General features: G+C 66.5%; 50 protein-coding genes, 8 tRNA genes, 1 other RNA gene and 1 pseudogene (1 of these 60 cut by a window edge). 16 read left to right on the forward strand and 44 right to left on the reverse strand.

Annotation, left to right across the window (positions count from 1 at the left end; genetic code table 11):
• Positions 1-154: 154 nt before the first annotated feature.
• Positions 155-1,993 (reverse strand): glycosyltransferase family 39 protein, encoded by a 1,839-nt coding sequence (locus AC1VXD_RS08350; protein WP_482991677.1) that lies wholly within the window; start codon positions 1,991-1,993, stop codon positions 155-157.
• Between the two features lie 44 nt (positions 1,994-2,037).
• Between AC1VXD_RS08350 and AC1VXD_RS08355 the strand changes: the two genes are divergently transcribed.
• The 4 genes from AC1VXD_RS08355 to AC1VXD_RS08370 are packed head-to-tail and all read left to right on the forward strand — an operon-like array spanning position 2,038 to position 6,404.
• On the forward strand, positions 2,038-2,991 hold the full coding sequence (locus AC1VXD_RS08355) for an AAA family ATPase (protein WP_482991678.1): 954 nt from the start codon (positions 2,038-2,040) through the stop codon (positions 2,989-2,991).
• On the forward strand, positions 2,988-3,938 hold the full coding sequence (locus AC1VXD_RS08360) for a DUF58 domain-containing protein (RefSeq protein WP_482991679.1): 951 nt from the start codon (positions 2,988-2,990) through the stop codon (positions 3,936-3,938). Before AC1VXD_RS08355 ends, AC1VXD_RS08360 begins: the two co-directional genes overlap by 4 nt.
• Positions 3,931-5,880 (forward strand): transglutaminase TgpA family protein, encoded by a 1,950-nt coding sequence (locus AC1VXD_RS08365; RefSeq protein WP_482991680.1) that lies wholly within the window; start codon positions 3,931-3,933, stop codon positions 5,878-5,880. The genes AC1VXD_RS08360 and AC1VXD_RS08365 overlap by 8 nt, the downstream gene beginning before the upstream one ends.
• Complete coding sequence (locus tag AC1VXD_RS08370) at positions 5,877-6,404, forward strand: Slp family lipoprotein (protein ID WP_108767977.1); 528 nt, start codon at positions 5,877-5,879, stop codon at positions 6,402-6,404. Before AC1VXD_RS08365 ends, AC1VXD_RS08370 begins: the two co-directional genes overlap by 4 nt.
• 274 nt (positions 6,405-6,678) lie before the next feature.
• Here the strand turns inward: AC1VXD_RS08370 and AC1VXD_RS08375 are convergent, their stop codons facing one another.
• The 4 genes from AC1VXD_RS08375 to dnaX all read right to left on the reverse strand — a co-directional run bounded on the left by AC1VXD_RS08375 (position 6,679) and on the right by dnaX (position 10,230).
• Positions 6,679-7,038, reverse strand: a complete 360-nt coding sequence (locus AC1VXD_RS08375) for a histidine triad nucleotide-binding protein (protein ID WP_108770623.1) — start codon at positions 7,036-7,038, stop codon at positions 6,679-6,681.
• Between the two features lie 60 nt (positions 7,039-7,098).
• A complete protein-coding gene (recR, locus tag AC1VXD_RS08380; RefSeq protein ID WP_108760009.1) occupies positions 7,099-7,698 on the reverse strand; it encodes a recombination mediator RecR in 600 nt (199 codons plus the stop codon).
• Between the two features lie 141 nt (positions 7,699-7,839).
• Positions 7,840-8,160: a YbaB/EbfC family nucleoid-associated protein gene (locus AC1VXD_RS08385; protein WP_004154630.1), complete on the reverse strand. Its 321-nt coding sequence runs from the start codon at positions 8,158-8,160 to the stop codon at positions 7,840-7,842.
• A gap of 6 nt (positions 8,161-8,166) precedes the next feature.
• Positions 8,167-10,230, reverse strand: a complete 2,064-nt coding sequence (gene dnaX / locus AC1VXD_RS08390) for a DNA polymerase III subunit gamma/tau (RefSeq protein ID WP_482991748.1) — start codon at positions 10,228-10,230, stop codon at positions 8,167-8,169.
• 145 nt (positions 10,231-10,375) lie between these two features.
• On the opposite strand from dnaX, the gene AC1VXD_RS08395 reads away from it, so the two are divergent.
• Both AC1VXD_RS08395 and AC1VXD_RS08400 read left to right on the forward strand, forming a co-directional pair.
• Positions 10,376-10,468 (forward strand) — tRNA-Ser (locus tag AC1VXD_RS08395).
• A 462-nt stretch (positions 10,469-10,930) separates the two neighbouring features.
• The gene (locus tag AC1VXD_RS08400; RefSeq protein ID WP_482991749.1) at positions 10,931-11,377 is read left to right on the forward strand and encodes a GNAT family N-acetyltransferase; all 447 of its coding nucleotides are present in this window, start codon (positions 10,931-10,933) and stop codon (positions 11,375-11,377) included.
• 49 nt (positions 11,378-11,426) lie between these two features.
• On the opposite strand, the gene AC1VXD_RS08405 is transcribed toward AC1VXD_RS08400, so the two are convergent.
• A complete protein-coding gene (locus AC1VXD_RS08405; protein ID WP_313146237.1) occupies positions 11,427-11,744 on the reverse strand; it encodes a DMT family transporter in 318 nt (105 codons plus the stop codon).
• Between the two features lie 300 nt (positions 11,745-12,044).
• On the opposite strand from AC1VXD_RS08405, the gene ffs reads away from it, so the two are divergent.
• Positions 12,045-12,141: signal recognition particle sRNA small type (gene ffs / locus AC1VXD_RS08410), an RNA gene on the forward strand.
• Positions 12,142-12,342: 201 nt separating this feature from the next.
• Here the strand turns inward: ffs and AC1VXD_RS08415 are convergent.
• Both AC1VXD_RS08415 and AC1VXD_RS08420 read right to left on the reverse strand, forming a co-directional pair.
• Positions 12,343-13,110, reverse strand: a complete 768-nt coding sequence (locus AC1VXD_RS08415; protein WP_079220827.1) for an MBL fold metallo-hydrolase — start codon at positions 13,108-13,110, stop codon at positions 12,343-12,345.
• Complete coding sequence (locus AC1VXD_RS08420; protein ID WP_312736990.1) at positions 13,110-13,859, reverse strand: 3-deoxy-D-manno-octulosonic acid kinase; 750 nt, start codon at positions 13,857-13,859, stop codon at positions 13,110-13,112. Before AC1VXD_RS08420 ends, AC1VXD_RS08415 begins: the two co-directional genes overlap by 1 nt.
• Before the next feature lie 21 nt (positions 13,860-13,880).
• Between AC1VXD_RS08420 and AC1VXD_RS08425 the strand changes: the two genes are divergently transcribed.
• Positions 13,881-14,927: a glycosyltransferase family 9 protein gene (locus AC1VXD_RS08425; protein WP_482991681.1), complete on the forward strand. Its 1,047-nt coding sequence runs from the start codon at positions 13,881-13,883 to the stop codon at positions 14,925-14,927.
• A gap of 51 nt (positions 14,928-14,978) precedes the next feature.
• On the opposite strand, the gene AC1VXD_RS08430 is transcribed toward AC1VXD_RS08425, so the two are convergent.
• The gene (locus AC1VXD_RS08430; protein ID WP_482991682.1) at positions 14,979-15,365 is read right to left on the reverse strand and encodes a DUF6165 family protein; all 387 of its coding nucleotides are present in this window, start codon (positions 15,363-15,365) and stop codon (positions 14,979-14,981) included.
• A gap of 155 nt (positions 15,366-15,520) precedes the next feature.
• Positions 15,521-15,611 (reverse strand) — tRNA-Ser (locus tag AC1VXD_RS08435).
• Positions 15,612-15,777: 166 nt separating this feature from the next.
• On the opposite strand from AC1VXD_RS08435, the gene AC1VXD_RS08440 reads away from it, so the two are divergent.
• Positions 15,778-16,482: a PP2C family protein-serine/threonine phosphatase gene (locus AC1VXD_RS08440; RefSeq protein ID WP_150454169.1), complete on the forward strand. Its 705-nt coding sequence runs from the start codon at positions 15,778-15,780 to the stop codon at positions 16,480-16,482.
• 70 nt (positions 16,483-16,552) lie between these two features.
• Here AC1VXD_RS08440 and dnaQ read toward each other — a convergent pair whose 3' ends face one another.
• From dnaQ to AC1VXD_RS08455, 3 genes are read right to left on the reverse strand one after another with little or no spacing between them, the layout of a single operon-like run.
• Positions 16,553-17,281, reverse strand: coding sequence for a DNA polymerase III subunit epsilon (dnaQ, locus tag AC1VXD_RS08445; RefSeq protein WP_482991683.1), 729 nt, complete (start codon positions 17,279-17,281; stop codon positions 16,553-16,555).
• A 4-nt stretch (positions 17,282-17,285) separates the two neighbouring features.
• The gene (rnhA, locus tag AC1VXD_RS08450) at positions 17,286-17,738 is read right to left on the reverse strand and encodes a ribonuclease HI (protein WP_367381536.1); all 453 of its coding nucleotides are present in this window, start codon (positions 17,736-17,738) and stop codon (positions 17,286-17,288) included.
• A gap of 12 nt (positions 17,739-17,750) precedes the next feature.
• The gene (locus tag AC1VXD_RS08455) at positions 17,751-18,395 is read right to left on the reverse strand and encodes a hypothetical protein (protein WP_482991684.1); all 645 of its coding nucleotides are present in this window, start codon (positions 18,393-18,395) and stop codon (positions 17,751-17,753) included.
• An 11-nt stretch (positions 18,396-18,406) separates the two neighbouring features.
• Here AC1VXD_RS08455 and gloB point away from each other — a divergent pair, with 11 nt between their 5' ends.
• Positions 18,407-19,171, forward strand: coding sequence for a hydroxyacylglutathione hydrolase (gene gloB / locus AC1VXD_RS08460; protein ID WP_482991685.1), 765 nt, complete (start codon positions 18,407-18,409; stop codon positions 19,169-19,171).
• Positions 19,168-20,373, forward strand: coding sequence for a lytic transglycosylase domain-containing protein (locus tag AC1VXD_RS08465; RefSeq protein ID WP_482991686.1), 1,206 nt, complete (start codon positions 19,168-19,170; stop codon positions 20,371-20,373). Before gloB ends, AC1VXD_RS08465 begins: the two co-directional genes overlap by 4 nt.
• Positions 20,374-20,588: 215 nt before the next feature.
• Here the strand turns inward: AC1VXD_RS08465 and AC1VXD_RS08470 are convergent, their stop codons facing one another.
• Entirely contained in the window at positions 20,589-22,544 is a 1,956-nt protein-coding gene (locus AC1VXD_RS08470; RefSeq protein WP_482991687.1) for a peptidyl-prolyl cis-trans isomerase, read from the reverse strand.
• A gap of 226 nt (positions 22,545-22,770) precedes the next feature.
• Here AC1VXD_RS08470 and AC1VXD_RS08475 point away from each other — a divergent pair, with 226 nt between their 5' ends.
• Genes AC1VXD_RS08475 through AC1VXD_RS08490 form a run of 4 tightly spaced genes read left to right on the forward strand, consistent with a single transcriptional unit; the run spans position 22,771 to position 26,714 of the window.
• Positions 22,771-23,727, forward strand: coding sequence for an NAD-dependent epimerase/dehydratase family protein (locus tag AC1VXD_RS08475; RefSeq protein WP_482991688.1), 957 nt, complete (start codon positions 22,771-22,773; stop codon positions 23,725-23,727).
• Between the two features lie 11 nt (positions 23,728-23,738).
• Complete coding sequence (locus AC1VXD_RS08480) at positions 23,739-24,899, forward strand: glycosyltransferase (protein WP_482991750.1); 1,161 nt, start codon at positions 23,739-23,741, stop codon at positions 24,897-24,899.
• A 4-nt stretch (positions 24,900-24,903) separates the two neighbouring features.
• Positions 24,904-25,482 carry a hypothetical protein gene (locus tag AC1VXD_RS08485; protein ID WP_482991689.1) on the forward strand — a complete coding sequence of 193 codons (579 nt, stop codon included), beginning with the start codon at positions 24,904-24,906 and terminating at the stop codon, positions 25,480-25,482.
• On the forward strand, positions 25,479-26,714 hold the full coding sequence (locus AC1VXD_RS08490) for a glycosyltransferase (protein WP_482991690.1): 1,236 nt from the start codon (positions 25,479-25,481) through the stop codon (positions 26,712-26,714). The genes AC1VXD_RS08485 and AC1VXD_RS08490 overlap by 4 nt, the downstream gene beginning before the upstream one ends.
• Before the next feature lie 105 nt (positions 26,715-26,819).
• On the opposite strand, the gene AC1VXD_RS08495 is transcribed toward AC1VXD_RS08490, so the two are convergent.
• From AC1VXD_RS08495 to AC1VXD_RS08555, 13 genes are all read right to left on the reverse strand, one after another.
• Positions 26,820-26,896: transfer RNA gene (locus AC1VXD_RS08495), tRNA-Asp, on the reverse strand.
• 26 nt (positions 26,897-26,922) lie between these two features.
• Positions 26,923-26,997 (reverse strand) — tRNA-Val (locus AC1VXD_RS08500).
• A gap of 11 nt (positions 26,998-27,008) precedes the next feature.
• Positions 27,009-27,281, reverse strand: a complete 273-nt coding sequence (locus AC1VXD_RS08505) for an HU family DNA-binding protein (RefSeq protein ID WP_004146343.1) — start codon at positions 27,279-27,281, stop codon at positions 27,009-27,011.
• Positions 27,282-27,500: 219 nt separating this feature from the next.
• Positions 27,501-29,951 carry an endopeptidase La gene (lon, locus tag AC1VXD_RS08510; protein WP_482991691.1) on the reverse strand — a complete coding sequence of 817 codons (2,451 nt, stop codon included), beginning with the start codon at positions 29,949-29,951 and terminating at the stop codon, positions 27,501-27,503.
• Positions 29,952-30,093: 142 nt separating this feature from the next.
• Positions 30,094-31,383 carry an ATP-dependent Clp protease ATP-binding subunit ClpX gene (clpX, locus tag AC1VXD_RS08515; protein ID WP_482991692.1) on the reverse strand — a complete coding sequence of 430 codons (1,290 nt, stop codon included), beginning with the start codon at positions 31,381-31,383 and terminating at the stop codon, positions 30,094-30,096.
• Between the two features lie 127 nt (positions 31,384-31,510).
• Entirely contained in the window at positions 31,511-32,137 is a 627-nt protein-coding gene (gene clpP, locus AC1VXD_RS08520; protein WP_079220811.1) for an ATP-dependent Clp endopeptidase proteolytic subunit ClpP, read from the reverse strand.
• A 76-nt stretch (positions 32,138-32,213) separates the two neighbouring features.
• Positions 32,214-33,509, reverse strand: a complete 1,296-nt coding sequence (gene tig / locus AC1VXD_RS08525; RefSeq protein ID WP_482991693.1) for a trigger factor — start codon at positions 33,507-33,509, stop codon at positions 32,214-32,216.
• Between the two features lie 189 nt (positions 33,510-33,698).
• A tRNA-Leu gene (locus AC1VXD_RS08530) sits at positions 33,699-33,783 on the reverse strand.
• A 795-nt stretch (positions 33,784-34,578) separates the two neighbouring features.
• Positions 34,579-34,654 (reverse strand) — tRNA-Lys (locus AC1VXD_RS08535).
• Positions 34,655-34,792: 138 nt separating this feature from the next.
• Positions 34,793-34,868, reverse strand: a tRNA-Lys gene (locus AC1VXD_RS08540).
• Between the two features lie 79 nt (positions 34,869-34,947).
• Positions 34,948-35,024, reverse strand: a tRNA-His gene (locus AC1VXD_RS08545).
• A gap of 187 nt (positions 35,025-35,211) precedes the next feature.
• The gene (locus AC1VXD_RS08550; protein WP_482991694.1) at positions 35,212-35,940 is read right to left on the reverse strand and encodes a hypothetical protein; all 729 of its coding nucleotides are present in this window, start codon (positions 35,938-35,940) and stop codon (positions 35,212-35,214) included.
• A gap of 290 nt (positions 35,941-36,230) precedes the next feature.
• A complete protein-coding gene (locus AC1VXD_RS08555) occupies positions 36,231-36,590 on the reverse strand; it encodes a hypothetical protein (RefSeq protein ID WP_482991695.1) in 360 nt (119 codons plus the stop codon).
• 426 nt (positions 36,591-37,016) lie between these two features.
• Between AC1VXD_RS08555 and AC1VXD_RS08560 the strand changes: the two are divergent.
• Positions 37,017-37,682: pseudogene (locus tag AC1VXD_RS08560) on the forward strand (SOS response-associated peptidase).
• Here AC1VXD_RS08560 and AC1VXD_RS08565 read toward each other — a convergent pair.
• From AC1VXD_RS08565 to AC1VXD_RS08645, 17 genes are all read right to left on the reverse strand, one after another.
• On the reverse strand, positions 37,679-37,876 hold the full coding sequence (locus AC1VXD_RS08565) for a hypothetical protein (protein ID WP_482991696.1): 198 nt from the start codon (positions 37,874-37,876) through the stop codon (positions 37,679-37,681). The pseudogene AC1VXD_RS08560 and the gene AC1VXD_RS08565 sit on opposite strands and share 4 nt — an antisense overlap.
• Before the next feature lie 48 nt (positions 37,877-37,924).
• Positions 37,925-42,766 carry a carbohydrate binding domain-containing protein gene (locus AC1VXD_RS08570; protein WP_482991697.1) on the reverse strand — a complete coding sequence of 1,614 codons (4,842 nt, stop codon included), beginning with the start codon at positions 42,764-42,766 and terminating at the stop codon, positions 37,925-37,927.
• Between the two features lie 9 nt (positions 42,767-42,775).
• A complete protein-coding gene (locus AC1VXD_RS08575) occupies positions 42,776-46,498 on the reverse strand; it encodes a phage tail protein (RefSeq protein ID WP_482991698.1) in 3,723 nt (1,240 codons plus the stop codon).
• A gap of 65 nt (positions 46,499-46,563) precedes the next feature.
• Complete coding sequence (locus AC1VXD_RS08580) at positions 46,564-46,731, reverse strand: hypothetical protein (protein ID WP_482991699.1); 168 nt, start codon at positions 46,729-46,731, stop codon at positions 46,564-46,566.
• Positions 46,732-46,785: 54 nt separating this feature from the next.
• Positions 46,786-47,520 carry a hypothetical protein gene (locus AC1VXD_RS08585; RefSeq protein ID WP_482991700.1) on the reverse strand — a complete coding sequence of 245 codons (735 nt, stop codon included), beginning with the start codon at positions 47,518-47,520 and terminating at the stop codon, positions 46,786-46,788.
• Positions 47,521-47,554: 34 nt separating this feature from the next.
• The gene (locus AC1VXD_RS08590) at positions 47,555-49,522 is read right to left on the reverse strand and encodes an SPRY domain-containing protein (RefSeq protein WP_482991701.1); all 1,968 of its coding nucleotides are present in this window, start codon (positions 49,520-49,522) and stop codon (positions 47,555-47,557) included.
• A gap of 3 nt (positions 49,523-49,525) precedes the next feature.
• The gene (locus tag AC1VXD_RS08595; RefSeq protein WP_313418243.1) at positions 49,526-49,762 is read right to left on the reverse strand and encodes a hypothetical protein; all 237 of its coding nucleotides are present in this window, start codon (positions 49,760-49,762) and stop codon (positions 49,526-49,528) included.
• A 56-nt stretch (positions 49,763-49,818) separates the two neighbouring features.
• The gene (locus AC1VXD_RS08600) at positions 49,819-50,193 is read right to left on the reverse strand and encodes a hypothetical protein (protein ID WP_482991702.1); all 375 of its coding nucleotides are present in this window, start codon (positions 50,191-50,193) and stop codon (positions 49,819-49,821) included.
• Between the two features lie 124 nt (positions 50,194-50,317).
• Positions 50,318-50,791, reverse strand: coding sequence for a phage tail tube protein (locus AC1VXD_RS08605; RefSeq protein ID WP_482991703.1), 474 nt, complete (start codon positions 50,789-50,791; stop codon positions 50,318-50,320).
• Between the two features lie 78 nt (positions 50,792-50,869).
• Positions 50,870-51,229 carry a tail completion protein gp17 gene (gene gp17 / locus AC1VXD_RS08610; RefSeq protein WP_482991704.1) on the reverse strand — a complete coding sequence of 120 codons (360 nt, stop codon included), beginning with the start codon at positions 51,227-51,229 and terminating at the stop codon, positions 50,870-50,872.
• Positions 51,229-51,732, reverse strand: a complete 504-nt coding sequence (locus AC1VXD_RS08615) for an HK97-gp10 family putative phage morphogenesis protein (protein WP_482991705.1) — start codon at positions 51,730-51,732, stop codon at positions 51,229-51,231. The genes gp17 and AC1VXD_RS08615 overlap by 1 nt, the downstream gene beginning before the upstream one ends.
• A complete protein-coding gene (locus tag AC1VXD_RS08620) occupies positions 51,725-52,051 on the reverse strand; it encodes a phage head closure protein (protein ID WP_482991706.1) in 327 nt (108 codons plus the stop codon). Before AC1VXD_RS08620 ends, AC1VXD_RS08615 begins: the two co-directional genes overlap by 8 nt.
• Positions 52,051-52,338 carry a head-tail connector protein gene (locus tag AC1VXD_RS08625; RefSeq protein WP_482991707.1) on the reverse strand — a complete coding sequence of 96 codons (288 nt, stop codon included), beginning with the start codon at positions 52,336-52,338 and terminating at the stop codon, positions 52,051-52,053. The genes AC1VXD_RS08620 and AC1VXD_RS08625 overlap by 1 nt, the downstream gene beginning before the upstream one ends.
• 3 nt (positions 52,339-52,341) lie before the next feature.
• Positions 52,342-52,725 (reverse strand): hypothetical protein, encoded by a 384-nt coding sequence (locus AC1VXD_RS08630; RefSeq protein ID WP_482991708.1) that lies wholly within the window; start codon positions 52,723-52,725, stop codon positions 52,342-52,344.
• A gap of 57 nt (positions 52,726-52,782) precedes the next feature.
• Positions 52,783-54,000 (reverse strand): phage major capsid protein, encoded by a 1,218-nt coding sequence (locus AC1VXD_RS08635; protein WP_482991709.1) that lies wholly within the window; start codon positions 53,998-54,000, stop codon positions 52,783-52,785.
• A gap of 11 nt (positions 54,001-54,011) precedes the next feature.
• Positions 54,012-54,878 carry a head maturation protease, ClpP-related gene (locus AC1VXD_RS08640; protein WP_482991710.1) on the reverse strand — a complete coding sequence of 289 codons (867 nt, stop codon included), beginning with the start codon at positions 54,876-54,878 and terminating at the stop codon, positions 54,012-54,014.
• 3 nt (positions 54,879-54,881) lie between these two features.
• A protein-coding gene (locus AC1VXD_RS08645; RefSeq protein ID WP_482991711.1) for a phage portal protein crosses the window boundary here: on the reverse strand, positions 54,882-55,636 show its 3' portion. It continues 538 nt past the right edge of the window; only the last 755 of its 1,293 coding nucleotides appear in the window; its start codon lies beyond the right edge, outside the window; its stop codon occupies positions 54,882-54,884.

The raw sequence follows: 55,636 nt of genomic DNA on the forward strand, positions 1-55,636 counted from the left end.
GTGGGGGATGTCCTCTATACGCGAGCCCACCCGGGGCGGCTGGTCTCGGGAACCCCCCACCCCCTCCTGGTGTGCGTCTCCCAGCCCCCCGAGACGGGGCCCGGCTCTACAAAGAGCGACGAGCAGCCGAGCATAGGCTCGGCTCTACAACGGCTTATCGCTCCACCTCGAACGGCTGCTCCTGCCAGTCTTCCACGCTGCCATCGCGGCCATGCAGCCGCAGGCCCAGCCAATGCCGGCCGGGCGACAGCGCCTGCGTATCCACGCTGGCATCAAAGCCGGCATTCGGGTGCTGCGGATCATTGGACATCGGCCACAGCGGGCGGATGTCGAGCTCGCGACCGTACTGCGCATCGCCCACCGGCGTGCCGTCCACCAGCACTTCCACGCGCGCCAGGCCGATGCCGTCCTTGAACGCCCAGCCCTTCACCGACAGCGTGCCCGACACCGCTTCGCCGTTGGCCGGTGAATCCAGGTAAGCGACGGCCGGCGTCACGCACTCGCCTTCGGCGCGCTGCGCAGGCAGGCGGAACAACAGGAAGCGCTGGAAACCATGATCGTTGCTGACCACCCTCGGCGGCGGCAGCGGACCCACCTGCGCGCACACCGCGTGGTAGCGCGGCACCAGGTCGCGGAAACGCTGGTCGCTGGGCGACAGCACCAGCAGCATCGGTCCGCTGCGTTCGCCCTCGTGCACCTGGCCCCACTGCGCCAGCTGCGCGGTGCGCCCGTGCTTGTCGTTGAGCGGATGCGGCAGCACCGTGATGTTGCCGTCGCCGAGCTGGAAGCCGAGCTCGGCACCCACCTTGAAGTTGCCGGCCAGCACGCGCGTGCCTTCCGGCATCTGCTGCAGTTCGTCGCGCACGGCAGCTGCCAGCGGTTCCCAGCCGGCGAAGTTGCGCGGGTAGTACTTGTCACCGGCCAGCTGTTCGCGCAGCGACGGCGTGGATGCCATCAGGTAATAGCCAAAGGCCAGTGCCATGCCGGTGCCGGCCAGCCACCAGCCGGTCCGGCGCAGCCAGCGCGGCCAGCCGTTGAGCACCACCGGCACCGCCACCAGCAGCGCCAGGTAGCCCGGCAGCGGCCAGTGGAAACTGATGCGCTCGACATCGGTGAAGAAGCCCAGCAGGAAGATGCTCAGCGTGGACACGCCGCCAACCAGGCCGAAGTAGCGCCACTGCACGCGCGCGCCACCACCGCTGCGCGTACCGGCCAACGCCACCTTCCACATCGCGATGCACAGGATGGGCGTGACCAGCATCGGCTGGATGACCAGGAACCACATTCCGCGCCATTCAAACGCCCAGGGATGGCGCTCGACCACCTGGAATTTCAGGCCGGCATCATGGTTGTCGGCATTCCACGCCAGCAGCGGCAACCAGGCCAATACGCCCACCGCCAGCGCCACCCACACGCGCGGATCGGTCAGCATGCGCCGCCCTTGCGGCAATACCAGCAGCGCGATGAAGCCGACGCCGATCACACCAATGAAGCGGTAGTGACTGAGCGCGCCGATCAGCAGGCCCAGGCCCAGCTTGATGGCGGACGATGCATCGACGCTGCGCAGAAGGCGTGCACCGGCATCCAGGCACAGCACCGCAGCCAATGCCATCGGCACATCGGGCACGGCCAGCAGGCCCAGCGTGGCCGACAACGGCATCAGCAGGGTCAGGCTGCCTGCCTGCCAGCCGGCCACGTTGCCGAACCAGCGCGTGGCGACGCGCGTGACCAGCAACGGCAGCAGCGCGCCGATGGCCAGGAACGGCAGACGCAGCGCGAGCACGTGCTGGCCGCCGATTTCCACGCCCAGGCGCGCCAGCCACGCGGTCAATCCTGGCAGGTCGGAGTACGCCGCCGCCAGGTGCTGGCCTTCCTGCCAATAGAACGCTTCATCCACGAACAGGGGCAGACGCGCGGCCACGAGCAGCTTGGCCGCTGTGACCAGCGTCCATAACCAGAGAAAAATCGTACGTGCGCGCTGTTCGCCCTGCATTGCTCTATGGATAGAATCGAATGGTTCCCGAACGTGAGACGACCATGCCAGCTCCGTCCCCCATGCCCAGCATGCTAACCGATCAACTGCGCCAAGCCCTGCGGGAGGCACAGGATCAGGTCAATGCACTGGTGCTCGGCAAGGTGCCGGAAGTCAGGCTGGCTTTCGTCGCCCTGCTTTCCGGTGGCCATCTGCTCATCGAAGATCTGCCTGGCCTGGGCAAGACCACGCTGGCCCATGCACTGGCCAGCAGCCTGGGGCTGAGCTTCCAGCGCGTGCAGTTCACCTCCGACCTGTTGCCGGCCGATGTGCTCGGCGTATCGGTGTATGACGCCGGCTCGCGCCAGTTCCAGTTCCATCCCGGTCCGGTGTTCTCGCACGTGCTGCTGGCCGATGAGATCAACCGCGCACCGCCACGCACGCAGAGCGCATTGCTGGAAGCGATGGCCGAACAGCAGGTGACGCTCGACGGGCAGACCCATCCGCTGCCCGATCCGTTCTTCGTGATCGCCACGCAGAATCCGGTCGATCTGTCCGGTACGTTCCCGCTGCCCGATTCGCAGCTGGACCGCTTCCTGCTGCGGCTGGCGATGGGCTACCCCAGCCCGCAGGCCGAACGCGAGCTGCTGCGCGGCACCGACCGCCGCGACCTGATCGCGCGCGCCGTGCCGCAGCTGGATGACAATCAGGTGCGCCAGCTGCGTGAAGCGGTCGGCCAGATCCACGTCAGCGACGCGCTGGTGGACTACGTGCAGGCCCTGCTGACCCGCAGCCGCCAGCATGCCGGTGTGCGCGTGGGCCTGTCGCCGCGTGCCGGCCTGGCCCTGCTGCGTGCGGCCAAGGCCCACGCGCTGCTGCTCGGCCGCGGCCACGTGGTTCCCGAAGACGTGCAGACCCTGTTCGTCGCCGTGGCCGGCCACCGCCTGGTGGGCGAGTCCGAATCGAGCACGGGGCCGGCGCTGGCGCGCGCCATCCTGCAGACCGTCGCGGTGGATTGAGGATGCCCGCGCGCGGCTCACGCCTGCTTCGCCTGGCGCGTCCGCGCACGCCCGAAGCATTGCCGCAGCGGCTCGACCGCCGGCGCATCTACGTGCTGCCCACGCGCTTCGGCCTTTTCGTGGCCGTGCTGCTGTCGGCGATGCTGCTGGGCGCGCTGAACTACAACAACAACCCGGCCATGCTGCTGGCCCTGCTGCTGGCGGCGGCCGCCATCGCCAGCGCCATCGCCGTCCACCTGCAGCTGTCGGGCGTGCAGATCGACGCCATCTCGGCCGAGCCGGTGCCGGCGGGCCAGCCGCTGCGCCTGCGCATCGACCTGTCGCTGCGCGACCCGCGGCCGCGCCACGGCCTGGAACTGCAGGTTGGCGACAGCCAGGCCTGGACCGACCTGTCCGCACAGGGTCATGGTGAAGTGGAGCTGGACGTGCCCACCGAGCGGCGCGGCTGGCTCGACCTGCCGCGCATCCGCCTGTCCAGCACCCAGCCACTGGGCCTGGTACGTGCGTGGTCCTGGGTGTGGCCGGAACAACCGCTGCTGGTGCATCCGGTGGCCGAGGCCGTGGCGCCGTCATTGCCCGAGCAGGGCAGCGACCTGCTGCACACCCGCGCCCACGCCAGCGGCGAGGAGCTGCACCAGCTGCGCCCCTACCGCGCAGGCGACCCGCCGCGCAGCATCGCCTGGAAGCATTCGGCACGCCGCGACACGCTGCTGGTTCGCGAATACGAAAAGCCGGTCGGCATCGAAGTGGTGCTGGATTGGCGCGCGCTCTCCACCCTGCCGACGGAAGCGCGCATCTCGCGCCTGGCGCGCTGGGTCGACAGCGCCGAACGCGAAGGCCGACGCTACACCCTGCTGCTGCCCTCGCAGCCCGCGCTCGGCCCCGGCCAGGGCGCGAGCCATCATCATGCGTGCCTGCGCGCACTGGCGCTGATGCCCCATGACTGAGCCCGCCCTCCTGCTGGACCGCAACGCGCGCAACTGGACCCTGGCCAGCGCTGCGCTGGCGCTGCTGCCGCTGCTGCTGCAGCTGCCCAGCGCACTGGCCGCGCTGATCGCGGTGGCCGGCGTGGCAACCGCTGCGTTGTCGCTGCGAGGCGTGCTGCCGATGCCGGTGCGCCTGCTGCTGGTGCTGGCCATGCTGGGCGCCATCGTCTGGCAGATGGGCGCGGTGCGGCCAGGGCGCGATACCGGCTGCGCCCTGCTGGCGGCGATGCTGGCGATCAAATCCAGCGAACTGCGCAGCGTGCGTGATGCACGCAGCCTGCTCGGCTTCGCCCTGTTCGGCCCGTTTGCCGCCTTCCTGCTCGACCAGGGGCCCCTGACCACGCTGCTGGCCGCGCTGGCCGGCATCAGCGGCCTGCTCGCCCTGCAGCGGCTGGCCCACAACGAAGGCCGCAGCGCGGCGCTGCCGCTGCCCGGCCAGCTACGCGGCGTCGGCCGCCTGCTGCTGATCGGACTGCCCCTCGCCCTGGCCTGCTTCTGGCTGTTCCCGCGGCTGTCCGCGCCGCTGTGGGGCGTGCCCGAACGCGCGGTCGGCACCCCCGGCCTGTCCGATTCGATGGAGCCGGACCAGTGGCTGGACCTGATGGCCGATGACACCCCGGCGCTGCGCGTGCAGTTCTTCGGCCCCGTGCCGCAGCCGCAGCAGCGCTACTGGCGTGGTCCAGTGCTGACCCGCTTCGATGGCCACGTGTGGAGGCGTGACCGCGACGCCGACTACCGCCGGCCCGCGCAGGTGACCCACGAAGGCCCAGGCTGGGATTACCAGATCGACTACGAGCCCACCGACCGCCGACTGCTGGTGGCCTTGGACCTGCCCACCGCTGCCCCGGAAGGCACCGCGCTCAACGCCGAGATGAGCCTGGCCAGCCAGCGCCCGCTCTCCGCGCTGACCCGCTGGCGCCTGCACTCGGCACCGGCGACGCGCTTCGATGCCGAACTGTCGCCCTACCAGCGGCGTGCGGCGCTGCAGCTGCCGGCCAACTTCAACCCGCGCACGGCAACGCTGGCCCGGCAATGGCGGCAGGAAGCCGGTGACGACGATGCAGCCGTTGTCCGCCGCGCCCTGGACTGGATCACCGCTGATTTCTCCTACACGCTGGAAACCCCGGCACCCGGGCGCGATCCGGTGGACGCGTTCCTGTTCGACTACAAGGCCGGCTTCTGCCAGCACTTCAGCTCGGCCTTCGTTGTTCTGATGCGCAACGCCGGCATCCCCGCGCGCGTGGTGACCGGCTTTGCCGGCGGCACCCGCAACCGGCTCGGCAACTACTGGGTCGTGCGGCGCATGGATGCCCACGCCTGGGCCGAAGTCTGGCTGCCCCAACGTGGCTGGGTGCGGGTGGACCCGACCGCGGCAGTGGCACCCGAGCGCATTCTCGACACGCTGGAAGACCGGCTGCCGGCCGGCGCCGACATTGACCTGCAGCAGCGCTGGCTGCAGGCCGGTCAGATCGGCGACTGGCTGCGCCGTGGCTGGAACGACCTGGTGCTGTCCTTCGACGCGCGCCGCCAGCAGCAGCTGCTGCAGCCGCTGGGCCTGGATGAGCTGAAGCCCGGCCAGCTGCTGGCCGGTTTCGTGGCCACCGCCCTGCTGGCGATGGGCTGGATGGCCTGGCTGCTGGCCCGTGGCGAACGCGAGCGCGACCCGCTGCTGCGCGCCTGGCACCGGCTGGGCCGCCGCTACGCACGGCTGGGGCTGGCCCGCGAGCCGCACGAACCCGCCCTGGCCTGGGCCCAGCGGGTCCATGCCCAGCGCCCCGATCCTGCCCTCATCGCACTCAGCCAGCGTTTCGCCGAAGCGCGCTACGCTGGCACTCGTACCGAGCTCGCCCCATTATTGCGGGACCTGCGCAGGCATCGCCCGACTTCCGGAGCTACTTCATGAATACCAAGTTCCTTCTCACCGCCGTGGCCGCCCTGGCCCTGTCGGCCTGCGCCACGGCCCCCAAGCCGCTGCAGGGTCAGTTCAGCGTGGTTTCCCCGCGCGACTCGGTTGCCACCCAGCAGGTGGGCACCCCCGTTCGCTGGGGTGGCCGCATCATCGAAACCCAGCCCGGCCAGGGCGAGACCTGCTTCCAGATCATCTCGCGCCCGCTCAATGGCAGTGGCCGCCCGAACCAGACCTCGTCCGACGCCAGCGACGGCCGCTTCATCGCCTGCCGCGCCGGCTTCTATGATCCGGCGGTGTTCGAGGCCGGTCGCGACGTGACCTTCATCGGCAAGATCGACGGTTACGCCAACACCCGCATTGGCGAGTACGACTACCGCCTGCCCAAGCTGGCGGCCGACGTCATCTACCTGTGGCCGGAACAGCGCCAGGTCGATGTCGTGCCCTACCCGTACAGCCCGTGGGGCCCGGGTCCGTGGGGCCCGTACTGGGGCGGTTACCGCGGCTGGGGCTGGTGGTAAACCTGCCACGTCCTGCGTGACGCAGAAGGCCGCCCTCGGGCGGCCTTCTTGTTGGTGCCATCCACGCATCGCGTGGATCTACTGGCGACTGCCATCCACGCATGGCGTGGATCTACCTGGCGACTGCCATCCACGCATGGCGTGGATCTACTGGCGACTGCCATCCACGCATGGCGTGGATCTACTGGCGACTGCCATCCACGCATGGCGTGGATCTACCGCGATACCGACGCGCGCCGTCAGTAGAGCCACGCCATGCGTGGATGCCGTTGCCTCAACGCCCCGGCGTACCGAAATGGCCCAATGGCGCACCGGCCAGCAGATGCATGTGAATGTGGAACACCGTCTGCCCGGCATCTTCGCGGCAATTCATCACGATGCGGTAGCCGTCCTCGGCGAAGCCTTCGCTGCGCGCATACGCGGCTGCCGCCAGAGCCAGCTTTCCGATCAGGTGTGCCTGCGACGGCTGCAGGTCGTCCAGGGTCGGGATGATCTCGTTCTTCGGAATGAACAGCACGTGCACCGGCGCCTGCGGTGCGATGTCCTTGAAGCCCAGCACCTCGTCATCCTCGTAGACGATGGTGGCCGGGATCTCGCGACGGATGATCTTGCTGAAGAGGGTTTCGGTGGTCATGGTCGGCCTCGGCGGGATGTCTTCCGCATTGTAGGCCGGCCACGCCACGCGCGGCCGCGCTCAGTCGCGGAATTCGCTGCGTGTGCCGAAGGCATGCGACAGCGTGCCGCGATCGACGTATTCCAGTTCACCGCCCAGCGGCAGGCCCTGCGCCAGACGGCTCGGCTGCACCTGGCGCGCGCGCGCCAGCTGGGCCAGGTAGTGCGCAGTCGCTTCGCCTTCAACCGTAGCGCTGGTGGCGATGATCAGTTCCTGCACTTCGCCCTGCGCCAGCCGCTGTTCCAGCTGCTCCAGGCCCAGTTCGCGCGGGCCCACGCCATCGAGCGGCGACAGACGGCCCTGCAGCACGAAGTAGACGCCCCGGAAGCCGGTGGCATTTTCGATGGCCAGGCGATCAGCCGGTGATTCGACCACGCACAGCTGGCTGCGCTCGCGACTGTTGTTGGCACAGGTCGGGCACAGCTCGGTTTCGCTGAAATCGCGGCACTGCGCGCAATGGCCGATGCGTTCGACCGCCAGCGCCAGCGCCTCGGCCAACCGCTGCCCACCTTCGCGCTCGCGCTCGAGCAGGTGGTAGGCCATGCGCTGCGCGGTTTTCTGGCCGACGCCAGGCAGCACCCGCAGCGCATCGATCAATTGTTCAAGCAGGGGTGCGGACACGGCGGCAGGCTTTCATTGCGTCGAGCACGCTCGACGATTATCTGTAGAGTCGAGCCATGCTCGACTGAAGGTTGGAACAATCGAGCACGCTCGACTCTACGCAGTTGATGGCACCCGCTTGCACGGGTGCCACGCTGAACATCAGAACGGCAGCTTCATGCCGGGCGGCAGCTGCATGCCGGCGGTGGCCGAACCCATCTTCGACTTCGACTCGGCATCGATCTTGTTCGAGGCATCGTTGAAGGCGGCGGCGATCAGGTCTTCCAGCATTTCCGGGTCGCTGGCCAGCGACGGGTCGATGCGCACCTTGCGACATTCCTTGGCGCCGGTCAGGGTCACGCTGACCATGCCGCCACCGGCGCTGCCGGTCACTTCGATCTTGGCGATTTCTTCCTGGGCCTTCTGCAGGTTTTCCTGCATCTTCTGGGCCTGCTGCATCAGTTGGGCGATGTTGCCGCGCATAGTGTCTTACTCGTCAAAAGAACGGATGGAATCGGAAACAACCCGGGCGCCATGCTGCTGGATCAGCAGCTGCACTTCCGGATCGTCCATGAAGATGGCCTCGGCGGCCTGTTGCCGTTCGCCACGCTGGCGGTCGGCACGCTGGTGCAGGGTCTCGGCCGGGACCTGCTCGGTTTCCACGGTCTCGACCACGATCCTCGGCGCCTGACCCAGAGCCTTTTCCAGCATCTCGCCCAGGGCGGACAGCGCGCGTTCGGAACGCAGGTACTCAAATCCGGGCGAAAGGCCCAGTTTCAAGGTACCGCCCTGACAGCTGATGAAGGCCGCGTTGGCCGCCAGCTGCCGCGAAGGACCGCTGAGGCCGCTGTTGGCCACCAGGTCCAGCCAGTCTTCGGCGCTGGCCAGGTCGGAGATGCTGCCCTGATGCGCTGCCGGCGCCGGTATTGCCACCGGTCCAGCCGGGGCGATCTCGATGCCGTCGGCATGGAACGGGCGCTCCGGCTCGGCCGCCACTGCCACCGGGGCCGGCGGTTCCTGCCACGGGGCGACCATGGCCGCCTCCGGCGTCGCCATCGCGACCGGCACGTCCATTTCCGCCGCCAGCGCCTGATCACGCGCGTCGGCTTCGTCGGTGGCCCACGGCGGCAGATCATCCGCCTCGGCCACCTGCGGCGCCGCTTCGGCCTTCACCGGCGGCGGCGACACGGGTTCTTCCACCGGAACCGGCTCAGGCTCCGGGGTCGGCTCAGGCTCCGGTTGCGGGGCCGGCTCAGGTTCGGGTTCAGGCTCGCGCGACGCTGCCTGCATCGGGGCAGCCACGTCAGCCACCGCTGCAGGGCTCGCCGCAGCAGCTGCAGCTACAGGTGCGGCGTCGTTGCTGCCGGCACCGGCGGCATGGCTACCGCCGGCGTTGCCGCCCGCCGCGCCACCACCCGTCGCACCTTCGACCGACTTCGGCACCGGCGGCACCGCGGCGGCCGGGCGGAACGCCAGCATGCGCAGCACCGCCATTTCGAAGCCGGCACGCGGGCTCGGCGCCAGCGGCAGGTCGCGACGGCCGTTCAGGGCCATCTGGTACCAGAGCTGCACCACCTCCGGGCGCAGGCGCTCGGCGAACGCGGCAGCGTCCAGGCCGTCGACCGGGGCGGCGGCGCCAGGCACCAGCTGCTGCACCTGGATACGGTGCAGGCCTTCGGCCAGCGCTTCCAGCACGCCACTCCAGTCCGGCGAGAACTCGGCCAGCGCAGCCACGACCTGCAGCAGGCGCGGGCCATCGCCCTCGGCCAGTGCGTCGAGCATGGCCGCCACCTGGGTACGGTCGACCGTGCCCAGCATGGTGCGCACCACGTCCTCGCGCAGCGCACCGCCGGCATAGGCGATCGCCTGGTCCAGCAGCGACAGGCCGTCGCGCAGGCTGCCATCGGCGGCCTTGGCCAGCTGCACGATGGCGCTGCCGTCGGCCTCGATCTCCTCGGCGGCGAGGATGCGGGTCATCTGCCCCTGGATCTGGTCCTCGTCCAGGCGCTTGAGATTGAACTGCAGGCAGCGGCTGAGCACGGTGACCGGCAGCTTCTGCGGATCGGTGGTGGCCAGCAGGAATTTCACGTGCTCCGGCGGCTCTTCCAGCGTCTTCAGCAGCGCATTGAACGCCGCCTTGGAGAGCATGTGCACTTCGTCGATCAGGTAGACCTTGTACTTGCCACGCGAGGGCATGTACTGCGCGTTCTCGATCACCTCGCGCACGTCGTCGACGCCGGTGTTGGACGCGGCATCGATTTCCAGCAGGTCGATGTAGCGGCCGGCGTCGATGTCCAGGCAGGCCGCACACTGGCCGCACGGGTCGGCGCTGGTGCCCTGCTCGCAGTTCAGCGATTTGGCGAAGATGCGCGCGATGGTGGTCTTGCCCACGCCGCGCGTACCGGTGAACAGGAACGCGTGGTGGACCCGGCCGCTGTCCAGCGCATTGCTGAGCGCACGGACCACGTGTTCCTGGCCCACCAGCTCGGCAAAACGCTTCGGACGCCACTTGCGGGCAAGCACGAGATAGGACATCAGGCCACCGTCTTCCATCGGATGTTCCATTGTGCCATGCCTGTCCAGCCCCCTCGCCTCCGACACACCCGCTGCACATCGATGACTGGGGGTGCTTGTGTACTGCCGCGCCGCCCGCTAGAATCTGCGCCCCTGCTGAGGCGTTTGCCGATGGCAGGGATCCGGAGAGGTGTCCGAGTGGTTGAAGGAGCACGCCTGGAAAGTGTGTAAGCGTCTAAACCGCGCTTCGGGGGTTCGAATCCCCCTCTCTCCGCCAGATAAATAGAAAAGGCCGCCCTCTGGGTGGCCTTTTCTATTTATCTGGCGCGGGACGCGAAGTGCGCTGCGCGCGCTTCGCCCCATGCGTTGCTGCGCAACGAATGGGCCCCTCCCTTTGCCTGCCTCTCCCCGCCCCTGTCGGGGCAGCCCCTCAACAGAGGGGCTTGTTGCTCCAGACAGATCAGTAGATCCACGCCACGCGTGGATGACGTGCCGGCCTTCGGGGGGCCTTTTCTATTTCTCTGGCGCGGGACGCGATGCGCACTTTGCGCGCTTCGCCCCATGCGTTGCTGCGCAACGAATGGGCCCCTCTCTCCGCCTGCCTCTCCCCGCCCCTGTCGGGGTAGCCACTCAACAGAGGGGCTTGTTACTCCAGACAGATCAGTAGATCCACGCCATGCGTGGATGACGTGCCGCCCGATACCCCTCCCCAGCCGGCCCCATGCGCTATGGTCACCCCATGAGGACCCGGCCCTATCACCGCAACGATCTGGTCGCCTGCATGGCGATCTTTGACAGCAATCTGCCGGCCTATTTCGCGCCGGAGGAACGCCCGGACTTCGAATCGTTCCTGCGTGAGCTGGCGGAAGAACACACCTACCAGGTCATCGAACTCGACGGCAGCGTCGTCGCCTGCGGAGGGCTGTCTCCTCCTGCAAATGGGACCGCCGGGTTCTGCTGGGGGATGGTCGAGAAATCCCGGCACGGACAAGGATTTGGCCGCCACCTCGCACGGGTGCGCCTGCAGCAGGCCGCCACCGATTCCCGCGTGGAGCGCGTTGTGCTGAGCACCAGCCAGCACACCGAGGGCTTCTACGCCGCGCTGGGCTTCCACGTCACCCAGCGGGTGACGGACGGCCACGGCCCGGGAATCCATGCGGTGCACATGGAAACGCGCCTGCGGTGAATGCCCGCCGTGCCTGGCACGGCGGGCATCTCCGCCTGATCGCGCGTCCTCAGCTGCTGGAGAGCTTCATCAGCACCAGGCCACAGACGATCAGCACGGCCGCGCCGATGCGCATCGCACTGACCTGCTCGCCGAGGAACACGATGCCGACCACGAAGGCGCCCACGGCGCCGATGCCGGTCCAGATCGTGTAGGCGGTGCCCAGCGGGAGCGTGCGCATGGCCACGGCCAGCAGCCAGAAGCTGGCGATCATGCCGAGGAGGGTGACCACGGTGGGGGTAAGCCTGCTGAAGCCTTCGGACTGCTTCATGGACACGGCCCAGACAATTTCCAGCAGGCCGGCGAACAACAGATAGATCCAGGCCATGACGGCCCTCCTCTTGGTAGGGCCAGGCCGTCCTGGTCATTGATTCCCGATGCGGGGGAGGTCGTTCCTCCTGCGGCCGCATTCTAGCAACGGGGAAACGCGCCGACCGTACTGCCTGTGTACGGGTTACAGCCGATTCATCGCATGAAGCTGGCGTCCAAGCCCACGCCTGCGCTAGAATGCGCGCCTGCCATCGGCCAGCCGATGTGCAGTCCGGCTGTGGTCTCCGGCGCGCGACGCGCTGCTTCCCCTGATCCGTGAACCGGCCGCCCTTGGGCGGCCAACGTCTCTATGGTGGCCCCGTCGGCCCCTCGCGACGCTAGGTCGAAAATCCCGCCAGGGCCGGAAGGCAGCAACGGTATCGATCGACGCGGGCGCCGAGGTCAGCCGGCGGGGCCACCGCCTTTTTGGGCGATGCCCCGCTCCGGTAGCTGCCAACCTCGGTTGGCGCTCTTCGCCGGGCATGGCCCGGCGCTACCGACGCGCCGCCTTCACCTTCGACGCGCACGATCAGCGCGCACCTGCGGGGTGTGCAGCGCGCGTTCCAGATGTTCCAGCTCGGCCGCCAGCGCCGCGTCGGCAGGCTGACCGGAGGTGTTCACGGCGGATCCTGCGCCAGCACGTGCGGCGCCGTCGGGGTCGCCAGCGGCACGCACTGCCCCGGCTGCGCCACGCGGTGCCCACGCGCGGCCAGCGCCTGGCCATCGGCCGCGCTGGCATAGTGGTAAAGCATCATCCGCGACTGCAGCTCGGCGCTGTACTCGCGTTCCAGGTCGTCCACGCCGGTGTGCGACGGGTTGCCATGCAGGCCGCAGTCGTGGGCGATCAGTTCGTTGTCATTTGCAAAGCGCGCCAGCATCTCCGGAATCGGCCGGGTATCGCCGCTCCAGGTCAACGCGCCCTGCAGGCGCAGGCCATAGGCGGTCTCCGGCCAATGGTGGCGTGCCGGGAACACTTCCAGGCGCACGCCCTCATGCCAGAACGCATCGCCCACCACGACCAGCTGGAACGCATCCCAGAAATTTGCACCGCCCTCGGCCAGCACGTTGGGGTAATCGCCCACGCGCTTGTGCAGCAGCGGCACCACGGTGGCCGGCACGTACAGGCGCACTTTGCCGCGCCGGTGCGTGTTGAAGAAGGTATCCACGAACAGCCGCTCGAAGCCGGCCACGTGGTCCAGGTGCACGTGGGTGACGAACAGCGCCTGCGGCAGGTGCCCATAGTGCGCCTTGAAGGCGGTCAGGCCCTCGCCACCGCAATCGATGGTCAGCCACGGCCGGCCATCACGCTCGATGACCGACATGGGGGAACCCAGCTCGACCGCGGACGCATTGCCGACGCCGAGAAAACGCAACGACCAGTCCATCAGGTGCCCCGGTTCCAGGCCATGTCATAGGCGCGACGCAGCCGCGCGTAGTCCTTCTGCACGTCTTCCACGCTGCGCTCGCCGCGCAGCTTGACCAGCGAACGCAGCAGGCGCTTGAGGTTGCGCTCGCGCCAGGCGGTGGCCGGGATGCGGATGACTCCACGGTCGAAGTCGATCAGCCAGCCGTGGCCATTGCCATCGAACAGGATGTTGTGGGCGTTGAGGTCGGCATGGTCCAGGCCGGCGCGATGGAAGCGCGCGATCAGCCGGCCCGCCTCTTCCCACGGCGCGCCACGGCCGGCCACCAGCGCGCGGTCGGCCAGCGAGCGCACGCCCTCGATGCGTTCCATCAGGATGGCCGCGCGGTAGCGCATGCCTTCACGCATGTAGAAGGCCGCTACCGGCCGGGGCACCGGCAGCTTCTGCGCGCGCAGGGCGCGCATCAGCCGGAATTCGGCAAAACTGCGGGTACGGTCGGCGCCACGCCAGATGTACTGGTCCCGGCTGAGCTTGGCTGCCAGGCCGCCACGCAGGTAGTGGCGCAGCACCCCGGGACCGAAGGAGGCATCGACGAACCAGGCACTGCCGCGCCCGCCCTCACCCACCGGCCGGGCCTTGCTGCCCCAGTGCTGGGGCGAGAACAGGCCGACGTCGGCTTGCCGCAGCCGCTCGCGGTCGAACAGAATGGCCCCGATGCCGCGACCCTCGCGGCATGGCGTCAGCGCTTCATTGGCGTCAAATGCGACCATCATCTTTGAGTCTAACAACACATGGCATCAGCGTCCTCATCCTTGTGCCTCCTGCGCCTGTCTGCCCTGGGGGATGTCACCCACGTTGTTCCCCTGGTGCGCACCCTGCAGGCCGCGCGCCCGGACACGCCGATCCACTGGATCATCGACAAGGTCGGCCACAAGCTGCTGGATGGCCTGCCCGGCGTGGTGTTCCATGCGTACGACAAGAAGACCGGCATGGCCGGGGTCAAGGAGCTGCGCACGCAGCTGCCGCCGGGCCGCTTCGAAGCGCTGCTGCAGATGCAGGTAGCCTTCCGCGCGAACCTGCTGTCGGCCTTCATTCCGGCCGAGCGCCGCGTCGGCTACGACCGCAGCCGTTCCAAGGACCTGCACGGACTGTTCATCAACGAACGCATTCCCGACCGCCCGGGCATCCACGTGCTCGATGCCATCGGCAGCTTCTGCGAACCGCTGGGCCTGCGCCAGACCGAAGTGAGCTGGGACCTCGCGGTGCCGCCGTCGGCCTACGAGTGGGCCGCTGCGCAGTGGCCCGACGATGGCCGCCCGGTGCTGATGATCTCGCCGTGCTCCAGCCACGTCATGCGCAACTGGTATGCCGACCGCTATGCAGCGGTGGCCAACCACGCCAGCGAGCGCGGCTGGCAGGTGGTGCTGTGCGGTGGCCGCAGCGAACTGGAGCGCAGCATGGCCGATGCCATCCTCACCCAGCTGGCGACGCCGGCGCTGGACCTGGTAGGCAGGGACACGCTGAAGCAGCTGCCGGCCCTGCTGGCCCGCGCCAACCTGGTGATGACCCCGGATTCGGGCCCGATGCACATCGCCAATGCGATGGGCGCCAAGGTGCTGGGCCTGCATGCGGCCAGCAACCCGCACCGCAGCGGCCCCTATTCCGACCGGCGCTACTGCGTGGACCGTTATGACGATGCCGCGCGCAAGTACCTGGGCAAGACCGCCGCCGATCTCAAGTGGGGCACCAAGATCGAGTTCGACGATGTGATGGAACTGGTCACCGTCGAGGACGGCATCGCCGCCTTCGAGCGCTACGTGGCCGATCACCTGGCGTGATCAATGGGCGCGGGCCGCCTGTGGCCCGCGCCATCCACGCGTGGCGTGGATCTACTTGTAGGATTTTTCTTCCACGTACGCCGAGCCCAGCGCGAGGTTGATCGCCTTCTTGATGCGCGCGCGCTCGTCGTTGCGCAGGTAGACGCTGCGGGCCAGGTCGATGAAGGCTTGGTCGAAGGCCTGCGCCTTTTCCTTCAGGCGGACCTCGTCCTCGATGTCCCACAGCTGCTCGTTGACCGCCTTCAGATCGGCACGCAGCCTGGCGATGTCCTTCACCGCCGCCGGATGGCCCATCCAGGTGGCATCCAGCGCGGACAGCTCGCGGCGCACGTTGGCCAGCTTGCCTTCGTCGCTGATGCGCTCGGACTTGATCTGCAGGATCGAGATCTTGTCCAGCAGCTCGCCGAAAGAAACAGGCACAAGGATTTCAGCGGTCATGGCAGCGCTCCAGCAATTGATGCGCACATGGTAACCGCAGCGCGCAGCGGGCAGAGGCATCCACGCATGGCGTGGATCTACTGATCTGCCGGAGGGCTGTCCCGCGCCAGATTAAAAAAGAAGGGCTGCCTTTCGGCAGCCCTTCTTTTTTAATCTGGCGGAGAGGGGGGGATTCGAACCCCCGAGGCGCTATAAACGCCTGCCTGATTTCGAGTCAGGTACATTCAACCGCTCTGCCACCTCTCCAAGTGTCCCCCGGCGAACCGGGGACGCGCATCATACGAGGAAGCGCGGCAGACCACAAGCCATTGCCCCCCATCATGTGAAAATTTTCTGACTGAACGCCTTGCCGGATGTCCGCTTGGCCGTGATGATGCCGTTCTCCCCGGCATGACCCCGCCCAGCAACCACCATGATTGAATTCGGACACCTCACCCACCCCGGCCTGCGCCGCGAGCTCAACGAGGACACCTATTACGGTGACAGCGAGCTGGCCCTGTGGCTGGTGGCCGACGGCATGGGCGGGCACGCCTGCGGCGAGGTGGCCAGCGCCCTGGCACGCGAGACCATCGTCCGCGAGATCCGTCGTGGCGCGCCGCTGGCCCACGCCATCCGCACCGCCGACGAGGAGATCATCCGTGCCTCGCGGCGGCGCAACGACACCCTGCCGATGGGCACCACCGTGGTTGCCGCACGCGTACAGGGCAACCGCTATGAAGTGGCCTGGGTCGGCGACAGCCGCGCCTACCTGTGGCGCGACGGCCAGCTGGCCCAGCTCAGCCAGGACCACAGTGTGGTGCAGGAACTGGTGGCGCAGGGGAACCTGACCGCCGAACAGGCGCGCGCCCACCCGCACCGCAACGTGGTCACCCAGGCCCTGGGCGTGACCGACCCGAACCATCTGAACGTGGCCACCACCAGCGGCGAACTGCGCCCGGGCATGCAGCTGCTGCTGTGCAGTGACGGCCTGACCGAGGAAGTCGACGACCGCGACATCGCCCGCACCCTCGCCTACGACGACGCCAGCGCGCAGGAATGCGTGGACAGCCTGGTCGCCTCGGCCCTGGACGGTGGCGGGTCCGACAACATCACCGTGATCCTGGTGCGCTGCCATTAACCGGTAGATCCACGCCATGCGTGGATGACACATCGTGGATGCCGGCCAGCAGCCGGCATTACCACCGCGCTTACGCGCTCGCGACCTCTTCCACCTTCGGGCCATCCCACAACGCGTGGCCGGCCTTCCTGCGCAGGCGTTCCAGCCGCGCGGTGTGCGCCTCCAGCTCCGAGGCCGTGGCCACCACGCGCGGGCGCGGCAGCAGTTTGCTGGTATCGAAGGCCAGCAGCGCGGCGCCCTCGGCCCCGCTGTCGTCTTCCAGGCCGAAACCGATCTCTTCCTGCCCCGAGGTCAGCGCGATGTAGACATCGCCCAGGATCTGCGCATCGAGCAGGCCGCCGTGCAGCGCACGGTGCGAGTTGTCCACGCCCAGGCGCCGGCACAGGGCATCCAGCGAGTTGCGCTGGCCGGGGAAGCGCTCGCGCGCCATCGCCAGGGTATCGATCACCGTGCAGCGGTCGGTGATCTTGCCGAACTGCGGCCCCAGCAGGGACAGCTCGTAATCGAGGAAGCCCAGATCGAACGCCGCGTTGTGGATGATCAGCTCGGCGCCATCGATGAACGCCAGGAACTCCTCGGCGATCTGCGCGAACTCCGGCTTGTCGGCGAGGAAATCCAGGCTCAGGCCGGTGACTTCCTGCGCACCCTGCTCGAAGTCGACATCGGGCTTGATGTACTGGTGGTAGTTGTTGCCGGTCGGGCGGCGCTTGAACAGCTCCACGCAGCCGATTTCAACGATGCGGTTGCCCTTCTTCCATTCTAGGCCGGTGGTTTCGGTATCGAGGATGATCTGACGCATGGGCTCAGTTTACCGGGCTGCCGTCGCGGATCTGGATCGCGGCAGTGCGCGCCAGGGTGTCGACCCGCTCGTTGTCGGGGTCACCGGAGTGGCCCTTCACCCAGCGCCAGTCGATCTGGTGCCGCAGCGTGGCCGCATGCAGGCGCTCCCACAGCTCGCGGTTCTTCACCGGGTCGCCGCCGGCAGTCTTCCAGTTCTTGCGGATCCACCCGGCCATCCACTGGGTCAGCCCCTGCCGCACATACTGCGAATCGGTGTAGAGCACGATCTCGCAGGCTTCGGTGAGGCTTTCCAACGCGGAAATGGCGGCCATCAGCTCCATCCGGTTGTTGGTGGTATGCGCTTCGCCGCCGCTCAGCTCGCGCTCGTGGCCCTTGTAGCGCAGCAGTGCGGCCCAGCCACCCGGGCCGGGATTGCCGAGGCAGGAACCGTCGGTGTGGATTTCGATGGTTTTCAATACAACTCCAGATCAGGTAGCAACGGTGCCGTGCCAGCGCACCGGCAGCGGGGTCGGCCCAGGCAGGGCCAGCGTACGTTTTTCGGCATGGAACAGGCAGGCCGCGCGCAGCGGCGCCCAGCCCGCCCGATGGCGGCTGCCGACGCCCTGCCACAGCGGCCCCAGGTAGCGGGTGTCATCGCATTCCAGGCCATGGCGGGCCAGCAGCAGGCGCAGCCGCTGCGGCGTGCGCACCACCAGCCCATGCTGGCGCCAGCGGGTGCGGAAGGGGCTGAACGGGTTGAGGCTGCTCAGCCACAACTGGCCGCCGGGCATCAGCACGCGCGAGCACTCATCCAGCAGGTAATCGGCATCGGCGGCGGTCACATGCTGCAGCACGATGGCGTTGACGCTTTCATTGGCCAGCGGCAGCGGCAGCGCGCAGCGGGTGTCACCGGCATAGCCGGCGCCCTCGCGGTACAGGCGCAGGCCGCGGCCGCCCAGCTGCGCATCCTCCAGCCAGGCGGCCGTGGGTGCGATCCACAGCCAGGGCTGGGACGGCAGGCCGGCCAGCCGTGGCAGCAGCAGCTGGCGCTCAAGCAGGCGAAGGGCTGCCGCCGGCTCGCTATCGAACCACGGCACCAGGCTCGCTTGACGGTGGCTCTGCAGCAGGGGCATGGTCCAATTCTATGCGACTGACTGCCCTGACCGCATTTGCGGACAACTACATCTGGATGCTGATCGCCGACGATGGCGCCGCCGTGGTCGTCGACCCCGGCGATGCCACGCCGGTGCTGGCGCTGGCCGATCAAGGCCTGCGCGTGGACACCATCCTGCTGACCCACCACCACGACGACCACATCGGCGGCGTGCCCGCGCTGCAGGCGCGTTTCCCCCGCGCACGGGTGATCGCGCCGGTCGACGAGCGCATCCCGACCGCCACCGAACGGGTGGGCGAAGGTGAACGCGTTCAGGCAATGGGCCGGATGTTCCACGTACTATCCGTGCCCGGGCATACCCGCAGCCACATCGCGTTTCACACTGCTGAACATCTTTTCAGCGGAGATTCGTTGTTCAGCCTGGGCTGTGGGCGCCTGTTCGAAGGTACGCCGTCCCAGCTGCTGGCGTCGATGCGCAAGCTGGGTACCTTGCCCGTGCAACTGCTGGTTTGTTGCGCCCATGAGTACACCGTGTCAAATGCCGTCTTCGCGCGGCATGTCGACCCCGCCAACGCTGCCTTGTGGCAGCGCCAAGAGGAGGCTTTGGCCATGCGCCGCGATGACCGTTCCACCCTGCCGGTAACCCTGGCCAACGAGCTGGACTGCAATCCGTTCCTGCGTGTGCACACTGCGCCGATCCGCGCGGCGGTGTCGGCGCACCTGGGGCGCGATGTCGTGGACGACGTCGATGTCATGGCCGGTCTCCGGCACTGGAAAGACGGCTTCCGCGCATGATGCGCCGAAGTCTGCCGCTGGCCCTGGGCCTTGTCCTGGGGCTGGCCGGAAACGCGGGCGCGCAGTCGCTGGGCGCCGGCATCAGCCAGAACCTGACCGCCGCGTCGGCGGTACCGCTCGATCCGGCCCTGTTGCCGGCCGCCTCGGTCCGCAACGGCCAGGAAATCTTCGCCAGCTTCCGCGAGGGCCTGGCTGAACCGACCTGCGACGCCGAGGCCACCAGCCCGCGCTGGCAGAAGCAGTTCGCCCATGCCCCCTCGCGCCTGGCCAACCAGGATGACGACGCGCTGGTGCTGTTCGGCTACGTGGTCGAAGAACTGCGCAAGGCCAGCCTGCCCACCGAATTCGCGCTCATCCCGTTCGTGGAGAGCGGCTACCGCCCCAGCGCCCGCAACGGCAGCGGCCCGACCGGTCTGTGGCAGTTCATTGCCACCACCGCGCGCAACCACCGCGTGCCGATGGCCAACGGCTACGACGGCCGCCTGTCGGCCGTGGATTCCACCCAGGCCGCGGTGCGTTACCTGAAGACGCTGCACGGCATGTTCGGCGGCGATTGGCGCCTGGCCACCATGGCCTACAACGCCGGCGAGTACCGCGTGCTGCAGTCGATGCGCAAGGCGGGGATGAACGCGCAGAACGCCAAACCGGCCGCGCTGCCTGGCCTGTCGCCGGTCACCCACGCCTACGTCGAGAAGCTGCATGCCCTGGCCTGTGTGCTGGAGGATGCCGAAGACGAGCCCGGCGTGATGGCCTCGCTGGACCGCACCGTGCCGGTACTGAAGGGCCACACCCTGCCAGCGGGCACCAGCGTGCAGCAGTGGGCGGCGCAGCGTGCGCTGGACCCGAACCGCATTGCCCGCCTGAACCCGGCCCTGGCCGGCAACGGCCGCCCGTCAGGCACCACCCGCGTGCTGGCCCCGGTGGCCGCCGCCTCAGCCCCGGTTGCCGACGTCGCCACGGTTGCGACCGCAGCGACCGCCGTGGCCCCCAGCGCAAGCCTGCAGCCGGCCCCGCAGGTCGCCAGGACCGTGGCCAGCGCGGCCGACCGCCCGCGCAACCGCCGCCACACCGTGCGCAACGGTGAATCGGCTTGGACCATCGCCCGCCGCTACGGCATGCCGGTGAAGGCCCTGCTCTCGTTGAACGGCCTGAGCGGCAGCAGCGTGCTGAAGCCCGGCGCCGTGCTGCGCATCGAAGACTGACCGCCGCAACCGCGACTGCCCCCGCTGTTCGTAGAGGTCGAGCGTGCTCGACCGCTCTTCCGCGCTTCCGCCCGTTGTAGAGTCGAGCCATGCTCGACTGCTTCTGCACGTCTCCACAAAAGCAGTCGAGCATGGCTCGACTCTCCATACAGCGGACGCACCAACAAAAAAGGCCCGGCACTGCCGGGCCTTCTTCGTCCTGCCAGCCTTCCGGCTTACAGGTTCGCTTCGGTGGTCTGCACCACGAACTTCTTGCGCATCGCGTCGATGTAGGCCTTGGCTGCCGCCATGCCGTCGATCTGGCTCAGCTGGTCCTTCAGCTGCTTCTGCTGTTCCGGCGTCACTTCCTTGATGTTGCCCGGGGTGACCTTGTTCACCACGAACACCAGCGCGTGGCCGTTGACGTCGACCTTGCCGAAGCTCGGCTTGCCTTCGGCCGGCACCGGCGCACTGAAGATGGCGCGGTTGATTTCCGGGGTCGGCACCGGCTGGCTGCGCGGCAGGCCCGGCATCGGGCTGACCTGCAGCTTGTCGCTGGCCACCAGCGACTGCAGGCTGGCACCGCCCTTCAGCTTGGCCAGCACGGCGTCAGCCGCCTTGTCGCTGGCCTGGCGCTGACGGTCGGCACGGATCGCGGCGATGACCTGCTCACGCGCCTTGTCCAGCGGCAGTGCCTGCTCCGGGGTGTGCGCGGCCACGCGGATCACGACACTGTGGTTGGTGCTGCCGCCCAGGGCGATCGGGTCGCTGGCGGTACCGTCCTGCACCATCACGTCGGAGAACGCAGAGCGCAGCACGGCCGGATCAGCGGCGATACCGCTGGCGGTGGCACGGGTGATCGGGCCCAGGGTCTGCACCGGCAGGTCGACCGACTTGGCTGCAGCAACCAGATCGCTCGGGCTCTTGTTGATGGCATCGACCAGACGGCCGGCCAGATCGTTGAAGCCACGCTCGCCGTCGGCCTTCAGCTGCTCGGCGGCCAGCACGTCACGCACTTCCTCGAACGACTTGCCTTCGCCACCGCGCACGGCCGCGGCCTTGATGATGTGGTAACCGAAGTCGGTCTTGACCGGACCGATCACGTCGCCAGCCTTGGCGGCGAACAGCGCGTCCTCGAACGGCTTCACCATCGCGCCACGCTCGACCCAGCCCAGGTCACCGCCCTGGTCCTTGGAACCCGGGTCTTCCGAGTTGGCCTTGGCCAGTGCGGCGAAGTCGGCACCGGCCGCCTTGGCTTCGGTGGCCAGCTTGGCGGCCTTGGCTTCGGCACCGTCGCCGGTGATCAGGATGTGCGAGGCCTGCCGCTGTTCCGGGGTCGCGAACTTGGCCTTCTCTTCTTCATAGCGCTTGCGCAGGGTGGCCTCATCGGCCGGCACCGGCGCCGGCAGGTTGGCACCGTTGAGCTCGACGTATTCCAGCGAGACCGATTCGGCCTGGCGGAAATCCTTGCCGTGGCTGTCGTACCACTGCTTGATCTGCGCGTCGGTGACCGGCGCGGTATCGGCCGGCACTTCCGGCAGCGCAACCAGCTCGACGTCACGGGTTTCACCCAGCAGCTTCAGCAGGCGCTCGGTCTCGGCCTGGGTGACGAAGCCCGAGTTCTGCAGGCCGGCCGGGATCACCGACTGCTGCAGGCTGGCACGCACTTCTTCCTGGAACTGCGACGGGGTGCGCGGCGGATTGCCACCGCCCAGCGCCAGCCGGTAGTTGTTCTCGTTGAACTTGCCATCGCTGCCGAGGAAGGCCGGGATGGTCATGATGTAGTCGCGCACGGCGCCGTCACCGACGACCACGCCGGCCTGCTCGCCCACCAGGCGCACGACCTGCTCGTCGATCAGCTGGTCCAGCACGGCCAGCTTGTTCTCGGTGCTCTCGAAAGCGCGCGGGTCGAAGTTCTCGCCCTGCTGCTGGCGCTCACGCATGCGCTCCTGCTCGAAGCGGGTGCGGAAATCCTGCGCGCTGATCTCGTGGTGCTGCCACAGCATGCGCACCGGCCACCACGACGGCGCCGAGCGCCACCAGGTCGGCGGTGCCGAAACCTTGGCCACGTTCTGTGCGCCGACACCACCGAGGTAGCTGTTGTCGATCACGAACAGGAACGGAATCATCAGCAGCCCCAGGATCACGGTGACGATCCAGCCTGAGGTCTTGTCGCGGAGTTTCTGCAGCATGGTGAGGAATCACATGGCCTGATTGGCGAGCCCGGCAGTGTAACCCGCTTCGCGGCCCGCACCAAAAACGGCCCGGAGGCAGGCGGGACAAGGATCTGCGCCACATGTGCAGCATCCACGCCGTGCCCGCGCTGGGCGCAGGCGCGGCAGCCGGCGCATACTGGCCGGTCAGATGGGCGGCATGCCCCGGCTGCGGCGCGTCACAGGCACAAGGAGGACCCCGTCCATGCGCATCCTGGTCACCGGCACCTCCGGCTTCGTGGGGGGCGCCCTGCTGCGCCGCCTTGCTGACGTGCCCGGCGTGCAGGCCTTCGGTGTCGCCCGCCGCCCGCTGCCCCTGCCCAACTACGCCGCGCTCGACCTGTCGCAGCCGTTCGAGCTGCCGTTCCGGCCCGACGTGGTGGTGCATGCCGCCGCCCGCGTCGCCCCGTGGGGCAGCCCAGCGCAGTTCCGCCAGCAGAACGTGGACACCACCGCACAGGTGATCGAATTCTGCCGCCGCGCCGGCCATCCGCGCCTGCTGCTGGTATCCAGCACCGCGGTGTTCTACCGCGAGGCACACCAGCTTGATCTGGACGAGGACAGCCCGATCGGCCCGGTCTTCCTCAATGAATACGCGCGCAGCAAGGCCGAGGCCGAGCGCCTGCTGGCCCGCTACGACGGTCCGTCCTGCATCCTGCGCCCGCGCGCGGTGTTCGGCCCCGGTGACACCGTGCTGCTGCCGCGCCTGCTGGCGGCCGCGCGCCGCAGCAGCGTGCCGCTGCTGGTCAGCCCCGGTGGCCCGCCGAAGATCGACCTGATCCACATCGACACGCTGGTGGAGTACCTGCTGCGCGCCGCCCAGGTCCCGCAGCTGGGCCCGGCCTACAACCTGACCAATGCCGCCCCGGTGGACCTGCACGCCCTGCTGCAGCGATTGCTGGCCGCCCTGCAGCTGCCCGTCCCACGCCGCCGCGTGCCGACCGCGCTGGCCCTGCGCGCAGCCAGCGTGATCGAAGCCGGCTGGCGTGCCCTGCGCCTGCGCAGCGAGCCGCCGATCACCCGTTTCGCCGTGGCCGCCTTCGCCTATTCAAAAACCTTCAATCCGCAGCGCATGCTGGCCGACCTGGGGCCACCACAGGTTTCGCTGGAGGACGGTATCGAACGTTTCATCACCGAGCAGCGTGCGCAATGGTCGGCCTGAGCCTGGACGGGATCGCCCTGGTCAGCCTGCTGCTGGCGGCCTTCTACCTGCTGCTGATGGGCCTCAAGGCCACCGGCGCCCTGCGCATCCTCGGCCAGCGTCCGCCCCGGCCGCAGGCGCCCGCCGACCATGACGGCCGCGGCGTGGCCATCCTGCAGCCCATCCTCGGCGGCGACCCGCTGCTGGCGCAGGTGCTGCAGCACAATCTGCAGGCGCTGCCCGGCGCGCATTTCCATTGGCTGCTGGACGAGGCCGACGCCATCGGACGCGCCACTGCGGACGCGCTGTGCGCGGCACACCCCGGCCACCAGATCACCTGCCTGGTTCACCCGGCGGCACCGGAAGGGACCAACCCGAAGACCTTCAAGCTGGATGCGGTGCTGCCGCAGGTGCGCGAACCGGTGCTGCTGGTGCTCGACGACGATGCACGCCTGTCGGCCGCAGCGCTGGCGCAGCTGCTGGATGAACTGGGCGCGGCCGACGCCGACCTGGTCACCGCCCTGCCCTGCTACCGCGACGACGGCGCACGCGGCGCACGCCTGATGGCGCAGTTCGTCAACAACAATGCGGTGCTGACCTACCTCGGCCTGCTGCCGTGGCTGCCGCCGCTGTCGATCAACGGCATGTGCTACGCGCTGCGCAGCGAACGCCTGCGTGAGCTGGGCGGATTCACCCCGCTGCTGCAGATGCTGGCCGACGACCTGGCGCTGGCCCGCGCGCTGCGCCGACAGGGGGCGCGCCTGTTCCAGTCCACCGCGCCGGTGGAAGTGCAGACCCACGTGCCGACGCTGCAGCGCTACCGCCAGCAGATGCACCGCTGGATGCTGTTTGCGCTGCTGCTGCTGCGCGATGAATCACCGCGCCTGCGCCTGTTGATCGGCGTGCTGCATGGTCTGCCGCCGCTGCTTCTGTGGGCGTTGCTGGTGCTGGCCATGCTGCCGCCGATCGGGCTGCCAGCGCTCGCTGCCGCGCTGGTGCTGGTGCTGCGTGCAGGCCTGCTGATGTACCTGCAGCGCCGCGCCGGCGGCCGCGCCCGGCATCGTCCGCTGGCTTCGCTGCTGGCCGAACTGCTGCAGCCGCTACACCTGCTGCATGCCGCCTGCGTGCGGCGCATCCGCTGGCGCACGCGGCTGTACGAGGTACGCGCCAATAATGATTTCCAGGGCGGCTGAGCCGATGCCCACGGCCGCACCGCAACTGCAACTGGCCTTCCTCACCGGGCAGAGCGATCCGGCGCGCTGTGCGCTGAGCCCGCTCCAGCGCGCATTCGGCGATGCCCTGCTGGCACCGGGCCGGGTGCTGCATCCCTGCAACTTCCCCTACGACGCCGCCACGCCCGATCACCGGCCCGCCGGACTGCTGGCAGCCAGCTGGCACAACAGCCGCCACTACCTGCGCTCGCGCCGACCTGATTTCGCCGCAGCGCACGCGCCGGCACTGGCCCAGCTGCTGCAGGCTGCACCCCACACCCTGCTGCTGGTGGGCAGCTGCGGACTGGAACTGCTGGCCAACCTGGCCATGCCTCCGGCCCTGGCGCGGCGCTGCAGCATACTGGCCTACGGGCCGGTCGCACGCCGCGCACCTGCGGCCGCCCACCTGCAGATCCTGGTGGGTCACCAGGACTGGGTCTCGCGGCTGGGCTGGCGCGGCGCACGGCAGTGGGTCGACAGCGGTCACATGGATTATCTGCAGCAGCCGGACGTGCTGGCCATCGCCCGCGATCTGGCCGCGCGCCTGCAGCAGGAACACGCATGAAGATCGAACTGCTCGCCCCGCCCTACAGCGGCCACCTGCACCCGATCCTCGCCATCGCCCGCCAACTGCAGGCACAACACGACGTAACCGTGCTGAGCACGCCCGGTGCACAGGCGGCGATCGCCGCCAGCGGACTCAACGGCGGCGTGCTGCTGTCGGCAGACCAGGAGGCGGCGCTGTGGCAGATCGCCAACCCGCCCAAGCCGGTCAAGGCCAACCCGCTGCGGCTGCATGCGCAGCTGACCCAGGCGCTGCAACTGATGGAACAGATGCGGCAGGCGCTGCAGCAGCGCTGGCAGCATGCGCGCCCGGGTCTGGCCATCGTCGATTTCACCCTGCCGCCGGCCGGATTGCTTGCCGCCGAGCTGGGCATCCGCTGGTGGACCAGCCTGCCCTCGCCCTGCGTGCTGGACTGCGTGGACGGCCCGCCGCCGTATCTGGGCGGCATGGCGCCTGCACGCACGCGCTGGCAGGCACTGCAGCAGGCCGGCGGCCGGCAGCTGACCCGGCTGTTCAAGCGCGGCGTGCATGCGTGGCAGCGCCCGGCGATGCAGCGGCTGGGCGTGCCATCGATCTATCGCGCCGATGGCAGCGAACGCGTGTATTCAGATGAATGCATCCTCGCCCTGGGCGTGCCGGAGCTGGAATTTCCGCGCACCTGGCCACGCGCGCTGCAGTTCATCGGGCCGATGCTGCACACCCCGCCCAGCACACACGCGGCGCCGCCGTTCGTGGATGGCGCGCGGCATCTGCTGGTCACCGCCGGCACCCACCAGGACTGGATCAAACCGCGCCTGGCACAGGCGGCGGCGACGCTGGCGGCGCTGCACCCGCAGTGGCAGATCCACGTCAGCGACGGCCACCAGCATGAAACAGGCGATGCATTGCAGCCGCTGCCCAACCTGCAGCGGCTGCCGTTCGTCGATTACGCGCGGCACCTGCACCGCTATGACCGCGTGCTGCACCACGGTGGCGCTGGCGTGATGTACCACGCGCTGCGCGCTGGCGTGCCTTCGCTGGTCTTTCCACTGGATTACGACCAGTTCGACCACGCTGCGCGATTGCAGGACGCAGGCGCAGGGCTGTGGCTGCGCGATCTGGATCAGCTGCCGGCGCTGTTCGCGCGTGCGCTGCAGGCCGATGCGTTCCCGGGGCTGGCCGCGCTGCAGGCGTCGGTGCAGCGGCATATGGCCGTGGAAGCGGTGCTCGACCGCGTCGCGTCGCCGCGGTAGCGCCGGGCCACGCCCGGCGGCCAGGGACATGCACAGACCCCGAAAAAGCAAAATGCCCGCAGGTCCAGAACCGACGGGCATCTTCGTTGACATCTCAAACTCTGCTGGCGGAGCGGACGGGACTCGAACCCGCGACCTCCGGCGTGACAGGCCAGCATTCTAACCAGCTGAACTACCGCTCCACACTTGAACTTTTACTGCGGTGCTGTGGTGGGTGCTGAGGGTTTCGAACCCCCGACCCTCTCCGTGTAAAGGAGACGCTCTACCGCTGAGCTAAGCACCCCAGCGAGCCGCTTAGTTTACAGCATCCTTCAGGGCCTTACCAGCCTTGAACGACGGATTCTTCGAAGCAGCGATCTTGATGGTGTCGCCGGTCTTCGGGTTGCGGCCGGTGCGGGCAGCACGGTCGCGGACCTGGAAGGTACCGAAGCCAACCAGGGTGACCGCATCGCCGTCCTTCAGCGCCTTGGTGACGGCAGCAACGACGGCATCGACAGCGCGGCTGGACTCGGCCTTGGTCAGGTCGGCGGCTTCAGCAACGGCATCGATCAATTCGGTCTTGTTCATTCTGTACAACTCCTTTGGCGGTGGGTTCCGCTTATTCGACAGGGAAGCAACCGCACGCGATGCGCGCACGGCCGCCATGTGGAAACTGTTCGCCGAATTCAGTGATCGCCAGACTGCGATCACTCATCCGCGGGTGCTGCTTTTATACCAGCGCCCCTACCCCCACGCAAGGTGGAAAGCCAGCAACGACGCGGGTTTCAGGCATTTCGACAGCGCGCGTCAATGCTTGACGCGCGCGTTTCCACTCGGTTTGGCCTTGCTGCGCACCGTGACGCGCTGCGCACTCTTGCGCGCCTTCTTCGGTGCCAGCGGACGCTCCAGCGCCAGGTCCAGCACTTCCTCGATGTACTTCACCGGCACGATCTGCAGATCGCGGGTGACGTTGGCCGGGATGTCGGCCAGGTCCTTGCGGTTCTCCTCGGGGATGATGACCGTGCGGATACCGCCACGCAGGGCAGCCAGCAGCTTTTCTTTCAGGCCCCCGATGGCGGTGACGCGACCGCGCAGGGTGATCTCACCAGTCATCGCCACGTCGGCGCGCACCGGCACCTTGCTCAGCATCGACACCAGCGAGGTGACCATCGCCGCGCCGGCACTGGGGCCGTCCTTCGGCGTGGCGCCATCGGGCACGTGCACGTGCACGTCGTGCTTCTGCAGGAAGTCCGCATCGATGCCGAAACCGACGGCGCGCGAACGCACCACCGACAACGCCGCCGATGCCGATTCCTTCATCACGTTGCCGAGCTGGCCGGTCAGGATCAGCTGGCCCTTGCCCGGCACCAGGGTCGATTCGATCTGCAGCAGGTCGCCGCCCACTTCGGTCCAAGCCAGGCCGGTGACCAAGCCGATCTCGTTGGCTTCCTCGGCGCGGCCGAAATCGAAGCGACGCACGCCCAGGTACTTGTCCAGGTTCTTGCTGGTGACGCTGACCAGGGCCTTGGACTTCTTCGCGCCCTTCTTCGCCTTCACCGGCTGCGGGCCGGCCAGTGCGATTTCCTTCACCACCTTGCGGCAGATCTTGGCGATCTCGCGTTCCAGGTTGCGTACGCCGGATTCGCGCGTGTAGTAGCGCACGATGTCCTGGATGGCGTCGCTGCCGATTTCCAGCTCTTCCGGCTTCAGGCCGTTGGCCTTGATCTGCTTCGGCGACAGGTAACGGGTAGCGATGTTGAGCTTCTCATCCTCGGTGTAGCCGGGGATGCGGATCACTTCCATGCGGTCCAGCAGCGGGCCCGGGATGTTGAGCGAATTGGACGTCGCCACGAACATCACTTCGGACAGGTCCAGGTCCACTTCCAGGTAGTGGTCGTTGAACGCGTTGTTCTGCTCCGGGTCGAGCACTTCCAGCAGCGCCGAGGACGGATCGCCGCGGAAGTCCATCGACATCTTGTCGATCTCATCGAGCACGAACAGCGCGTTCCTGCTGCCGACCTTGTTGAGGTTCTGCACGATGCGGCCCGGCATCGAACCGACGTAGGTACGGCGGTGGCCACGGATCTCGGCCTCGTCGCGCACGCCGCCCAGCGACATGCGCACGAACTTGCGGTTGGTGGCCTTGGCGATGGACTGACCCAGCGAAGTCTTGCCCACGCCCGGCGGACCGACCAGGCACAGGATCGGGCCCTTCATCTGCTTCACGCGCGACTGCACTGCCAGGTATTCCAGGATGCGGTCCTTGACCTTGTCCAAGCCGTAGTGATCGGCGTCCAGGGTGTCCTGCGCGGCCTTCAGGTCCTTGCGCACTTTGGTGCGCTTCTTCCACGGCACGCCCAGCAGCCACTCGAGGTAGTTGCGCACGACCGCGGCTTCGGCCGACATCGGCGACATCTGCTTGAGCTTGTTCAGCTCGTTGCGCGCCTTGGATTCGACCGGCTTGGGCATGCCGGCCTCGGCGATCTTGCGGGCAAGCTCTTCCAGCTCGCCCGGCGCGTCGTCGAGGTCACCCAGTTCTTTCTGGATGGCCTTCATCTGTTCGTTGAGGTAGTACTCGCGCTGGCTCTTTTCCATCTGCGACTTCACGCGGCCGCGGATGCGCTTTTCCATCTGCTGCACGTCGATCTCGCCGTCGACCAGGCCGACCAGCATCTCCAAGCGCTCGCCCACGGCCAGCGTTTCCAGCAGGCGCTGCTTGTCAGCCAGGCGCACGCTGATGTGCGCGGCGATAGTGTCGGCCAGACGTGCCGGCTCATCGATGCCGGCCAGGGTCTGCAGCAGCTCCGGCGGCAGCTTGCGGTTGGTCTTGACGTACTGCTCGAACAGCGACATCAGCGAGCGGGCGATGGCCTCGATCTCGCGCGGTTCGCGCGGGTCGGCCGCGTCGATCTCCACGGCCTGGCCGTGCAGCGAGCCATCACGCTCGTCGACGTGGGTGATCTGCACGCGCGACAGGCCTTCGACCAGCACCTTGATGGTGCCGTCGGGCAGCTTCAGCAGTTGCAGCACCTGCGCCAGCGTACCGACCTGGTAGAGGTCGGCCGCGTGCGGGTCGTCGGTCTCGGCCGACTTCTGCGCCAGCAGCAGGATGCGCTTGTCTGCCTCCATTGCCTGTTCGAGCGCGTGCATGGACTTGTCACGGCCGACGAACAGCGGGATGACCATGTGCGGGAACACCACTACGTCGCGCAGCGGCAGGACCGGCAGGTCGAGGGTTTCACTTGGGGAACGGGCCATGGGGGCTCCAGGGAAGGGGAAAACCGTCTCCGGAAGGGCATCTTCCGGAGACAAAAAAAGCCGATGGCCCCGTTATGGGGCCATCGGCTTTCAGATGCAAGGCGTTCGTTGAAAGTCCTTTCAAATCAAAAACTTGAAAGGATCACTCAGCGCCTGCGGCCTTCTGTTCAGGGGCCGACGGGGTCTGGTAGATCAGGTACGGCTCGGACTTGTGCTCGATCACCGATTCATCCACGACCACCTTGCTGACGTTTTCCTGCGAGGGAAGGTCGTACATGGTGTCCAGCAGGACCGATTCGACGATGGTGCGCAGGCCACGGGCGCCGGTCTTGCGCTTGAGCGCCTTCCTGGCGATGGCCGACAGCGCGTCCGGACGGAACTCGAGCTCGACGTTCTCCATCTCGAACAGCTTCTTGAACTGCTTCGTGATGGCGTTCTTCGGCTCGGTCAGGATCTTGATCAGAGCCGGCTCGTCCAACTCCTCCAGGGTCGCCACCACCGGCAGGCGGCCGACGAACTCGGGGATCAGGCCGAACTTGATCAGGTCCTCCGGCTCGACTTCAGCCAGCACCTTGCCCACTTCCACCTTGCGCTCGGCACTCTTCACCTTGGCGCCGAAGCCGATGCCGCCGGCGTCGTTGGAACGCTGCTGGATCACCTTGTCCAGGCCGGCAAACGCGCCGCCACAGATGAACAGGATGTTCTTGGTGTCCACCTGCAGGAATTCCTGCTGAGGGTGCTTGCGGCCGCCCTGCGGCGGAACGCTGGCCACGGTGCCTTCGATCAGCTTCAGCAGGGCCTGCTGGACGCCTTCGCCGGACACATCGCGGGTGATCGACGGGTTCTCGCTCTTGCGCGAGATCTTGTCGATTTCATCGATGTAGACGATGCCCTGCTGCGCCTTCTCGACGTCGTAGTCGCACTTCTGCAGCAGCTTCTGGATGATGTTCTCCACGTCCTCGCCCACGTAACCGGCTTCGGTCAGCGTGGTGGCGTCGGCCATGGTGAACGGCACATTGAGCAGGCGGGCCAGGGTTTCGGCCAGCAGCGTCTTGCCCGAACCGGTCGGGCCGACCAGCAGGATGTTCGACTTGGCCAGTTCGACCTCATCGTTCTTCTGTCGGCTCTCGATGCGCTTGTAGTGGTTGTAGACGGCCACGGCCAGGGTGCGCTTGGCCCGGTTCTGGCCAATCACGTACTGGTCGAGCACCTCGAGGATCTCGCGCGGCTTGGGCAGCGAACTGCGCGCCGACTGCGCCTTCTCCTCGAGTTCCTCACGGATGATGTCGTTGCACAGCTCCACGCATTCATCGCAGATGAACACGCTCGGACCCGCAATAAGCTTGCGCACTTCATGCTGGCTCTTTCCGCAGAAAGAGCAGTAGAGGATCTTGCCGGTGTCCGTGGAACGACCTTGGCGGTCTTCGCTCATGCTTCGCTTACCCAGTTACCCCACCCGCTGAACGGGGGTTCGATTCGAGAATAGCACAGGGCCGGAGGGACGACAGTCCCGGTCCGACCCCGCAGGAACGGGGCCTCCCTGGCCCCGTGCAGGCCGATCAACCGGCCTGGATCGACTCTTCCGGACGACGCTCCAGCACCTGGTCGACCAGGCCATAGGCCACCGAGTCGACCGCGCTCTTGAAGTTGTCGCGCTCGGTGTCGCGGGCGATCGTTTCCAGCGACTGGCCGGTGTGCTTGGCCAGCACTTCGTTCAGGCGCGAACGCAGGGTCAGGATTTCACGGGCATGGATGTCGATGTCCGTGGCCTGGCCCTGGAAGCCGCCCAGCGGCTGGTGGATCATCACGCGCGAGTTCGGCAGCGCATAACGCTTGCCGGCAGCGCCCGAGGCCAGCAGCAGGGCGCCCATCGAGGCGGCCTGGCCGACGCAGATGGTGCTCACGTCCGGCTTGATGTACTGCATGGTGTCGTAGATCGCCATGCCGGCGGTGACCACGCCACCCGGCGAGTTGATGTAGATGCTGATGTCCTTTTCCGGGTTTTCCGCTTCCAGGAACAGCAGCTGCGCCACCACCACGTTGGCCATGTGATCGTCGATCGGGCCCACGAGGAAGATCAGGCGCTCCTTCAACAGGCGCGAATAGATGTCGTAGGCACGCTCGCCGCGGCTGGTCTGCTCGACCACCATGGGAACCATGTTCAGGGCTTTGGTCCGGTTGTCCATTTCGTGAGGTACCTGTCTTGGGGGGAAACACCCCCGCGCCGGTGCAGGCGCGGGGTATGGGGAGATCCGCCCCGTATTACTGGCGGATCGCGTCCTGGAACGACAGCTTTTCTTCGGTGTGCTGGGCGCGCTCGGCGATCCAGTCGATCACCTGCTCTTCCATCACACGGTTCTGCAGACCAGACATCAGCTGGGGGTCGTTGCGGTACATCTCAATGACCTGCTCCGGCTCTTCATAGGTCGAAGCGATCAGACGCATCGTTTCATTCAGGCGCTTGGCTTCCAGGCGCAGGTCGTTGGTGCGGGCGACTTCGCCCACCACCAGGCCGACCAGCACGCGCTTGGCGGCCGCTTCCTTGAAGCCTTCGTGGGCATCGGCCGGGATCTCACCGACGTTCTGGCCGTTGCGGCGGGCCTGCTCGACCTGCTGGCCCAGCATGGCGCGGGCTTCGTTCTCGACCAGGCGCGGCGGCATTTCCACCGACGAATAGGCGGCGATCAGCTGCTCGCCCACTTCGCGGCGCAGGCGGTTCATCAGGGCGCCCTTCAGCTCGCGCTCCAGGTTGGCGCGGATGTCGCTGCGGAACTGCTCGACGTCGCCGCCCTTCACGCCGAAGCTCTTGATGAAGGCTTCATCGACGGCCGGCACGACCGGCTCGGACAGCTCGACGACCTTGACGGTGACCTGCACGGTCTTGCCAGCCAGCACCGGCACGCGCCAGTCAGCCGGGAACTCGACGTCCAGGGTCTTTTCTTCACCCTTGGCCAGGCCGACCAGGCCCTTTTCGATGGTTTCGAACATCATGCCCTGGCCGAGCACGATCGAACCCTTCTCGGTGCCTTCGGCCGGCAGGCGCTCTTCGCCGGCCTGCGACCAGGTTTCCAGCGCGACCAGGTCACCGTCCTGCGCGCCACGGGTGACCGGGGCCCAGGTACGACGCTGGTTCTGCAGGTTCTCGATCATCTGGTCGATGTCGGCGTCGGTGATTTCAGCGGTGTGGCGCACCACGGTCAGCTTGCTGACGTCGATGTCGCCGAAGTCCGGCACCACTTCCACGGTGGCGACGAAGGAGAATTCACCCTCTTCGCCCTTGTCGATGCGCGGGCTGCCGACGATGCGCAGGTCGTGCTCACGCACGGCGGCATCGAAGGTTTCGCGCAGCAGGCCGTCCAGCGCCTCGCCACGGACCTGCGCGCCGAAGCGCTGCTCGATCACCTTGGCCGGCACCTTGCCCGGGCGGAAGCCCTTGATGCGGGTGGTACGGGCGATTTCGCCCAGGCGGCCGTTGATGTGGCTCTGCAGACGGTCTTCCGGCAGCGAGAAGCTCAGGCGGCGTTCCAGGTTGCCGATGGTTTCGATCGAAGCTTGCATGTTGACTCCTGCCACCGGTGGCCCACGCCCCCGGCTCGATGATTGGGATGAAACGGTTGTAAGGACACGACGTCTGGGACGCGCCTGCTTGCCGCAGCCCTTTAGTTTCGCCCAATTCGGCCTGCACTGCCAGCGCGTGGCGGTCAAGGGTCCGTCGGCGGCCCGATCAGGGCGGAGACAGGCCGGCACTGGTGCGAAAGGGGGGACTCGAACCCCCACGCCTTGCGACACTGGAACCTAAATCCAGGGCGTCTACCAATTCCGCCACTTTCGCGTGGCCGGCACAGGGGTTCATTGTCGCAGGCGGGGCTGGAAAGCGAAAGGCGTGACAAAGCTGAATTCGCGAGTTTTACGCACTGAGCAGTCGCGATCAGCGCTGATGCATTGGCCTGTCCAAGGTTGACGCCGCCCGGCGCGAGGCTGGCGAGCGGGACACGTGCGCGGCCACGAAACCCCGCGGGCGCCTGCAGCCGTTGCACACGGCACGGGTCCGGATGGCCCAGGCCATCCGGACCCGGCACGCTTATTGAGCTGGCTGGGCTGGCTGCGCAGGTTCGGTCGGCCCTGCCTCAGCACTACCGCTTCGGCGCACTTCGATCCCCTCCCCATCCGCGGAACGGCGGATCTCCACGTCCGGCGCTGCGGGATCGACGGCTGTTACACCGGTTTCGCCCGTGTGCATCGCAGGTTCGGCAACCTGCGCAGGCGCAGCGTCCGTACCGGCAGGCCTTTCCACCGTGCGCGCAGGATCATTCTCCGCAGACGGGTCTTTCTGGCAGGCCGACAGTGCCATCACCAGCAGGCCGGCACCTGCCAGCGTCGTAACTCTGTTCATTCGCAACATCTACAGTTCTCTCAAGAATGCGCTCTGCGCGGAACTTCCATTGAGAGTGATGAGCGGGGTGACCGGTGAGATGCAGCGCACAGCATTGAAAACACTGATGACGCATGTAACCCAGTTTTAAGCATCGCTTCAGTAGATCCACGCCATGCGTGGATTTGCAGCCGCAGCGGAATGCCTGATCGCAGGCAAGAAAAAAGCCACTTGGCGGACCAAGTGGCTTTCGTCTGGTGGGCTGTCAAGGATTCGAACCTTGGACCTATTGATTAAGAGTCAACTGCTCTACCAACTGAGCTAACAGCCCGAAATCGGGGCGCGAATTATGACCCCATCCGCCTGGGGGATGCAAGCACTTCGTTCAACATCGTTGACGTCCGCACTGCTCCGGGTACCGCACTAGCTGAAGAAAAAAGCCACCTGGCATACCAGGTGGCTTCCGTCTTGGTGGGCTGTCAAGGATTCGAACCTTGGACCTATTGATTAAGAGTCAACTGCTCTACCAACTGAGCTAACAGCCCGTGAAACTCAGACGCACATTGTAGCGTGCATTCTGTTTATTGCAATACCGTGCCGGCGTTGCCGATGCGGTTGAAACAGTGGGGTGGCTGAGGGGATTCGAACCCCCGACCACCGGAATCACAATCCGGTACTCTAACCAACTGAGCTACAGCCACCACTGAAACGTTTGCTTCACCGCCGATGTCGCCGGCGCTGGAGCCTGATGCTTTGCCTTGAGTGGGCGGAAGCAGAAGTTCCGTCCCCCGAAGCGAGTCCGGCATTTTCCGGGAGTCGCGCGGGAATTGCAAGCACTTCTTCACACTGATGTGCAGGGGCCTGCCAGGGTCCGACAGCGCCCACCACTCAGGGATCGCTGGCAGAGATGACCCGGGTCGTTTCGCCTGCTTCGTCCAGGAACGCCAGCGTTGCCTCGCCCTTCGGCGTGACCTGCAACTGCAGGCGCGGATTGCCCTTGGCGTCCAGCAACTGCAGCATCGCGTTGCGCGCATCGGACTTGCCGAGGAACACGCGACGGGTGATCGCCTCTTCGCCCGCCTTGGCCAGGCGCTCATCGTCGGCCGAGAAGATCGGCCGCTTCAGGCCATCGGCCACGTCATTGAACATCAAGCCTGCGATACTGCCATCGGGGCCATCCAGACCCAGCAACTGCAGCTGCTGGTCCTGCTGGTACCGATCAAAGGTGAGGCTCATCCCGCTGTCCGGGCGCCCATCCTTGCCCAGCGCGCCATTGAAGATCAGGCCACCATTCTCGGTGCCCTCGTCATTCAGGAACAGCATGCCGGCCATGGGCCGCTTGTGTGCGGTGATCTCCTCGCCCTTCATGAAGCCACCCGGGAAACGCGTGCGGTTGGACACAACCAAGCGCAGGGTGCCGTCGGGCTCCCGGATGTTGATGCGCTGCGCGTCGATGACTTCGAACGATGCATCGCGATGGGCACTGGCGCCCATCAGCAGACCGGCCAGCGCCAGCAGGGTGACACCGCCGCAGTACAGCGAAAGCCGCCGCTGGCTGGCGCGCAGGCGCTGCACTTCCGCAACGAGGTCCTTGTCTTGGACTGCCTGCTCCGTCATGCGTCTCACTCCTTTGATGGGGCAGGAAAAGCGGACAACGCGCTGCCCCGGACGACCTTGTCCGAGCAATGACTGTAATGGGCGGAGACGAAGGGGCCATGCGCCGGAAGTCAGGGAGCTTTCCCTGCAATGGCGCGCCCGACAGGAATCGAACCTGTAACCGCCGGCTTAGAAGTCTGCCTGACTCTGGACACGGATCAAAGACTTGCATTGAATTGATTTCTGGAAGCCGCCCGCCTGAGCCGTTGCGGCACAAGGGGCCTATCCGGAGTTTTCTGGAAGCAAAGCCGTCAGATGCGAGGGTGCTGCCGCCCGCTTGCGCTCAACCGCCCCTTCCTCGGATCGGTCGCCCTGGGCTTGGTCTCCGCCGGTGGCCGGATCGGCTCCAGCGCCGCCATCACCCGGGCGGACGCGGCAGCAGCCGCCTCATCCAGCCGCTGGGCCTGCTGCTGCTGTTCGCGGGTCGGCGGCAGGCCGGGCAGTGGCTGCGCCGGCTTGATAGGGGTGTTGTCGGTCAGACGGACGACCGCCTCTCGCAGCGGCAGGTGCGGAAACAGTCTGGCGGCACACCAGCGCTCGGCGAAGCGCTTGCCCTGTCGGATGCTCACAACCGGTGCGTTCTTGGTCTGCCACATCTTCAGGGCGTTCATGTGCAGGCGGTAGCCACCCTCGCGGGTCGGGGTAACACTGGCCACCTCGCGCCCGTTCCACCACAGAGCCCAGCGCTCACCTATCTGCACCCAACCCGAAGGGATGGGGGCTGTGCGGAAGCCTTGGTAGCCAAGCGAGGGAAGCATGGCCGGAAGAATACGACCGGCCGTCGCAGATCCTGCGAACGCGTCAGGCACTTGCCTGAACCATTGAACTGCGGAGAATCGAGTCGACTCGAGCCTGCTCGACTCTGTGCCGGCGCGGCGCTGCTCAGGCGCCATCCCAGGCTGAGCGGCCAATGGCCCCGGGTCCGGCATGGCCAGAGTGCGCCGGCCCGCCGCCGGCCACCATCGGGCAACCGCGCGACGCGGGGTCGGCATGCCCCTACACGCGCCGGGCACAGGCGCCAGGGCTACCCTCCGGCCATGTGCGGAAGATTCGTTCAGCTCCCCGTTGTCGACTTTGGCCAGCCCGGTCTGGCGGACCTCGCCCCGGGCCTGGCCGGGATCCAGCCGAGCTTCAACCTGGCCCCCACCCAACGCGCCGCGGTCATCCTCGACCGTGGCGAAGGCCGCTAGGTGACCCGCATGGCCTGGGGCCTCCTGCCCTTCTGGGCCAAGGCCAAGGGCCTGCAGGGCTCGACCATCAATGCCCGCATCGAGACGGTGGCCACCAAGCCGGCATTCCGCACGGCCTTCAAGAAGCGCCGCTGCGTCATCCCCATGGCCGGGTACTACGAATGGTCGGTGAGCCCAGAGGACGGGAAAAAGGATCCGTGGTTCATCCACGCCGCTGGACCGCTGCTGGCGGCCGGCCTGTGGGAAGACAGCAGCCCGCTGCTGCCGGACGGCAACCTAGGCACATTCACGATCATCACCGGCGACAGCAGCGGCGTATCGGCCGACATCCACGACCGCATGCCGGTGTGGCTGCAGGCTGGCCAGATCGATGAGTGGATGGCTGCCGGCACCGACGATGCCATGGCAATGCTCCTGGCCAGCGAGCCGCCGGCCATGGAGGCCTACCGCGTCAGCCGCGCGGTCAACACCCCACGCAACAACACCGAGGGGCTGCTAGAGGCCGTGGCTTAAACCTGCGGCTGTGCCACGATCTCTTCCGCACCCAGGTCGTACTCGACCGCCGTCACGTACGGGGCCGCCGCCTGCGGTGACACGAAGAAGTTGAAGATGGCACCAGAGCCATCGGTCGCGCGGAAGATCAACTGCACCTTCCCCGGGTTGTCCGCGTTTTCGATCTTCTGGTACAGCTGTGCACGTGCAAGCATGGTGTATCTCCTGTAGAAAAAGCGGGGCAAGAGCCAGCCCCGCATGGCTTACTGCTCGATGGACACAATCGACAGGCTCTGCGTGATCGTCTGACTGTCGAAGCCACCGGACTGGTGGCTAACGGTCTGCTCGGTGAAGCTCACAATCTCGGCGCGGTAGCTACGGCGCGTCGTGCCGTTGTTGTTGTCGTTCAGCGTGAGAGACGCCGCCCAGGACGAATCGGCCGTGTCAGGGCCATCGATCTCATTCAAGATATTGACGGTGCCGGTGATCGGGATCTGCTGCCATAATGTCTCGGCCTGGCCATCCAGTTGCCGATACAGGTTGATGGTGCCGCCATTGGTGCCGGCGCCCGCGACGAAGCCCTGCGCGTTCCCTGCGTTCTTCATCCGGCGATGCTGACGATTGAACCCAACCACCACCTGCTTGTTCCGGCCGTTGGTATCGAACGGCCCGACCAGCACACTGTTCCCCGTGGTGACGATCTGCGTGCTCTGTGCGGCATTGCGAAGGATGCCAGCAGCAATCGCCCCGCCCCAGTACGCGCTACCGTTGCGGTCCATCCACATGGTTGCGTTAGCCTTGTTGGCGTTGGAAGCCCCCACGTTCGGCCCGAAGTAGTCGATCAGGCCGTCAGCACCGAAGTTGTTGCCGATAATGCGCTGCGAATTCCCTGACCACACACGCAGATAGCCTTTGGTCAGTTCGAAGCCGTCAGTGCCGCCAGGCGAAAGAATGTTGACCGCACTGGCCAAGATGTCGAGCGACGACGTCTCGCCGGTAACGCCCAGGCGCATACCCGCAATAGTCCCGTTGGCCTGAACCGATAGGTTCCACTGCGCAGATGCTTGGTCACCTACTTCATACGGCGGCGGCTGTGTGGCTCCCTCAGCCACTACCGAGAGCATCGGATAGAACATCCAGAAGTACGGGTCATTTTCACCCGTGTTTTTCAGGTTGACAGCAACACGCATTGACACCGCGCCTGCGGGCGGCTTGGCAATAACGAACGGACGCGGGTACGCCCGCAAATCCTCGCGACCGATTGCCGAAACCCCAGAGAACGCCGAGTAGGGCGAACCCGCAATCATCTGCCCAGCACTGTTGTAAAAGTCGATTCCGATACGCGCTTGCGTTCTGTGCGTGTTGAAGTATGCAGAAAAACAGTAAGTTTTTCCCTGCTCCACCGGCATGCGTTGTTCTGTCACGTAGTAGAAGTCAGGATTGGTTCCTGTTGCGCCTGGGCGCATGCTGCCAATCGCGCTAGGCATGCCATACGGGATGAAGTCGGCATTGCCGGTAGGGTTGCCCAGTTCCTGATAGCCAATGCTAGACGCCCAACCCCACCCAGTGCGCTGCCAGTTCGGAAAGGTGCTGTTTGCAATCAGGTTGCCACCACCGCCCTGGTTGTTAAGCTGCACGCGCATTTCCTGCACGACAGAAGCATCAGCTTTGCCGGCCATGGACACCTGCACGCCATCAATGCGGCTGGCCTGAGCTATAATTTGCTGGCCCTGCTGGGTCACCGTTGCAGTCAGCGAACTGACACCGGCCGCGGCCGCATCAGCGGCGGACTGTGCGGCATTTGCCTCAGTAACGTCCAACAACAGGAAGTCGTCCCACAAGAGCTGAGTTGCGCTGGTGGTCGCGTTGGAGCTGTTCAGCTGTAGGACCGCGCGGTTCTTACCCTCCGGAATGGTGATCTTGCCGCTGACCTTCTGATACGCGTCCTCGGGAACGTTTGCCAGGGTGACGGTCTGAAAATTCGGATAGCTCTGCGATGCTCCGTTGTCACTGAGCTGCAGTCGGAACTGCATCGTTCCAGCCCCAGGTCCTACCCGTTTGACCCACCCTTCCCCGTAATAGGTGCGCCCGGGCTGCACGTCGAACGTCTGCAGGGACGTGGATCGGAGATTGGAAGCGAACGACACCAGAAGTGCGTTGGAGCCAGTTCGCCCCCCGGTAGCGATCACTGCCCACGACTGGATCAGCGTTCCCACAGCGCGCGACTCGAAGCTGCCATCCACCACCATGTTGCTGCCGGATCGGTTGGCCTGGTCCAAGCTGGCGTTCACCGCAATGATCGACTGGCCTTGGGACGAAACGGTGCCCTGCAATGCCGACACGGTCACGTTGAGCGCGCTGGTGGCTGCAGCATTGGCAGCGGATTGCACCGACAGTTCGTCGAGGGAGGGAGCGTACCCCGTAGCCACTGCTCCTACCTGCAGCTGCGTGTTGTCCCACTCCACCCACTGCCCGGCGATGTTCAGACCGTAAATGCGGATGTAGCAATTTGCGCGCACTGCGTTGGACGGTGCGACCGTGTTGGTGGTGAAAATCTTCCTTGACCAGTTCTCGTCGGCCAACGTCTGGTTGCCAGACAGGCCGGTATAGGAGATGACGCTGTTGTTGGCGTCGATCCATGCCAGCTGCAGGAAGTACCGAGCACCAGCGCTGCCGCGCACGTTCACCGATAGCGTTGCCCGCTCTCCGGGGGTGACCTTCGCGGCCTTCACGGACGCATTGCTGATTGCCTCCAAATATCCGCTAGTCGGTACGTTCTCAAGCTCCCAACGCCAAGCCCTTGTCGAATTGGGCAGCGTGGAGGCCGCGAACAGTCTGCGAGTCGTGGCACCGCCCAGCCCGCCGCTGTTGTTGCTCCAGCCAGGCACCGCCCCCGGACTCGCCCCATCCTCAAACCCGCTGTTTCCAAGCTGGTTGTCGCCTCCGACTGCCGCGAGCGAGGCAGTCACGCTGTTGACGGCGTTGCCGATGCTCGTGATATCGCTTCCCTGCAAGGTCACTTGGGACTGCAGCTGCTGCAAGGCGGTGTTGCTGGCCTTGCCGTCAACGTCCGTGCGAAGCGCGCTGAGCAGGTTGGATTGCGAGGAGATCTGGCTGCCTTGGATTTGGACAGTGTTCGTCAGCGCTTGCAGCCCTTCGGCTGTGGCCAGAACGTCCGTCACCTCCTCCACCATCACGTCGTCAACGCGCAGCACGCCGGCGGTGTGGTCACAGACGATGTTCAGCCGAAGTGCCGAGATCGTACTGGCAGTACCCACCCACTCAACCTTGGTCCAGTCGGTTCGACCCGCAGCAAACGCCAAGCCTGCGATCAGCCCACCGTCCTGGTTGCCGATTCGTACCTTGCCGTTGCCTGAGCTGCCGTTATAGTCCGCGTCGGTTTGGTAGTAGGCGCTGACCCGATACTTCTTGCCGAGCACCACTGGCATGTTCGCGCCAGCATTTGCAGTGATAGTCCGAGTGCCGGCGGCGGCGAGCACGCGCAGGCACTTGCCCGAGCGCCCCTCCGCCACAATGGCCACTGCCGCCGAATTGGGGAACGTCCAGCCGCCTCCCTCCCCTTGCTCGAAGCCGCCGTCCAGCACCATGTTGCTGCCCTGAGCAATCAGCCCAGGCAGCTTCGCGTTGACGGCGGTGATCGACTGACTCAGTGCGGCAACGTCGCTCACCCGTGCGAGCGCCTCCTCTTGCACCGATGCCGAGGTAGCCAGGCCACCCGTGCCGGCCGGCATCCGCACCTCCATCGCGTTGATGCGCTGCACCTGGGCGCTGTCGGCCGCCACTCGCGCCTTCAACTCTTCATAGGCGAGGCCCGCAGTCAGCTGCAGCGGGTCCGTGCCGGTGTAGTTGCCCCGCATCTGCACAGCCAGGGTGTTGCGCTGGCTCGCCTCCGCTGCGATCGCGTTGGTGCGAGCAACGGTCTCGGCCTGCACCAGCGCCACAGACGCGCCCGGCGTCGGGCGCCCGACCGCCACCCAGTCCACCAGGTAGTAATTGGCCACCGTCTGCGCTGCGCCCAGCTGCAGGCGGATGCGGTCGACCGTGCCCGGCCACCAGGCAATGTCCTGCACATCCACCGTGGCCACGCCGTTGGCGTCCCACGCCGGCTCGGCGATGGCCGCCCGCTTCTGCGTGTTCCAGTTCTGGTCGGTCGGGGTGATCCACTGCAGGAAGCCGGCCCACGTCGGCGAGCCGACGCGCTTCACGCGCAGCTTCACGAAGCGGTAGGCGCTGCCGTCCACGGCCAGCGCCGCCGGCGACTGCACCCACGGGGTCGCCGCGGCATTGGCCGGCCGCAGCCAGCCGTCCACCAGCGTGGGCGCGCCGTTCCCGGTCCAGCCCTCCACCGTCTGATCGAAGTACCAGATGGCGCGGCTATCGAACTGCGTGCCGCTGCCGGCGGCCACCTCGGACAGCGCGCGGGCCAGCGACTCGACCTCGCTCTGCCGGGTCTGCTGCTCCAGGCTGATGGCCGCCTCACGGGCCAGCTTCTCGTTCAGCACCGCATCGGCACGGGCACGCGCCTCGTCGGCAATGTCCTGCATGGCCTGCGTGTACTGCTGCTGGCGCAGCGTTGCCTCGGCCAACAGATCCTGCGCGGCCTGCGCCATGGCCGCTGCGCGGGCGGCAGTTTCGGCAGCGTCGGCCCGCATGCGGGCAAGCGTCTCGGCCGCCAGCTTCTCCTGCTGCTCGACCAGGTCGGCAGTGGTGGTGGGCGCGGTGGCCTCCACCGTGCTGCCGGCGCCGGCCTTGCCGCGCACGGTCGGGGTGATCCGGAACCACCACTTCTGGCCGCTGCCGTCGCTATAGAGGTAACGGGTTTCGGTGGTGCGGTGGATCTCCGTCCACGGACCTTGCGCGCTCGGGCCGCGCTCGATCACGTAGATGACGCCTTCCTGGTCGACGGCCGCCCACTCGATCAGGACGCCATCGGCCACCGGATTCGGGGTAACCCCCTCCACCGGCGGCACGGCGGCCGCCTTGTACGGCATCGGAAACCAGTTGGCGTAGCGCGGCGCGGCCGGCGATGGAGACGGCAAAGCGCTCCCGCCGATATCCACCAGCGTGAGTTTCCGTTGCAGCATTGGGTTACCTCAGAGGGCGTTGAGCGATTGACGCAAGGCAGAGCTGGCCGAGGTGCGGACGCCCTGAGTGGTGGTGGAAAGGAGGTCGCGCAGCAGCTGGTTCTGCTCCGCCAGCAGCGCGTTGCTCTGCTGCACCGCGGTCGTGGTCGCGGCTTGGCCGTCGTTGTTCACGACTAGGTCGAACACGGCGCGGCTGAAGTTGTCCGGGAGGGCTTCGATTGCATCGGCCAGGGCGCCCATGCTGGTGCCGTCCTCCATATCGAGGTCGCCCACCTTCATGCCACCGATCAGGCCGGTGACCTGGTCGTAGAGCCCGTTGTAGTCCTGGCCGCTGGCGTAGAGGTTCCGACCAAAGCCCAGGGCGGCCTGAGCGGCCGCCTGCGCCGCGCTGGTGTCGCCGCCGGACACGGCGCGCTCCAGCTCCTTCATCGCCTCGCTGAGCTTCTCTTGGTCCGTCAGGGGCGACAGATCGCTGATGGACAGGCCGTACTGCATGGCCTTCTTCTCCTTGTCGATCTGCGCCTGCAGCTTGCCCATGTTCGTAGCACGCAACGCCTCGATCTTGGCCAAGTCCTCCGCTCGTGCCCCGGACAGGCCCAGCGCCTTGGCGTAGTCGTTGGCCGACTTCACCTGCTGGCGGTAGGTCCGCTCGATGCTGAGCGCCTGCTGCTGGTAGCTGGACAGGTCGCCGGTCAGCAGCTGCGTCGACACGTCGGCCATCAGCGTGGCGTAGTTGCCCAGCAGCCCGGTCACCTTTTGGATCTGCGTGGCCAAGTCCGTGCCGGCCACGCTGGCAAGATCCTGGAAGTAGTCGACGGCCTTGTTGACCTTCTCGATCTCCAGCCCATTCAGCGCGCGCCCGAGCTGGTCCGCATTGCCCACGGCCAGCTCGAGGGATGCGCCCAGCGCCGTGAACACGTCGGAGGCTTCAAAGTAGCCGTCCAGCTGCCCTCCAAAGCCCGCCGCCTTCACCGCCTCGGTGAACAACCGATCGGTCATGTCGGCCAGGTAGGCCTCCAGCTGCGACTTGGCCTCGGCCGAGTCCGCCGACAGCTGCAGCTTGCCCAGCGAGACCTTGACGCCGGCCAGCTGCCCCGACAGGTCCACGCCGAGCTGCTTGGCCAGGTCCGTGGCTGCGCCGCGTACCTGTCGTGCCGCCATGTCGAACGTGCGGTCAATGCCAGGATCGAGCGCGGCGTACTGGGTCCACTTCTTGTCGCTGCGGAACAAACCACCCTTGGCCTTGATGTCGGCGTAGGACTGGCCGTTGAACCCGCCAAACCCGTAGTCACCCGTGATGCCCTGGCCGGTCACCTTGGGAGTGCTGCGGCCGAACAGCTTGGCGTGGATGCTGGACCCCGACAGGATCGAGGCCACCTTGTCGTTGAACCCGAGCCCGCGGAATCCTTTGTCCGCCAGCCCCACCGCACCGGCCGTGGCAATCTTGCCCGCCCAGCTCTCACCGTTGGAAATGTTCCAGCCCTGGTCGAACAGTTCGGCGTTCTTCATCATGCCGGCCACGATCCAGCCGATGATCGGGACCACCGCAGCCGCAGACGATGCGGCACCGGCGCCGGCGGCAGCCGTACCACCGGCCGCCGATGCGCCACCGCCTGCGAACGCGGCGATGTTGTTGCCGAAGCCCATCAAGCTGCCGGCGCTGACACCGCTGCTCGCGGCGCCAGTCGCTGCACCGAACAGGCCCTGCCCCTGCGAAAGTAGCCCCGCCACACTGCTCAGGTTCTGCCCACCTGCAGCAGATCCGTTGCCGCCGAACAGGCCCATGATGCTTTGCAGGCTCAATCCACCACCCTGCCCGTTGATCCCGTTCATGATCTGCGTCTGGATCGGAATCACGATCTTCTGCTTGAGGATCTCCGCGATCATGTCGCGCATCCCGCGCTTGGCCACGTCCTTCAGGTCATCCCACAGGTTGTGGAAGTTCCGGAGGCCATCCGCGGCGAAGTCGGCGAACGCATCGACGCCGTCAGCCGCGACCGACACGATGACGTTGGCCAAGGCCTCCGCGTTTGCCGCAGCCTCCTCGATCTGCACCGAAAGTTCGGCAGCGGCAGCCGCGGCGGCCAGCATCGCTTGCTCGTACTCCGCGTAGCTGCTCGCGCCCTTGGCCAGGGCCAGCGCATCCTTGCCGCCAGCGGCTTCCGCCGCCTTGCGCAGCTCCTCGCGCATGTCCTTCTCGTTCACCAGCTGGCGACGGTAGAGTTCACGCGCGCGCCCGGTCTTGCCGAGCATTTCCAGCTCGGCACCAAAGGTGGCCAGTAGCTGCTCGGGGCCGCCCATGGCCTTCTCGACTTCGGCGGCAACCTTGGCGTACTCCAGGGCGCTCTGCCCCATCAGCACGTTCGCATCTGCCTGGGCGATGTTGCCCTTTGCCAGGAGCCCGTTGTACTCGGCCATATTGCCAAGGTGCTTGGCCATGGCCTCAGCGAGAGGGCCCTCCATAGCGCCGGCAGCTTCGTCGGCCTGCTGCTTATAACGGGCAATTTCCTCGGCCCGACGCTTCGCGTCGGCATCAGCCTTGTCGCGCGCTCCCTTATCAATGTTGCCGGTAGGCTTGTAGCCCACCGCATTCGATTTCAGCGCCGAGTCCGGCAGCATCTGGCCGTTGTCGATCAGAGTCACCTGCGGCCCATACCGGCGAGTCAGCTCGCGCTGGATCCGCAGCCGCTCCGCCAGAAGCCGCTCGGCTTCTTTGTCGCGCTCCGGGGAGGGCGCTTCCACCGAGAGCAGCAGCTTGCGCCGCGCGAACAGGTCGCCCATCTGCTCGTTCAGTGCATCCTCGCTGGCGTTGCTCAGCGCACCAGCCGAAGCGCCCTCCAGTGCCTGCAGCTCTGCGTAGCGGCCGATCAGGTTCACGATCTGAACCGCGCCCTCCGCCATCTGCGCGGTCAGCTCTGCGACCCACTTCGTCGCCGTGGTGAAGGCGTTTCGCGTCTGCTGCGACGCCATAAACTCGGTCAGGTTGTTCAGCGTCGGCAGTAGTTCCTCCGCCACGCTCACCTTCAAACCCATCATGGCCAAGTCGGCTTCCTGCGTGATCTCGCGCAGCCGATTCGTTGCCTTCGTGGTCTTGCCATCGATGATCGCGCCCGCTGCCTCGGCAGCGTCGCCCCACTGGCGGAATCCGGCGCTGTTGTTCCGCAGCAGCGGAATCAGCATGGACGAGTCGCTGGCGATGGCCTCCATGTAGAAGGTCAGTTCGGACTGCGACAGGTTCGCCCTTTCCAGGCTGTTGAAGTACATCCCCAATGCATCGGGGCCAGACAGCTTGCGCATCTGCTCGGCGGTAACACCGGTGCGCCGTGCGATGTTGTCGAAGAAATCGGCCATCGCACCGCCGCCCGTCTGGACGTAGTCACCGATCTTGTCCTGCACATCCTTCAGGATATCCGCCAGCTTTTCGTGGCTGATACCAACGACGTTCGCACCGGCTGCCATCCGCTGGAACGCCTCGGACGTGCTGCCCGACAGGGTTGCCATGCGGTCGTACTGCACGCTCAGGTCGGCGACCTGCCGAGACCAGGCCACGGCCGCAGCCGTGGTCGTGGTCAGGCCAGACGAGATCGCCAGGCCGATGGCCGTCCCCGCCTTCCGCGCTACGGCGTGCATGCGGTCCATGGACTGCGAGAACTGGCGCTCTGCCTTACCTGCGTCCTTCACGAATGAACCCGTCTTCATCAACAGGTCGACGGTGAGGGTGTAGAGGGACATGTCGGCTCCAGAAACGAGAAAGCCCCGCACTAGGCGGGGCTTTTGGTTGGGGGCCGGAGAACCGGCTATTCACCCATGGTTTTTGAATGGTGACGCTCTGCCTGGATCACGCGAGCCAGTGCAACGAGGAATACGCCGAATGCAATAGCACCGACCCCCATGGTCCCCTGGGTGAGCATAAGCAGCCCGGCCAGCGCGGCCAGTAGCCCAAGAACGGCCAGCACGATATACATCGGTCCCCCTCAACTGTGGTTGTGGGGGAATGATGCCATCGATCCACGCGGGGGTCAGGCCGGTACTTCCTCAAACTCCATCGTGCCGGAGAAGTAGTTGCGGCTGATGTTCTCGGCACTTGGCAGCTGGGTCGGGTAGCCATAGATGGCAGCGCGCGCCGCCAGCGCTGGGTTGAACGCCTTCGTAGCCATGTCCCTGTACTGGGGAACCACGCATGACCGACGACGCCCGGCCATCGCCGCCGCGACAGTCTCCCAGTCCACACCACCAGCCAGACCGCCGCCGCGCACAATCTCGGTAGCCCTTCCGGACAGGTTGCACGTCATGCGCCGATACAGCGCACCATCCACCGTGTTCAACTGTCCGCCCTTGGTCCTGGTGTGGGCGCTGCTGTCGACCAGCACCACGCCCCAGCCGTCGCTGATTCCAACATCGACCGCCCGCAAGATTGCGATCTCCCCTATGTCGACGTTGGTGTCCGTCGTGACGACCTCGACCGACACCACCGACACCGCGGCAGTTCCTTGCGGAAAGAGCCAGGCGCAGACGCTGCCATCCGGCAGCTTGATGGTCGTGCCCACCGCGCCGGCGGCACGTACCTGCACACCGGCCGGCACGCTTAGGCCGAGGACCGCCACGATGCCCGGCACGATCGGCTGCGCAAGATTGACCGTGATCGCAAGGGTGCCAGTGCGCCGGATGCGCGATGCGCGCCCCGGCTTGCCGTCGAACAACGCCGAGCCCTGATCGGAAGTGAGCCAAGTGCCGCCGGTGAGCGTGGCAGTCACAACCGCCGGCATTCCAAATCCAATAAGCACGCTGCTACCCCCACACCGTCATCACCACATCACCCGTGGCAGGGTTCCGCTCCACGCGGCGCACCAGCACCGGCTTGCCGTCGGCCAAGCCGTAGCGGCCGTATGTCAGGCGCCCGACCTGTCCAGGCAGCGGCGCCAACTGCTGGTCACCACGCACGGTGAACTGGTAGAAGAATCGCTGCTGCCGGTAGATGCCCACCACCCGGTCGATCTCGGCCTGGGCATCGAGAGAATGCCAGAACAGCGATATGACCGGATCAGCCGCATCGGCGCGGCGGTAGTGCGCGTCCAGCGGGCCGGCAGCGTACACCTGGCCGCGGTATAGGGCTGTCAGCTCGTCGCGCCGCGCCTGCGGCACGTCCACCAGGTCGGTAACCAGATCCGATGCCCCCAAGGCCTGCGCGTTGGGGCGATAGGCCATCCGTCGCGTCAGGTTCGGAGCATCATCGGGGACGCCAACCAGGTCCGTTGCCATGTCCGCCTCAGACAGTTCAAACGCCATCGGGCCGGTGAACGCCTCTGGCGCCACAACGCGGACAAACCGCAGCACACCGGTTGCGTCCTGGTAGCAGCCAGTTCCGAAGCTCGGGAGCATCGCGTTCAAGGCGTCGCGACCAGTGACCGCCGAGCCTGCGTAGTAGCCGATCCCGGCATAGCCGGTGGCAGCATCCACCGCTTGGCAATCGGCCAGAGACCATGCCCCACTCCCCAGGCGGGCCATCACATCCGCGACGGCAGCGGCGAGGGTGGCCGGCGCCATGGCGGGCCCGACACTGGACATGTCCGCTACCACAGGCATCACCGGCGGCGACTTCATCAGCAGCTGCTGACCATCCGGCGACACGCTGAACGTGCCCGGCTCCATCAGGTCGCCACGGTCCATCACCGCGTCGAGGTAGACACGCCCGTCCGCGACGAACATCGCTGTAGCGTCCGAGTTGCCGCCTGCCGCCGGAACACTGGCCACGGCGCCGATCACCACCGGCTGGGGCTTCCAGGCAAGCGACGCGACGTTGGGGAGGAACACCCCGCGGTTCAAGGTCAGCCCCAGATAGTCGTGGGCATCACGCAGGTGCAAGGTCTTGCTGCCGTCGTCGTTGATCTCGATCTGATCGATCGCGCAGCGGAATACCGGCGCCGCGTCGGCCAACATGGCTGATTCATCCACCATCAGGATCCGCACCGGCTCGCCGGAGGCGCCAGAGAGCGCCATGGCGTCCAGAAGCCCCTCTGCGTCGGCAACAACGCACTGTGCGGCAGCCGTCTGCGAAACAGGATCGCCACCCCATGGCCAGAAGCTCAGCTCCTGCACCAGGTTGACGCCCTCGGCAATCAGCCCCTCAAACCGTGCGTTGGCCGGGCTGTCGCCCGGGGCACTAAGCCAGTCAGCGTCGGCCAGCCGGATTGGGGCGACTGCCACGGCATCCAATCGCCAGCCGGCAGCTGCTGCCTCGCTTCGCGGCGCCCACTGGCCAGCGTTCACCGCCACGCACAGGCCGCCGGCCTTTGTGGCGGCCAACCCCGCCGCGAAGTGGAGCGGGCCGCTGAGCAGCAGGTCGCGCTGGTGGACCATTGCGCCGTTCACGTACAGCTGCAGGCGCGACGGGCTACCGAAAGCGATGCGCAGCCCAACGATATCGCCATGAACTACGGCAGGCAGGCCGGTGGCGATGGCGCCGACACCCTGCAGCAGGCGCCCGGTAGCCAGCTCCCAGCCAATGCCGTTGGCGTTGGAGCCCGGCGACTGGCTGAGCGACGCGGCCGGGGTCACAAACCCCACGACCGCGGCGAGCGCGTCATCGCCCCACACGGCGAACTCCACCCCTACCGTGCCGCTACCCAGCGCGAAGTCCGAGCGCGCGCACCTGGCGCCGTTGGCGGCGGCTGTCGTGGCGAGTGTCAGCCCCCCGTCGCGCGCAGCGAGCAGAGGGCCAATGGGGAGCGCCGAGAAGCGCCCGAAGGTATCTGCCATGGGTTATCTCAGGGATTCAAACCAGTCCTGCGCCTCGTCGTCGTCAGATCGAGGAACAAGGGTCTCCAGGAACTGCTGCATGCTGTGCTTCGTGCCACCTTGGCTGTGCACGGCGGTGATGTAGGCGACGAGCGCGGCGGGCTTCTGGTGGATGCTGACGGGATCGATAGGGTTGCGCTTGTTGAACTCCCACCACCACAGGAACTCTTTGCGCGACATGGTGGCGCGAAGCTCGGCCACCGTGCGGTGGAGGTGACCGGCCAGGACGTGCCAGAACCATTCCTCGCCACGCTTCCTTAGCCGTTTCCCGCTTCTTCCTGCAACGCGTCGGCATCACTGCCGAAGCCGGCGTGCTTGAGCGCAATGGACTGCAGGCTGGCCGCCACCTTGGGCTTGAGATCACCAGCCTGCTTTTCGGTCAGGACGCGCTTTCCGTCCTCGTCGCAGATCGTGGCCGCGATCAGCTTGGCGCGGTCGCCGGAGGCATACAGGTTGCGGAATTCGGTATCCGGCAGCGCGCGCACGAAGAAATGCGCCTTGCTGCCATCAGGCAGTTCGATGGTGTCCGCCTGTACGTGCTTCGCAGCGAACATGCCGGCGTTGGTGAATGCCTGGAGGATGCTCACCGGCTGCGCCGGCCGGGCTTCGGTGTTTTCGCTGGTCTTGCTCATTGGCCGTTTCCTTGGATGGCGACAGGACGTGCGGGCCGCGCACGGCTAACACGCGGAGATTCCGCACGCCCTGCCAAAGATGTGGCCCGCCGAAGCGGGCCAGGTGTTCGCCGTTACCCAGCGCTTACGGTGCCGGGCGGTGGGTCTCGACGGCACCCGAGCCACGGATGGTCATCGTTGCCTTCCAGACGTCGTTGTCGGCCACGGTGACAGCGAAGTTCTGCACGAAGCCGTTGAACTGCTTGCACAGCACGGTGGTGGGCGGGGTGATGACGCCATCGACCGCGACCGGCTTGGCAACGCCTGCCGTCTCGCTCGCCGGAGCCGTGACCAGGAAGTTCACCACAACGCCGGTGCGGTGCAGCTCTTCCAGCGCCTCGGAATCGACCGAGTCATAGATAACTTCGATGGTGGTGCTGCCCGTTGCCTTGCGGCCGGCAACGAACTGGTCCCAGTCGTCGTCGAAGTCGGAGATATCGATCTCCGACGCCTGGCCATCGGGGAAGCCGACCGAGCGGACACGGGTCACCTTGATGACCTCGGCCTCGCCGATGGCGATGAACAGCTGGGTGTGCTTGGACTTGAGTACCTGTCCCATGGGGTTTCCTTGTGTCTCGCCCGGTGCCGGGCATGAAAAAAGCCCCTTTCGGGGCCGCTGGGTTTGCCGTTGTCTGGATCACCGCAGCTGCAGCAGCCGCACGTCGAAAGAGATCCCGAACGCACCGGTGTCGTCGTCGTCCGGCGGCGGGTTGTAGGACTCGATGCTGCCCACCTTCTCCACGGCATCGCGGATTGCCATTGCCGCCTCATTGGCCTGGCCGGTGTCCCTGCCCCACACCGTCAGGCGCACACGCCACCCGTCCGCAGGAGGAGGCTCAGACAAAGCACCCACCGGCGCGCCTCCAGCGGTTGTCCAGGTGGCATAGGGCAGCGCGGTGTCCTGTGGTGCTGAATTTGGGTAGACACGGATCGGGTCACCGAGAACACGGCGCGCCTCGGCATCGCCCTGCAGCAATGGTTGGATCAGAGGAACCATCAGCGCCACCCCCTTGCCCGCATCACCTTGCCGATGGCTTCCCGGGTCTGATCGATAATCACCTGAGCCGCCTCCGGCCCCTTAGCCTCTGCGGCCGGAGTGAGAAACGGCTTCGCCGCCATCTTCTTCGTGCCGAACTCCAGGTATCGCCAGTAGTAGGCCCACCCGGACTGCACGTATGCCTTGCCGACTCGGCGCTGGCGCCGATTGCGTTTGGTGTTCGCGTACTTGGCCCGCTTGCCGGTCTTCACGCCAACTGTGAAGTACTCCCCACCAGGTCCAACGCCGGCCCTGTTTCGGTTCTTCGCGTTTGCTCGCCGCACCACAATCTGTTTCGCCAGAAAGCCACTGGCTCGGCGTACACGGCCACGCGCCGCATCGCGGATCACGTTGCCGCCGCGGCGCATAGCCGTTTGCAGTGGCTTCCCCTGCAGCTCGGCCGGCAATGCCTTCAGCGATGCCAGTAGCCCTTCCAGCCCGTTGATCTGCAGGTGCTCAGCCATCGGAAAGTCCTACATCCACCATGAGGGTCAGATGGCGACGCGCGGTAGGGTCAGGCAACACCGCGCGAATCGCGTAGATCTGGCCGTCGAAAAGCACCCGCATCGTGTTGACCACTCCGGGAAGGAAAGGAACCTCCATCCGAGCACTGACCTGGCCATGCTCGGCGGTGGCGGCAGTAAACTCCCGGCCGGACAATGGAACTACTTCAGCCGGAACGGCGGCCCTCCAGTCCACCCACGAAGTTCTGTCGCCGCCGAGAGGCAGGCGCACCCGTTCCTCCACCTGCAGGGTGATCCGGTGCCTGTACCTGCCAGCCATCACACCCCCCAGGTGACACGGTAGGGATTGAGCAGCCGGCGCACGGCCAGGTCGCTCTCGTCCTTCTTGAAATAGTAGTCCCCGACCAGCAGATGGGCGGCCTGCTTGAGGGCGGCGGGGATAGGAGCCGGCGCAGGTGGCGCCGACTCATCCAGCCACGGCACCGACCGACCGATGTACTGCTCGATGTAGTCCTGCGCCGCCTCGATGTGGCCCGTAATGAGCGCGTCGTCGGCGTCGTGGATCACCGGCAGGCTTTGCTTTGCCTCAGCCAGTTCGATGAGCATGGCTCACTCCTGCGACGCGGGCGCCGCCGCCAGCGCGGCATCGATGGCCGCAATGACTGCCTCGCGCGCCTTGGCGCCCTTGGCACTCTCGGCAGCCCGCGCTTCCTCCAGGGTCGCACGATCCGTCACACCCGCTACGGCGGCGATGACCTTGTCGGGCTTCTGGCGGATCAGCTCCGCGCCGGACGGCGCGCCAGTGGGGGTTTTTCCTGCAGGCTCAGTGGCGGTGGCGGCGGCGGTGGCGTTGGCGTTGGCGTTGGCGTTGGCGTTGGTCTTCACTAGACCACGTGCCTCCAACAGGCTGGCGTGCTGCGGTGATACCTCGAACACGGTGCCTCGAATGCGGCTACCGTGGTGTTCAAACGAACTCAGAGCGGTGACTTTCACCACGTTTGATCTCCTGGAGTTGGTCGGCGCCGGGAGGTTCCCGGCGCCTAGTAAGGATCAGCCGCCCGCGCCACCACCTGCGCCGTCAACCACCGGCAAACCGGTAAAGCCACCCTTGACGAGCGCTTCAGGACGGAACACCGTCAGGCCCACATCCTCTTCGCAGAGGATGGTCACCATGTTCTTGACGAAGTTGTCGCGGTCCTGGTTGGAGACGGTGATGTTCGCCTGCTCACGGTCCCAGCCTTGGGCGGCCATCTTGAAGGCGCCAGTCAGGAAGTCGCCCACGTCCATGGCCTTGGTGGCCACGACCGGCCGCGCCCACAGCCCGGGAACGGCCAGTCCACGCGGCGTGGCGAACAGGTAGGCGTTATCGGTGGTCTTCGACAGCTCGATGGTGGTCCAGTCGATGGGATTCAGCACGATGCCGTCGGCTTCGTACTCGGCCAGGGTGACCTGCAGCATGGCGATGCGCAGACGGTCGATGGCAGTTTCGTTCTGCACCACCACGCCCGGGTTCGCGTAGACCGAGGCCTGGGTGTAGAGACCGTTGATGTTCAGGCCCACGCCGGAACCCTTCAGCAGCTGCGCTTCTTCCTTCACCTTCAGGCCGTACATCAGGCGGCCATTGATATAGGCCTGCAGCATGCTGGCATCGCGCAGGACCTGCTTCGACGCGCGGATCCAGTGGGCGATGGTGGCGATCTTGGCCGAGTCCAGCTCGAACGCCAGATCCGACTCCGGCTTCGGATTGTTCGGGTTCTCGGCCACCACGTCCGCGTTGTTGGTGAAGCCGGTCTCGCGCACGTATTCGATGCTGTCCGAGGAGGTGGGCCCCCAAGTCAGCAAATCCCGGATGAAGAGGCGCTGGTTCGGCGTTGCAACCACGCCAGGCACGCGCTGCGGCTGGATCAGCGTGCCGCCCGAGGCGTCTTCGCGGGTGATCGCCGCCTTGACGGTGAAGCTGCCCTGCATGCCGGGGTTGAAGTTCTTGCAGGCATCGGACGTGGCAACCACTTCGCCGATGGTCAGGGACTTGGCCGGGCCACGGCCGCCCTGCTCCAGCTTGGCGATGACCTGCTGGGCAGCCTGCAGGTTGGCCTGCAGCTCGCCCTGGGTGACCAGCAGTTGGTCGACCTTGGCCTTGGTTTCTTCAGACAGCTGCGCGTGGGCGTTGATATCGGCCCTCGCCTGCTCGGCGTGTTTCTTCAGCTGCTCGTTCACCTGCCCGAGGCTGGCGTTGATGTTCTTGATGTCTTCGTCGATCTGGGCCATTTAGGCGCTCCTTACAGGATGGTGGTGAGGCTCGCGGCCAGTGCCGCAGTGGTCGTGAAGCCGGCAGCGTCACGCTGGCCGTTGTCGGTGGGCTCGCCCTCACCGCTGCCAGCGGGATCGCCCGCGCTGGACTTGAACTGGCTGATCAGCCGCATGGCCTCTGACTTGGGCATGCCAGAGGCCCGCAACGCGGCCTCCATGCGGCGGACAGCAGATGCGCTCTTGCTGTCGTCGGTTTTGCCGATCTCGTCGGAATCCAGGAGCGAGTCCGCGAACCCTTGAGATACCGCAGCGCTGCCGCCGATGTATGACTCGCGGTCCATCAGCTTCTGCATGGCCTTGACGTCTTCCCCTGTCCTGGCGGCGTAGACATCGGCCATGGCCTGGTCGAATGGTTCCAGCTGGTCAGCGATCTCACGCAGCTCGTGGCGGTTCCCTGCTGCCAGCAGCCAGCAGTTGTGGATCATCAGGAAGCCGGCGCGTGCGACCTGGACGGTATCCCCGGCCATAGCAATGATCGAGGCCGCAGAGGCTGCGATGCCCATCACTTTGATGGTGACCTCGCCGGGGTGTTCGCGGAGCATCGAGTACATCGCCAGCCCTTCGAACATGTCCCCGCCAGGCGAATTGATCGCCACGTTCACAGGCCCCTTCCCCAGTGAGCGCAGGGCGGCCGACATTCGCTTGGCGGTGAATCCGCCGCCGGTCCACCAGTCCTCCCCAATCACGTCGTAGATACCGATGGTCCGGTCTTCTTCGCCATCGGCTGCCGCGCGAATGGTCGAATCCCAGCGGTCGAAAGCTGCCGGTGCCACATAGCTGCGCACGTCCATCTGCGGCCGACCCCTGGGGACGCCCGGAATGGTTCGGGTGGTCATCATCTATTCCTTGGTAATGGGGTCAGAAAGGCCCAGGAAGGCACGCATGGAGGCGCGGGCTGCGTTGCCGTCTCCGGACTGGCCCAGCTTGTCCAGCGGAGCAAGGGCGGTCTGGACCGTAAGCACCGCGGCGTTTCCTCCCATGGGCTCACGGTCCTCCAGCTCCCGGACTTCGTCGCGGGTCAGGATCCCGTTGTTGACCATGGCCGCGTAGAAGGACGCGCGGCCGGCGCTGTCGGCGCGGAGCAGTCCCTCTACCGCAAACTTGGGGTAGTAGCGCTGACGCTCGGCCGGGGTCAGAAGGTCCTTGCTGATCGCCTGCTCAATCCGCCGCAGCCAAGGACCGAGGGTGAACGTAAGGAACCCGATCATCTGCTGCTCGATGCCGGTGCCCCAACTGGTGGACTTCTCGCTATGGCCGACCATGAAGGGGGGAACACGGAACCAACGACAAATTTCCTCTACCGAGAAGGCCCTCGATTCCAGCAACTGCGCGTCGGCAGGGTTGATTCCGATGGTCTTGATCTCGGAACCTGCCTCCAGGATCACAGGCCGGCCAGCGTTAACCGCACCACTGATCGCCTCGAGCGACGCGCGGGCGTCGTTACGCTGATCCGGCTTCAGCGTGCCCGGGTAGGTGATAGCCGTAGTGGGCATCAACCCGCGCGCAAAGGTACTGTTGGCAGCACTGTCAGCACCGATTGCGGCACCAAAAACTTCTGCGCCGTAGGCGATGACGGACACCCCCTCCTTACCGT

Source organism: Stenotrophomonas sp. STEN054, from assembly GCF_056854535.1.

Bases quoted from the DNA above. Each gene is read 5' to 3' on its own strand.
- gp17 (WP_482991704.1), bottom strand. From the start codon at position 51,229: ATGGTTCCTCTGATCCAACCATTGCTGCAGGGCGATGCCGAGGCGCGC.
- AC1VXD_RS08455 (WP_482991684.1), bottom strand. From the start codon at position 18,395: ATGCCCCTGCTGCAGAGCCACCGTCAAGCGAGCCTGGTGCCGTGGTTC.
- AC1VXD_RS08440 (WP_150454169.1), top strand. From the start codon at position 15,778: ATGATTGAATTCGGACACCTCACCCACCCCGGCCTGCGCCGCGAGCTC.
- AC1VXD_RS08590 (WP_482991701.1), bottom strand. From the start codon at position 49,522: ATGGCAGATACCTTCGGGCGCTTCTCGGCGCTCCCCATTGGCCCTCTG.
- AC1VXD_RS08615 (WP_482991705.1), bottom strand. From the start codon at position 51,732: ATGGCTGAGCACCTGCAGATCAACGGGCTGGAAGGGCTACTGGCATCG.
- AC1VXD_RS08355 (WP_482991678.1), top strand. From the start codon at position 2,038: ATGCCAGCTCCGTCCCCCATGCCCAGCATGCTAACCGATCAACTGCGC.
- AC1VXD_RS08555 (WP_482991695.1), bottom strand. From the start codon at position 36,590: ATGAACGCCCTGAAGATGTGGCAGACCAAGAACGCACCGGTTGTGAGC.
- AC1VXD_RS08415 (WP_079220827.1), bottom strand. From the start codon at position 13,110: ATGGACTGGTCGTTGCGTTTTCTCGGCGTCGGCAATGCGTCCGCGGTC.
- AC1VXD_RS08580 (WP_482991699.1), bottom strand. From the start codon at position 46,731: ATGTATATCGTGCTGGCCGTTCTTGGGCTACTGGCCGCGCTGGCCGGG.
- AC1VXD_RS08375 (WP_108770623.1), bottom strand. From the start codon at position 7,038: ATGACCACCGAAACCCTCTTCAGCAAGATCATCCGTCGCGAGATCCCG.
- gloB (WP_482991685.1), top strand. From the start codon at position 18,407: ATGCGACTGACTGCCCTGACCGCATTTGCGGACAACTACATCTGGATG.
- AC1VXD_RS08565 (WP_482991696.1), bottom strand. From the start codon at position 37,876: ATGCTTGCACGTGCACAGCTGTACCAGAAGATCGAAAACGCGGACAAC.
- AC1VXD_RS08620 (WP_482991706.1), bottom strand. From the start codon at position 52,051: ATGGCTGGCAGGTACAGGCACCGGATCACCCTGCAGGTGGAGGAACGG.
- AC1VXD_RS08400 (WP_482991749.1), top strand. From the start codon at position 10,931: ATGAGGACCCGGCCCTATCACCGCAACGATCTGGTCGCCTGCATGGCG.
- AC1VXD_RS08405 (WP_313146237.1), bottom strand. From the start codon at position 11,744: ATGGCCTGGATCTATCTGTTGTTCGCCGGCCTGCTGGAAATTGTCTGG.
- clpX (WP_482991692.1), bottom strand. From the start codon at position 31,383: ATGAGCGAAGACCGCCAAGGTCGTTCCACGGACACCGGCAAGATCCTC.
- AC1VXD_RS08365 (WP_482991680.1), top strand. From the start codon at position 3,931: ATGACTGAGCCCGCCCTCCTGCTGGACCGCAACGCGCGCAACTGGACC.
- AC1VXD_RS08605 (WP_482991703.1), bottom strand. From the start codon at position 50,791: ATGGGACAGGTACTCAAGTCCAAGCACACCCAGCTGTTCATCGCCATC.
- AC1VXD_RS08420 (WP_312736990.1), bottom strand. From the start codon at position 13,859: ATGGTCGCATTTGACGCCAATGAAGCGCTGACGCCATGCCGCGAGGGT.
- clpP (WP_079220811.1), bottom strand. From the start codon at position 32,137: ATGGACAACCGGACCAAAGCCCTGAACATGGTTCCCATGGTGGTCGAG.
- AC1VXD_RS08430 (WP_482991682.1), bottom strand. From the start codon at position 15,365: ATGACCGCTGAAATCCTTGTGCCTGTTTCTTTCGGCGAGCTGCTGGAC.
- AC1VXD_RS08490 (WP_482991690.1), top strand. From the start codon at position 25,479: ATGAAGATCGAACTGCTCGCCCCGCCCTACAGCGGCCACCTGCACCCG.
- tig (WP_482991693.1), bottom strand. From the start codon at position 33,509: ATGCAAGCTTCGATCGAAACCATCGGCAACCTGGAACGCCGCCTGAGC.
- AC1VXD_RS08385 (WP_004154630.1), bottom strand. From the start codon at position 8,160: ATGCGCGGCAACATCGCCCAACTGATGCAGCAGGCCCAGAAGATGCAG.
- AC1VXD_RS08485 (WP_482991689.1), top strand. From the start codon at position 24,904: ATGCCCACGGCCGCACCGCAACTGCAACTGGCCTTCCTCACCGGGCAG.
- AC1VXD_RS08465 (WP_482991686.1), top strand. From the start codon at position 19,168: ATGATGCGCCGAAGTCTGCCGCTGGCCCTGGGCCTTGTCCTGGGGCTG.
- AC1VXD_RS08505 (WP_004146343.1), bottom strand. From the start codon at position 27,281: ATGAACAAGACCGAATTGATCGATGCCGTTGCTGAAGCCGCCGACCTG.
- AC1VXD_RS08475 (WP_482991688.1), top strand. From the start codon at position 22,771: ATGCGCATCCTGGTCACCGGCACCTCCGGCTTCGTGGGGGGCGCCCTG.
- AC1VXD_RS08570 (WP_482991697.1), bottom strand. From the start codon at position 42,766: ATGCTGCAACGGAAACTCACGCTGGTGGATATCGGCGGGAGCGCTTTG.
- dnaQ (WP_482991683.1), bottom strand. From the start codon at position 17,281: ATGCGTCAGATCATCCTCGATACCGAAACCACCGGCCTAGAATGGAAG.
- AC1VXD_RS08575 (WP_482991698.1), bottom strand. From the start codon at position 46,498: ATGTCCCTCTACACCCTCACCGTCGACCTGTTGATGAAGACGGGTTCA.
- AC1VXD_RS08370 (WP_108767977.1), top strand. From the start codon at position 5,877: ATGAATACCAAGTTCCTTCTCACCGCCGTGGCCGCCCTGGCCCTGTCG.
- AC1VXD_RS08425 (WP_482991681.1), top strand. From the start codon at position 13,881: ATGGCATCAGCGTCCTCATCCTTGTGCCTCCTGCGCCTGTCTGCCCTG.
- lon (WP_482991691.1), bottom strand. From the start codon at position 29,951: ATGGCCCGTTCCCCAAGTGAAACCCTCGACCTGCCGGTCCTGCCGCTG.
- AC1VXD_RS08550 (WP_482991694.1), bottom strand. From the start codon at position 35,940: ATGACGGAGCAGGCAGTCCAAGACAAGGACCTCGTTGCGGAAGTGCAG.
- AC1VXD_RS08640 (WP_482991710.1), bottom strand. From the start codon at position 54,878: ATGACCACCCGAACCATTCCGGGCGTCCCCAGGGGTCGGCCGCAGATG.
- AC1VXD_RS08635 (WP_482991709.1), bottom strand. From the start codon at position 54,000: ATGGCCCAGATCGACGAAGACATCAAGAACATCAACGCCAGCCTCGGG.
- AC1VXD_RS08350 (WP_482991677.1), bottom strand. From the start codon at position 1,993: ATGCAGGGCGAACAGCGCGCACGTACGATTTTTCTCTGGTTATGGACG.
- AC1VXD_RS08600 (WP_482991702.1), bottom strand. From the start codon at position 50,193: ATGAGCAAGACCAGCGAAAACACCGAAGCCCGGCCGGCGCAGCCGGTG.
- AC1VXD_RS08470 (WP_482991687.1), bottom strand. From the start codon at position 22,544: ATGCTGCAGAAACTCCGCGACAAGACCTCAGGCTGGATCGTCACCGTG.
- dnaX (WP_482991748.1), bottom strand. From the start codon at position 10,230: ATGGAAGACGGTGGCCTGATGTCCTATCTCGTGCTTGCCCGCAAGTGG.
- AC1VXD_RS08625 (WP_482991707.1), bottom strand. From the start codon at position 52,338: ATGCTCATCGAACTGGCTGAGGCAAAGCAAAGCCTGCCGGTGATCCAC.